Origin of the sequence: Burkholderia sp. DN3021 (assembly GCF_049805555.1) — a bacterium.
In the GTDB taxonomy this organism is placed as follows: domain Bacteria; phylum Pseudomonadota; class Gammaproteobacteria; order Burkholderiales; family Burkholderiaceae; genus Burkholderia; species Burkholderia pyrrocinia_C.
In genome coordinates this window covers 1-57,446 of record NZ_JBNCAB010000031.1, presented here as the reverse complement: position 1 = coordinate 57,446, position 57,446 = coordinate 1, and the positions used below count along the sequence as shown (strand labels likewise).

51 protein-coding genes (1 of these 51 running past the window's edge) are annotated in these 57,446 nt (G+C 66.9%); 36 read left to right on the top strand and 15 right to left on the bottom strand.

Features of this window, described 5'->3' with window-relative positions; translation table 11 throughout:
* On the bottom strand, positions 1-598 hold the 5' portion of the coding sequence (locus tag ACPUER_RS17300) for an aspartate/glutamate racemase family protein (protein WP_425131663.1). It extends 95 nt beyond the left edge of the window; the window shows 598 of its 693 coding nt (coding positions 1-598); it begins with the start codon at positions 596-598; its stop codon lies beyond the left edge, outside the window.
* A gap of 137 nt (positions 599-735) precedes the next feature.
* On the opposite strand from ACPUER_RS17300, the gene dinB reads away from it, so the two are divergent.
* Positions 736-1,899 carry a DNA polymerase IV gene (gene dinB / locus ACPUER_RS17295; RefSeq protein ID WP_034183544.1) on the top strand — a complete coding sequence of 388 codons (1,164 nt, stop codon included), beginning with the start codon at positions 736-738 and terminating at the stop codon, positions 1,897-1,899.
* Positions 1,900-1,962: 63 nt separating this feature from the next.
* On the opposite strand, the gene ACPUER_RS17290 is transcribed toward dinB, so the two are convergent.
* The 4 genes from ACPUER_RS17290 to fixL form a co-directional block, all read right to left on the bottom strand.
* Complete coding sequence (locus ACPUER_RS17290; protein ID WP_425131662.1) at positions 1,963-4,050, bottom strand: M3 family metallopeptidase; 2,088 nt, start codon at positions 4,048-4,050, stop codon at positions 1,963-1,965.
* Positions 4,051-4,299: 249 nt separating this feature from the next.
* The gene (folD, locus tag ACPUER_RS17285; protein WP_425131661.1) at positions 4,300-5,160 is read right to left on the bottom strand and encodes a bifunctional methylenetetrahydrofolate dehydrogenase/methenyltetrahydrofolate cyclohydrolase FolD; all 861 of its coding nucleotides are present in this window, start codon (positions 5,158-5,160) and stop codon (positions 4,300-4,302) included.
* Between the two features lie 229 nt (positions 5,161-5,389).
* Positions 5,390-6,028 (bottom strand): oxygen response regulator transcription factor FixJ, encoded by a 639-nt coding sequence (gene fixJ / locus ACPUER_RS17280; RefSeq protein ID WP_006493245.1) that lies wholly within the window; start codon positions 6,026-6,028, stop codon positions 5,390-5,392.
* Positions 6,025-8,541: an oxygen sensor histidine kinase FixL gene (gene fixL / locus ACPUER_RS17275; RefSeq protein WP_310141613.1), complete on the bottom strand. Its 2,517-nt coding sequence runs from the start codon at positions 8,539-8,541 to the stop codon at positions 6,025-6,027. Before fixL ends, fixJ begins: the two co-directional genes overlap by 4 nt.
* Positions 8,542-8,814: 273 nt before the next feature.
* Between fixL and aceE the strand changes: the two genes are divergently transcribed.
* The 3 genes from aceE (at position 8,815) to lpdA (ending at position 15,258) form a co-directional block, all read left to right on the top strand.
* Complete coding sequence (gene aceE / locus ACPUER_RS17270; RefSeq protein WP_175961257.1) at positions 8,815-11,511, top strand: pyruvate dehydrogenase (acetyl-transferring), homodimeric type; 2,697 nt, start codon at positions 8,815-8,817, stop codon at positions 11,509-11,511.
* A gap of 68 nt (positions 11,512-11,579) precedes the next feature.
* On the top strand, positions 11,580-13,223 hold the full coding sequence (gene aceF, locus ACPUER_RS17265) for a dihydrolipoyllysine-residue acetyltransferase (protein WP_425131660.1): 1,644 nt from the start codon (positions 11,580-11,582) through the stop codon (positions 13,221-13,223).
* Positions 13,224-13,497: 274 nt separating this feature from the next.
* Positions 13,498-15,258, top strand: coding sequence for a dihydrolipoyl dehydrogenase (gene lpdA / locus ACPUER_RS17260; RefSeq protein ID WP_425131659.1), 1,761 nt, complete (start codon positions 13,498-13,500; stop codon positions 15,256-15,258).
* 206 nt (positions 15,259-15,464) lie between these two features.
* Here lpdA and ACPUER_RS17255 read toward each other — a convergent pair whose 3' ends face one another.
* Positions 15,465-16,031, bottom strand: a complete 567-nt coding sequence (locus ACPUER_RS17255) for a phasin family protein (protein WP_034183551.1) — start codon at positions 16,029-16,031, stop codon at positions 15,465-15,467.
* Positions 16,032-16,682: 651 nt separating this feature from the next.
* Here ACPUER_RS17255 and pbpG point away from each other — a divergent pair.
* On the top strand, positions 16,683-17,846 hold the full coding sequence (gene pbpG / locus ACPUER_RS17250) for a D-alanyl-D-alanine endopeptidase (protein ID WP_175961254.1): 1,164 nt from the start codon (positions 16,683-16,685) through the stop codon (positions 17,844-17,846).
* 100 nt (positions 17,847-17,946) lie between these two features.
* Here the strand turns inward: pbpG and ACPUER_RS17245 are convergent, their stop codons facing one another.
* A complete protein-coding gene (locus tag ACPUER_RS17245) occupies positions 17,947-18,756 on the bottom strand; it encodes an IclR family transcriptional regulator (RefSeq protein ID WP_034183553.1) in 810 nt (269 codons plus the stop codon).
* A gap of 182 nt (positions 18,757-18,938) precedes the next feature.
* Between ACPUER_RS17245 and ACPUER_RS17240 the strand changes: the two genes are divergently transcribed.
* From ACPUER_RS17240 to iscX, 12 genes are all read left to right on the top strand, one after another.
* Positions 18,939-19,661 carry a (Fe-S)-binding protein gene (locus tag ACPUER_RS17240; protein ID WP_034183554.1) on the top strand — a complete coding sequence of 241 codons (723 nt, stop codon included), beginning with the start codon at positions 18,939-18,941 and terminating at the stop codon, positions 19,659-19,661.
* Positions 19,662-19,696: 35 nt separating this feature from the next.
* Positions 19,697-21,109, top strand: a complete 1,413-nt coding sequence (locus tag ACPUER_RS17235) for a lactate utilization protein B (RefSeq protein WP_425131658.1) — start codon at positions 19,697-19,699, stop codon at positions 21,107-21,109.
* Between the two features lie 129 nt (positions 21,110-21,238).
* A complete protein-coding gene (locus tag ACPUER_RS17230) occupies positions 21,239-21,466 on the top strand; it encodes a hypothetical protein (protein WP_175961252.1) in 228 nt (75 codons plus the stop codon).
* 101 nt (positions 21,467-21,567) lie between these two features.
* Positions 21,568-22,050, top strand: coding sequence for a low molecular weight protein-tyrosine-phosphatase (locus ACPUER_RS17225; protein ID WP_425131657.1), 483 nt, complete (start codon positions 21,568-21,570; stop codon positions 22,048-22,050).
* Positions 22,051-22,164: 114 nt separating this feature from the next.
* Positions 22,165-22,704, top strand: a complete 540-nt coding sequence (iscR, locus tag ACPUER_RS17220) for a Fe-S cluster assembly transcriptional regulator IscR (protein WP_009691731.1) — start codon at positions 22,165-22,167, stop codon at positions 22,702-22,704.
* A 65-nt stretch (positions 22,705-22,769) separates the two neighbouring features.
* A complete protein-coding gene (locus tag ACPUER_RS17215) occupies positions 22,770-23,993 on the top strand; it encodes an IscS subfamily cysteine desulfurase (RefSeq protein WP_175961250.1) in 1,224 nt (407 codons plus the stop codon).
* Positions 23,994-24,060: 67 nt separating this feature from the next.
* The gene (gene iscU / locus ACPUER_RS17210; RefSeq protein ID WP_006481982.1) at positions 24,061-24,468 is read left to right on the top strand and encodes a Fe-S cluster assembly scaffold IscU; all 408 of its coding nucleotides are present in this window, start codon (positions 24,061-24,063) and stop codon (positions 24,466-24,468) included.
* Between the two features lie 65 nt (positions 24,469-24,533).
* Positions 24,534-24,857: an iron-sulfur cluster assembly protein IscA gene (iscA, locus tag ACPUER_RS17205; RefSeq protein ID WP_175961249.1), complete on the top strand. Its 324-nt coding sequence runs from the start codon at positions 24,534-24,536 to the stop codon at positions 24,855-24,857.
* Between the two features lie 94 nt (positions 24,858-24,951).
* The gene (gene hscB, locus ACPUER_RS17200; protein ID WP_175961300.1) at positions 24,952-25,479 is read left to right on the top strand and encodes a Fe-S protein assembly co-chaperone HscB; all 528 of its coding nucleotides are present in this window, start codon (positions 24,952-24,954) and stop codon (positions 25,477-25,479) included.
* Positions 25,480-25,533: 54 nt separating this feature from the next.
* The gene (gene hscA, locus ACPUER_RS17195; protein WP_425131656.1) at positions 25,534-27,402 is read left to right on the top strand and encodes a Fe-S protein assembly chaperone HscA; all 1,869 of its coding nucleotides are present in this window, start codon (positions 25,534-25,536) and stop codon (positions 27,400-27,402) included.
* 88 nt (positions 27,403-27,490) lie between these two features.
* On the top strand, positions 27,491-27,832 hold the full coding sequence (fdx, locus tag ACPUER_RS17190; RefSeq protein WP_034183560.1) for an ISC system 2Fe-2S type ferredoxin: 342 nt from the start codon (positions 27,491-27,493) through the stop codon (positions 27,830-27,832).
* Between the two features lie 17 nt (positions 27,833-27,849).
* On the top strand, positions 27,850-28,059 hold the full coding sequence (iscX, locus tag ACPUER_RS17185) for a Fe-S cluster assembly protein IscX (RefSeq protein ID WP_021157676.1): 210 nt from the start codon (positions 27,850-27,852) through the stop codon (positions 28,057-28,059).
* 123 nt (positions 28,060-28,182) lie between these two features.
* On the opposite strand, the gene ACPUER_RS17180 is transcribed toward iscX, so the two are convergent.
* The 5 genes from ACPUER_RS17180 to ACPUER_RS17160 all read right to left on the bottom strand — a co-directional run bounded on the left by ACPUER_RS17180 (position 28,183) and on the right by ACPUER_RS17160 (position 34,906).
* The gene (locus tag ACPUER_RS17180; RefSeq protein WP_425131655.1) at positions 28,183-28,911 is read right to left on the bottom strand and encodes a glycine zipper 2TM domain-containing protein; all 729 of its coding nucleotides are present in this window, start codon (positions 28,909-28,911) and stop codon (positions 28,183-28,185) included.
* 346 nt (positions 28,912-29,257) lie between these two features.
* Entirely contained in the window at positions 29,258-30,784 is a 1,527-nt protein-coding gene (gene lysS / locus ACPUER_RS17175; protein ID WP_425131654.1) for a lysine--tRNA ligase, read from the bottom strand.
* An 88-nt stretch (positions 30,785-30,872) separates the two neighbouring features.
* Positions 30,873-31,977, bottom strand: a protein-coding gene (gene prfB, locus ACPUER_RS17170) for a peptide chain release factor 2 (protein WP_110281339.1) whose coding sequence is annotated in 2 segments (ribosomal slippage) — positions 30,873-31,895 and positions 31,897-31,977 — 1,104 coding nt in all. Because the reading frame shifts where the segments join, the coding sequence is not laid out codon by codon here.
* Positions 31,978-32,129: 152 nt separating this feature from the next.
* On the bottom strand, positions 32,130-33,827 hold the full coding sequence (recJ, locus tag ACPUER_RS17165; RefSeq protein WP_425131653.1) for a single-stranded-DNA-specific exonuclease RecJ: 1,698 nt from the start codon (positions 33,825-33,827) through the stop codon (positions 32,130-32,132).
* A gap of 14 nt (positions 33,828-33,841) precedes the next feature.
* The gene (locus ACPUER_RS17160; protein ID WP_310141628.1) at positions 33,842-34,906 is read right to left on the bottom strand and encodes a regulator; all 1,065 of its coding nucleotides are present in this window, start codon (positions 34,904-34,906) and stop codon (positions 33,842-33,844) included.
* Between the two features lie 162 nt (positions 34,907-35,068).
* On the opposite strand from ACPUER_RS17160, the gene ACPUER_RS17155 reads away from it, so the two are divergent.
* The 9 genes from ACPUER_RS17155 (at position 35,069) to ftsB (ending at position 46,043) form a co-directional block, all read left to right on the top strand.
* A complete protein-coding gene (locus ACPUER_RS17155; RefSeq protein ID WP_310141630.1) occupies positions 35,069-36,322 on the top strand; it encodes a lipoprotein-releasing ABC transporter permease subunit in 1,254 nt (417 codons plus the stop codon).
* The gene (gene lolD, locus ACPUER_RS17150) at positions 36,315-37,073 is read left to right on the top strand and encodes a lipoprotein-releasing ABC transporter ATP-binding protein LolD (RefSeq protein ID WP_371287048.1); all 759 of its coding nucleotides are present in this window, start codon (positions 36,315-36,317) and stop codon (positions 37,071-37,073) included. Before ACPUER_RS17155 ends, lolD begins: the two co-directional genes overlap by 8 nt.
* 69 nt (positions 37,074-37,142) lie before the next feature.
* Positions 37,143-37,931, top strand: coding sequence for a TatD family hydrolase (locus ACPUER_RS17145; protein ID WP_310141634.1), 789 nt, complete (start codon positions 37,143-37,145; stop codon positions 37,929-37,931).
* Between the two features lie 57 nt (positions 37,932-37,988).
* Positions 37,989-40,472 carry a DNA internalization-related competence protein ComEC/Rec2 gene (locus tag ACPUER_RS17140; RefSeq protein WP_425131652.1) on the top strand — a complete coding sequence of 828 codons (2,484 nt, stop codon included), beginning with the start codon at positions 37,989-37,991 and terminating at the stop codon, positions 40,470-40,472.
* Positions 40,473-40,609: 137 nt separating this feature from the next.
* A complete protein-coding gene (locus ACPUER_RS17135) occupies positions 40,610-41,455 on the top strand; it encodes an alpha/beta fold hydrolase (protein ID WP_425131651.1) in 846 nt (281 codons plus the stop codon).
* Between the two features lie 181 nt (positions 41,456-41,636).
* Entirely contained in the window at positions 41,637-43,295 is a 1,659-nt protein-coding gene (locus tag ACPUER_RS17130) for a CTP synthase (protein ID WP_425131650.1), read from the top strand.
* Positions 43,292-44,146 carry a 3-deoxy-8-phosphooctulonate synthase gene (kdsA, locus tag ACPUER_RS17125; RefSeq protein WP_175961238.1) on the top strand — a complete coding sequence of 285 codons (855 nt, stop codon included), beginning with the start codon at positions 43,292-43,294 and terminating at the stop codon, positions 44,144-44,146. Before ACPUER_RS17130 ends, kdsA begins: the two co-directional genes overlap by 4 nt.
* 106 nt (positions 44,147-44,252) lie before the next feature.
* Complete coding sequence (gene eno, locus ACPUER_RS17120; protein WP_011352544.1) at positions 44,253-45,536, top strand: phosphopyruvate hydratase; 1,284 nt, start codon at positions 44,253-44,255, stop codon at positions 45,534-45,536.
* 81 nt (positions 45,537-45,617) lie between these two features.
* Positions 45,618-46,043, top strand: a complete 426-nt coding sequence (gene ftsB, locus ACPUER_RS17115; RefSeq protein ID WP_152857022.1) for a cell division protein FtsB — start codon at positions 45,618-45,620, stop codon at positions 46,041-46,043.
* A gap of 85 nt (positions 46,044-46,128) precedes the next feature.
* Here the strand turns inward: ftsB and ACPUER_RS17110 are convergent, their stop codons facing one another.
* The 3 genes from ACPUER_RS17110 to ACPUER_RS17100 form a co-directional block, all read right to left on the bottom strand.
* Positions 46,129-46,479: a hypothetical protein gene (locus ACPUER_RS17110; protein WP_175961237.1), complete on the bottom strand. Its 351-nt coding sequence runs from the start codon at positions 46,477-46,479 to the stop codon at positions 46,129-46,131.
* A gap of 129 nt (positions 46,480-46,608) precedes the next feature.
* The gene (gene hslO, locus ACPUER_RS17105) at positions 46,609-47,559 is read right to left on the bottom strand and encodes an Hsp33 family molecular chaperone HslO (RefSeq protein ID WP_034183574.1); all 951 of its coding nucleotides are present in this window, start codon (positions 47,557-47,559) and stop codon (positions 46,609-46,611) included.
* A gap of 25 nt (positions 47,560-47,584) precedes the next feature.
* Positions 47,585-48,109, bottom strand: coding sequence for a gamma carbonic anhydrase family protein (locus ACPUER_RS17100; RefSeq protein ID WP_034183575.1), 525 nt, complete (start codon positions 48,107-48,109; stop codon positions 47,585-47,587).
* 143 nt (positions 48,110-48,252) lie between these two features.
* On the opposite strand from ACPUER_RS17100, the gene ACPUER_RS17095 reads away from it, so the two are divergent.
* From ACPUER_RS17095 to ACPUER_RS17050, 10 genes are all read left to right on the top strand, one after another.
* Positions 48,253-49,107 carry a ferritin-like domain-containing protein gene (locus ACPUER_RS17095; protein WP_425131649.1) on the top strand — a complete coding sequence of 285 codons (855 nt, stop codon included), beginning with the start codon at positions 48,253-48,255 and terminating at the stop codon, positions 49,105-49,107.
* 186 nt (positions 49,108-49,293) lie between these two features.
* Positions 49,294-50,184, top strand: a complete 891-nt coding sequence (locus ACPUER_RS17090; protein ID WP_072437009.1) for an alpha/beta fold hydrolase — start codon at positions 49,294-49,296, stop codon at positions 50,182-50,184.
* Positions 50,185-50,272: 88 nt separating this feature from the next.
* Positions 50,273-51,103 carry a 3',5'-nucleoside bisphosphate phosphatase gene (locus ACPUER_RS17085; RefSeq protein WP_425131648.1) on the top strand — a complete coding sequence of 277 codons (831 nt, stop codon included), beginning with the start codon at positions 50,273-50,275 and terminating at the stop codon, positions 51,101-51,103.
* Positions 51,104-51,175: 72 nt separating this feature from the next.
* Positions 51,176-51,808, top strand: coding sequence for an L-threonylcarbamoyladenylate synthase (locus ACPUER_RS17080; RefSeq protein ID WP_175961233.1), 633 nt, complete (start codon positions 51,176-51,178; stop codon positions 51,806-51,808).
* A 51-nt stretch (positions 51,809-51,859) separates the two neighbouring features.
* Positions 51,860-52,522: a site-2 protease family protein gene (locus tag ACPUER_RS17075; RefSeq protein WP_175961232.1), complete on the top strand. Its 663-nt coding sequence runs from the start codon at positions 51,860-51,862 to the stop codon at positions 52,520-52,522.
* Positions 52,523-52,530: 8 nt separating this feature from the next.
* Entirely contained in the window at positions 52,531-53,733 is a 1,203-nt protein-coding gene (locus ACPUER_RS17070) for a tryptophan--tRNA ligase (protein WP_006487046.1), read from the top strand.
* A gap of 14 nt (positions 53,734-53,747) precedes the next feature.
* Positions 53,748-54,350 (top strand): class I SAM-dependent methyltransferase, encoded by a 603-nt coding sequence (locus tag ACPUER_RS17065; protein ID WP_425131647.1) that lies wholly within the window; start codon positions 53,748-53,750, stop codon positions 54,348-54,350.
* A gap of 46 nt (positions 54,351-54,396) precedes the next feature.
* Positions 54,397-55,302 carry a 4-hydroxy-tetrahydrodipicolinate synthase gene (gene dapA / locus ACPUER_RS17060; RefSeq protein ID WP_175961230.1) on the top strand — a complete coding sequence of 302 codons (906 nt, stop codon included), beginning with the start codon at positions 54,397-54,399 and terminating at the stop codon, positions 55,300-55,302.
* Between the two features lie 111 nt (positions 55,303-55,413).
* On the top strand, positions 55,414-56,556 hold the full coding sequence (gene bamC / locus ACPUER_RS17055; protein ID WP_175961229.1) for an outer membrane protein assembly factor BamC: 1,143 nt from the start codon (positions 55,414-55,416) through the stop codon (positions 56,554-56,556).
* A gap of 4 nt (positions 56,557-56,560) precedes the next feature.
* Positions 56,561-57,337: an MBL fold metallo-hydrolase gene (locus ACPUER_RS17050; protein WP_034183583.1), complete on the top strand. Its 777-nt coding sequence runs from the start codon at positions 56,561-56,563 to the stop codon at positions 57,335-57,337.
* Positions 57,338-57,446 lie beyond the last annotated feature (109 nt).

Sequence of the window (57,446 nt, the reverse complement as noted above, 5' to 3'; positions counted from 1 at the left end):
TTTCCGTACAGCCGAGGATCACGGCCTGCGCGCCGCGCTTCGCCAGTCCTTCGATGATCGTCACGTACGTCGCATGCGATTCGGGCGAGATGACGCCGTGACACAGCTCGTCGTAGATGATCCGGTGCACGTCGTCGCGCCCGCGTTCGTCGGGCACGAGCACGTCCATCCCGAACTTCCCGCGCAGCCGTTCCGCATAGAACGGCAACTCCATCGTGTAGCGCGTGCCGAGCAGCGCGACGCGCTCGACGCCCGCGTCGCGCAGCGCGGTGCCTGTCGGATCGGCGATGTGCAGGAACGGCAGCGTCACCGCGGCTTCGATCGCGTCGTGCACGCGGTGCATCGTATTGGTCGTCAGCACGACGAGATCGGCGCCGGCCGCTTCGAGCTGCCGCGCGGCGTCGGCCATCCGTTCGCCGAGCGCGGCCCAGTCGTGCGTGCGCTGCAGCGCTTCGATCTCCGCGAAATCGACCGTCACCAGCACGCTCTTCGCGTTGTGGTGTCCGCCATGCAGCGCCTTCGAGTGCCGATTGATCATCCGGTAGTACTCGGCCGACGATTCCCAGCTCATTCCGCCGATCAGTCCGATCGTCTTCATCCGTCACCTTTGCGTTTCGTGTGTCGCGGCAGACGAGTATAGGCGCCGCTCCCCGCGCACGGCCGGTACGATCCGCGCAAAGCGGGCCGGTACGGCGCAGCCGGGCGCGGCTGCACGCGACAGTTGAAACCGGCACTGTGTTTTTGTACAGTATCGGCACCGTGAACCCGACCACCATTCCGCCTGCCGATCCGCACGCACCGCCGCCGGGCGACGCGCTGCCGCGCATGCGCAAGATCATTCATTGCGATTGCGACTGCTTCTACGCGTCGGTCGAGATGCGCGACGACCCGTCGCTGCGCAACCGGCCGCTCGCGGTCGGCGGCCGGCCGGACCAGCGCGGCGTGATCGCGACCTGCAACTACGAGGCGCGGCGCTACGGCGTGCATTCGGCGATGTCGTCGGCGCTGGCGATGCGCAAGTGCCCGGACCTGCTGATCCTGCCGTCCGCGATGGACAAGTACCGCGCGGCGTCGCGGCAGATCATGGCGATCTATCGCGACTACACGCCGGATGTCGAGCCGCTGTCGCTCGACGAGGCGTACCTCGACGTCAGCGGGTCCGAGCGGTGCCAGGGCAGCGCGACGCTGATCGCGCGGGAGATCCGCCAGCGCGTGCACGACACGGTCGGCGTGACCGTGTCGGCCGGCGTCGCGCCGAACAAGTTCATCGCGAAGATCGCGTCCGACTGGAACAAGCCCGACGGCCTGTTCGTCGTGCGGCCGCACGAGATCGACGCGTTCGTCGCGGCGCTGCCGGTGCGCAAGCTGCACGGCGTCGGCAAGGTGACGGCCACGCGGCTCGACCGGCTCGGCATCCAGACCTGCGCGCAATTGCGCGACTGGCCGCTGATCGACCTGCACCGCGAATTCGGCGCGTTCGGGCGGCGGCTGTACGAACTGTCGCGCGGGATCGACGAGCGGCCCGTGCAGGCCGACCAGGAGCGCAAATCGGTCAGCGTCGAGACGACTTACGTGACCGACCTGACGACGCTCGAGCAATGCGCGGAGGAAATCCGCCGCCTGGTCGTGCAGCTCGACGCGCGAATCGCGCGCGCGGGCGCCGCGAGGTCGATCCGCAAGCTGTACGTGAAGATCCGCTTCGCCGATTTCCAGCGCACGACGGTCGAGTGCGTGGCCGACGCGACGAATGCGGATACGGCCGTCACGCTGCTCGCGAAGGGGCTGCAGCGGCGCGCGCAGGCCGTGCGGCTGCTCGGCGTCGGCGTACGCATCGACGAGGACACGGCCGAGCGTCACGGGCAGTTCTCGCTGTTCGACGACGAATCGCCCGCACCATGAAAAAAGGCACCGCCGAAGCGGTGCCTTTCGATGCAGCCCGAAGGGCCGGGCGGCGCGGCGCGCTCAGTGCGCGGGCGCGGTCATCCCGTTGTGGCGCAGCAGCGCATCGATTTCCGGCTCGCGGCCGCGGAACGCCTTGAACGAATCCATTGCCGGACGGCTGCCGCCGACCTCGAGGATTTCGCGGCGATAGCGCGTGCCGGTCGCCGCGTCGAGCACGCTGCCGCTCGCGGCGGCCGCTTCCTCGAACGCCGCGTACGCGTCGGCCGACAGCACCTCGGCCCACTTGTAGCTGTAGTAGCCGGCTGCATAACCGCCCGCGAAGATATGGCTGAACGTGTTCGGCCAGCGCGAGAACGCCGCCTGCGGGATCACGTGATAGCGCTCGTTGATCTCGCGCGCGAACGCGGTTACGCCGGTCGAGCCAGCCGGGTCGAAGTCGACGTGCAGCAGCATGTCGAACATCGAGAACACAATCTGGCGCAGCGTGCCGAGCCCGCTCTGGAAATTCTTCGCGGCGATCATCTTGTCGAACAGTTCGCGCGGCAGCGTGGCGCCCGTGTCGACGTGCGACGACATCGACGACAGCACGTCCCATTCCCAGCAGAAGTTCTCCATGAACTGCGACGGCAGCTCGACCGCATCCCATTCGACGCCGTTGATGCCCGACACGCCGAGCTCGTCGACGCGCGTGAGCATGTGATGCAGCCCGTGGCCGAACTCATGGAACAGCGTGATGACTTCGTCGTGCGTGAAGCACGCGGGCTTGCCGCCGACCGGCGCCGAGAAGTTGCAGGTCAGGTACGCGACCGGCGTCTGCACGGTGCTGCCGCGCTTCGCACGCGAACGCGCGTCGTCCATCCAGGCGCCGCCGCGCTTGCCTTCGCGTGCGTACAGGTCGAGATAGAACTGCGCGACGAGCGAGCCGTCGCGGTTCTCGACGCGGAAAAAGCGCACGTCCTTGTGCCATACCGGCGCGTCGTCCGGCTCGATCCGCACGCCGAACAGCGTCTCGGTGACGGTGAACAGGCCCTTCAGCACGGCCGGCTCGGGGAAGTACTGCTTGACCTCGTTTTCCGAGAACGCATAGCGCTGCTCGCGCAGCTTTTCGGCCGCGTACGCGACGTCCCACGGCGCGAGTTCGGCGAGGCCGAGTTCCTTCGCGGCGAACGCGCGCAGTTCGTCCCAGTCCTTGTCCGCGTGCGGGCGCGCGCGCGTCGCGAGATCCTCGAGGAATGCGATCACCTGCTGCGGCGATTCGGCCATCTTCGGTGCGAGCGACACTTCGGCGAAGTTGCGGTAGCCGAGCATCTGCGCCTCTTCGCGGCGCAGCTTCAGCTCGTCGGCGACGATTGCCGTGTTGTCCCATTCGGCGTTGCCGCCGCCGTACTGCGGCCCGAGTTCCGACGCGCGCGTCGCATAGGCGCGGTAGAGCGTCTCGCGCAGCGCGCGGTTGTCCGCGTACTGCAGCACCGGGAAGTACGACGGGAAGTGCAGCGTGAATTTCCAGCCGTCCTTGCCGTCCTTCTGCGCGGCTTCGCGGGCGGCCTCGATCGCGTCGCCGGGCAGGCCGGCCAGTTCGGCGTCGTCCTGCGCGAAGTACGCGTACGCGTTGGTCGCGTCGAGCACGTGGTCGGAGAACGCCTTCGACAGCGCGGCCTGCTGTTCCTGCAGTTCCGCGAAGCGCGGCTTCTGGTCTTCGGGCAGTTCGGCGCCCGACAGGCGGAAATCGCGCAGTGCATTGTCGAGGATCTTCTTGCGCTCGGCGGACAGCGTCGCGTATTCGGCACTCGCGGCGATCGCCTTGTATTTCTCGTACAGCGCGAGATTCTGGCCGACGCTCGACCAGAACTCGGTCACGCGCGGCAGGTTCTCGCCGTACGCGGCCCGCAGCTCGGGCGTGTCGGCGACCGCGTTCAGGTGACCGACGATGCCCCATGCGCGGCCGAGCGGCTCCGTCGCCTGCTCGACCGTCTCGACGACGGCGGCCCAGGTCGACGGCGTCGCGGGCGCGCTCGCGGCGTCGACTGCGCGGTTGGCTGCGTCGAGCAGCGTATCGAGCGCGGGCGTCACGTGTTCCGGACGGATTTCGCCGAAGCGGGGCAGGTCGGAGAAGTCGAGGAGCGGATTGGTGTTGGCGCTGGCGGACATAAGACTCCCTGTCTGTTGCCGGATGAACCGGGATGAAAAGGGTAACGGCGCGATGGCGCCCGATACCGACATTATTGGGGCGCATCGTGCGCTTTCCAATCGTTAGTTTCTAACGGCGCGATTGACGCAGGGTCGGATGCGGGGCGGAAAGCCGTCGGGCAACGTGCGGCTGGCGTGGTGCAGCCGGCGCGGTGCGGCTGGCGAGACGCCGGCGCACGAAAACCGCGCGCCGGCTGAACGGGCGGGGGGTCAGGCGGCCGCGGCGGCAGCGCGCTCGGCAGCTTCGATCGTGTTGATCAGCAGCATCGTGATGGTCATCGGGCCGACGCCGCCCGGCACCGGCGTGATGTGGCCGGCGACTTCCTTCACGCCCGCGAAGTCGACGTCGCCGCACAGCTTGCCTGCGTCGTCGCGGTTCATGCCGACGTCGATCACCGTCGCGCCGGGCTTCACCATGTCGGCCGTCAGGATGTTGCGCTTGCCGACCGCGGCGACCACGATATCGGCCTGCCGCGTGTGCGCGGCGAGGTCGCGCGTCTTGCTGTGGCAGATCGTCACGGTCGCGCCGGCTTCGAGCAGCAGCATCGCCATCGGCTTGCCGACGATGTTCGAGCGGCCGATCACGACCGCGTTCGCGCCCTGCAGCGCGATGTCGTGCGCAGCGAACATCTTCATCACACCGTACGGCGTGCACGGGCGGAACAGCGGCTTGCCGGTCATCAGCGCGCCGGCGTTCGCGACGTGAAAGCCGTCGACGTCCTTCTCCGGCGCGATCGCCTCGATCACCTTGTGGCTGTCGATGTGCGCGGGCAGCGGCAACTGCACGAGGATGCCGTGGATCTTCGGGTCACGGTTCAGTTCGTCGATACGCGCGAGCAGGTCGGCTTCCGACAGCGTGGCCGGGTACGCGTCCTTCAGCGAGAAGAAACCGTTGTCCTCGCACGCCTTGATCTTGTTGCGCACGTAGACTTCGCTCGCCGGGTTCTCGCCGACGAGGATCACCGCGAGGCCGGGCTGGTGGCCGCGTGCGGTCAGGGCGGCGGCGCGTTCGGCGGCCTGCGCGCGCAAGGTCTTCGAAAGGGCGTTGCCGTCGATGAGGAGGGCTGTCATGGTGGTGGGTCCTGCCGGGAAGTTGGAATGCGTGCGTACGGCACCGAAGCGCCGCAGCAAAACACGCAATTATACCGTTCGCCTGCTGCCGTCCGACAGCGAATCAGCAGGAAGCGTCATGACCGCGGCGCTCGCGCGCCGGGAGGAAAGGCCGCCGCCGCGCGAGTGGGCCGCATCGCGCGGGGCGGCTACGGGCCGGGCGGGCAGTGCCGCCGCGGCCGGCGAACGCTCAGGCCTGTTTCTTCGACAGCGCGAGGCGCAGCAGGTCGGCCACCGTGTTGACGTTGAGCTTTTCCATGATGTTCGCGCGGTGCGCTTCGACCGTCTTGATGCTGATGCCGAGGTCGTCGGCGATCTGCTTGTTCAGGCGGCCCGCGATGATCCGTTCGAGCACCTGCTGCTCGCGCGCGGTCAGCTTCGACAGGCGTTCGCTCGCGGCACGCTGTTCCTGGACGCTCTTGCTTTCGCTTCGGGCCTTGTCGAGCATCCGCTCGACGAGCTTGCGCAGCTCGGCTTCGTCGAACGGTTTCTCGATAAAGTCCATCGCACCCTTTTTCATCGTCGATACGGCCATCGGCACGTCGCCGTGACCGGTGACGAAGATGATCGGCAGCGCGGCGTTGTCGGCGATCAGGCGCTCCTGCAGTTCGAGGCCGCTCATGCCCGACATCCGCACGTCGAGGATCAGGCATGCGATCTGGCCGGCCTGCTGCGCAGGCTGGTATGCATCGAGGAATTGTTCGGCGCTCGAGAAGCATTGCACGCGATAGCCGTTCGCCTCCAGCAGCCAGCGCAGCGAGTCCCGTACGGCCTCGTCGTCGTCGACGACAAAGACGGTTTCCTGAGTGGTGGTGACTGGGCTATTCATAGTTCTCCCGTAACGGTATGTGATGCCGATGCCTCGCGCCCCCCTCGGCCGAGATCAGCGGGTTCCCCAATGGGCAGGCTGCAGTGGAACGTCGCGCCGGAAATGCGGCCATCCGGCTCGACGTTGTTGACCACCCACAGACGCCCCCGATGCGATTCGATGATCGAACGGCAGATGTTCAGCCCCATGCCCATGCCATCGGACTTGGTGCTGTAAAACGGTTCGAACAGGCGTTCGGCGGTCGCTTCGTCGACGCCCGGACCCTGGTCGATCACGCGGATGTCGACGAAGCCCGCATCGATGTCGGCGACGACGCGGATCACGCCGTCCGCCGACGCCGGCTTCACGTCGGCCATCGCCTCGGCCGCGTTCTTCATCAGGTTCATCAGCACCTGCTCGATCAGCACGGGGTCGACATAAATAATAGGCATTCTTGCGAGGATTTCCGTGACGATCCGGATCCTGCGCTTCCTGGCCTCGATTTCGGCGAGCCCGACCGCGTCGGCGACGATGTCCGCGACGCGCGCCGGCTGGCGCTTCGGCTCGCTGCGCTTCACGAATTCGCGGATCCGCTTGACGATCATCCCCGCCCGCAGCGCCTGCTGCGCGGTCTTTTCCAGCGCGGGCTGCAGCGTCTCGGGCGTGCCGCGGCCGCTCTTGACCAGCGCGAGCGTGCCCGAACAGTAGTTGTTGATCGCGGCGAGCGGCTGGTTCAATTCGTGAGCAATCGACGACGCCATTTCACCCATCGTCATCAATCGGCTGGTGAACTGCAGCTTCTCCTCCTGCTGGTGCGCGAGTTCCTGAGCCTTCTTGCGGGTCGTGATGTCGGTCGCGATCTGCATCTGCGCGAGGTGGCCGTCCACCCACTGGATGTACTGGCGGCGCACCTCGAACCATTTCTGGATGCTCTCGACGTACACCTCCTGCGCATCGGCGGTGCTGCTCGTCAGCGCGGCGGCCGGCAGGCCCGCGAACGCATCGACCATGTCGATCGAGTCGGACGATGCCTGCGCGCGGTCGAAGCCGCCGCCCGACAGCTCGAGATGGCCGTCCGGGCGGATGCCGAACAGGTGGCGGTAGTAGCGGTTCGCGAACAGCAGCTCGGCCTCGTCGGCGGCCAGCACCGACACCGCGGCGTCGAGGCTTTCGAGCACCGTCGTGAAGCGCTCGTGCGCGGCCGCGAGTTCCTCGCGCGCGCGCTTCGGTTCGGTGATGTCGGTCATCGACGACATCCAGCCCGTCTGGCGGCCGGAACTGTCGATCAGCGGCGATACGTACAGGCGCGCATGGAACAGCGTGCCGTTCTTGCGCCGCACGCGCAGCTCGAACCCCGAGCTCGGCGCCTTGCCGCGCAGCGTCATGTCGAGCTGGCGCTGCATTTCCGGGTAAGCGTCGCGCGGCCAGTACGGGAACGGCGCGACCTTGCCGACGAGGTCGGTTTCGTCCCAGCCCGTCATCCGGCAGAACGCGGGGTTCACGTGCGTGATGCGGCCGTGCATGTCGAGCACGCGCATGCCGATCAGCACCGAGTTCTCCATTGCGCGGCGGAAGAACGCCTCCGCGTACAGCGCCTGCTGCGCCTCGAAGCGCTGGCGCGTGTGCTTCCACAGGCTCCAGAGGCTCCACAGCACGAAGCACGACAGCCCCGCGACGAGCCACACGAGCGTGTTGTTGGTCAGGTTCGTGAGTTGCGGGAACGCGTACACGCGCACGGTCAGCCCCTGGCCGGGCGGATCGAGCGGCAGGTCGTAGTGCGAGTCGCGCGGCAGGCGCGGGCGCGTCGACGTGGACGACAGCTCGCGGTTGTTCGAGTCGGTGATCGAGATCTTGTACTTCGACGACAGCTCCTGCGGGATGTCGTGCTTCAGGATGCCTTCGACCGAGAACACCGCGGCGATCGAGCCGAGATATTCGCGGTCGCCGCGCATCACCGGCGTCTGCAGCGTGATGAAGCCGTTGCCGAAGTCGTCGTAGATCAGCGGCGAATAGGCCTGGCGGCGCGTGCTGCGCGCTTCGTCGTAGGCGCCGCGCACGGCGTCCTGCATCTGCGCGTCGCCGGGCTTCGCGAGCCGCTGGCCGAGCAGCGGCGGATGCACGGCCGGCCAGCGCTGCACGCCGGGGGAGGTGTACCAGTTCAGGTAGAGGATTTCCGGATGCGTCTGCATCACGTCCGCGACGGCCATCTGGAACGCGTTCTGGTCGAGGCGGCCCGACGCGAGATCGCGCGACAGCGCCTGGAGCTGTTCCTGCGCGCCCGTCATCGACAGGCGGATCTGCTGCTGCGCCCACGCGACGTTACGGAAGAGGGTGTCTTCCTGCTGCTGCTGTTCGCGGCGATTGAGGCTCCACAGGATGAGGCTCATCACCACGAGGAACACGAGGATCGACAGCAGCGGCGTCAGCAAATAGGAATTGGACCACCACGGTCCGTGGTGCCAACGGGACGGCTGCGACTCCGCCGGCGGGCCCGACGGTCGCGCCGAGCGTGCGAAAAGCCGATCGGTCAACATGGCAGGATTGTAGCGCAGCGCAATACATGGAAAACCCATACCGGATATGTTGAACGGAAACGGATTTATGCCGCCGGGACGTGCCGCAGAGCCCCGAAGCATGGGTGCGGCGCAGCAATATTCCGTATTGTGAGAAAAGATCTCACGATTCGAAAATTTTGTTGCGCAGGCCCGCGCACGCTCATTACAATCCGCTGGAGCTTGCCCGCAGCCGGTCGCGTCGCGTCGTCTGCACGAGAGCGATCCTCACATTCCAGGACCCAGGAGACGAGAATGTCCGCTGTACCGAACGAAGTGATGAAATATGTCGCCGCCGAACATGACGACGACCCGCAAGAAACCGTCGAGTGGCTGGAGTCGCTCGATGGCGTGATCTCCTCCGTGGGCACCGGCCGCGCGCACTACCTGATCGAAAAGCAGATCGAGTTCGCCCGCATGCACGGCGAGCACCTGCCGTTCTCCGCGAATACCCCGTACATCAACACGATTCCGGTCGAAGCCCAGGCGAAGATTCCGGGCGACCAGGATATCGAGCACCGCATCCGTTCGTACACGCGCTGGAACGCGCTGGCGATGGTGCTGCGCGCTGGCAAGGACACGAACGTCGGCGGCCACATCGCATCGTTCGCGTCGGCCGCGACGCTCTATGACGTCGGCTACAACCACTTCTGGCACGCAGCGTCCGACCAGCACGGCGGCGATCTCGTGTTCGTGCAGGGCCACTCGTCGCCGGGCGTGTATTCGCGCGCGTTCCTGCTCGGCCGCCTGAAGGAAGAGCAGCTCGACAACTTCCGCCAGGAAGTCGACGGCAACGGCATTTCGTCGTACCCGCACCCGTGGCTGATGCCGGACTTCTGGCAGTTCCCGACCGTGTCGATGGGTCTCGGCCCGATCATGGCGATCTACCAGGCGCGCTTCATGAAGTACCTGCAGGCGCGCGGCATCGCGACGACGGAAGGCCGCAAGGTGTGGGCGTTCCTCGGCGACGGCGAGACGGACGAACCGGAATCGCTCGGTGCGATCGGGATGGCAAGCCGCGAGAAGCTCGACAACCTCGTGTTCGTGATCAACTGCAACCTGCAGCGTCTCGACGGCCCGGTGCGCGGCAACGGCAAGATCATCCAGGAACTCGAATCGGAATTCCGCGGCGCCGGCTGGAACGTGATCAAGGTCATCTGGGGCAGCCGCTGGGATGCGCTGTTCGCGCGCGACAAGACGGGCGCGCTGATGCGCCGCATGATGGAAGTCGTCGACGGCGAATACCAGACGTACAAGTCGGAATCGGGCGCGTTCGTCCGCGAGCACTTCTTCAACTCGCCTGAGCTGAAGGCGCTGGTCGCCGACTGGTCGGACGACGACATCTGGGCGCTGAACCGCGGCGGCCACGATCCGCACAAGATCTATGCGGCGTTCCACGAAGCCAGCAACACGAAGGGCGCGCCGACCGTCATCCTCGCGAAGACCATCAAGGGCTATGGGATGGGCGAGTCGGGCCAAGCGATGAACATCACGCACCAGCAGAAGAAACTGCCGGTCGAGCAACTGAAGAAGTTCCGTGACCAGTTCCGCCTGCCGATCAGCGACGAGCAGATCGCCGACGTGCCGTACCTGAAGTTCGAGGAAGGCTCGAAGGAGCTCGAATACATGCGCAAGCAGCGCATGGACCTCGGCGGCTACCTGCCGCACCGCCGCGAGAAGGCGACGTCGCTGCCGGTGCCGGCGCTCGACGCGTTCGAGCCGCTGCTGAAGGGCACGGGTGAAGGCCGCGAGATCTCGACGACGATGGCGTTCGTGCGGATCCTGAACATCCTGCTGAAGGACAAGGCGCTCGGCAAGCGCGTCGTGCCGATCGTCCCGGACGAGTCGCGCACGTTCGGCATGGAAGGCCTGTTCCGCCAGATCGGCATCTGGAACCAGGAAGGCCAGAAGTACGTGCCGGAAGATTCCGACCAGCTGATGTTCTACAAGGAATCGCAAACCGGCCAGATCCTGCAGGAAGGCATCAACGAAGCGGGCGGCATGTGCGACTGGATCGCGGCGGCGACGTCGTACTCGACGCACGGCGAGATCATGGTGCCGTTCTACATCTTCTACTCGATGTTCGGCTTCCAGCGGATCGGCGATCTCGCGTGGGCCGCGGGCGACATGCGCTCGCGCGGCTTCCTGCTCGGCGGTACCGCGGGCCGCACGACGCTGAACGGCGAAGGCCTGCAGCACGAAGACGGCCACTCGCTCCTGTGGGCGGCATCGGTGCCGAACTGCGTGAGCTACGACCCGACCTTCGGCTACGAACTGGCCGTGATCATCCAGGACGGCCTGCGCCGCATGGTGCAGGACCAGGAAGACGTGTACTACTACATCACGGTGATGAACGAGAACTACGAGCACCCGGCGATTCCGCAGGGCGAGCACGTGGCGGCCGACATCATCAAGGGCATGTACGCGTTCAGGAAGGCCGACGCCGACAAGAAGGCGCCGCGCGTCCAGCTGCTCGGCGCGGGCACGATCTTCAACGAAGTGATCGCCGCCGCCGACCTGCTGAAGAACGACTGGGGCGTCGCCGCCGACCTGTGGAGCGTGCCGAGCTTCACCGAGCTCGCGCGCGAAGGTCACCAGGTCGAGCGCTGGAACCTGCTCCATCCGACCGAGGAGCGTCGCCTGTCGCACGTGCAGAAGTGCCTGAAGGACACGCAGGGCCCGGTCATCGCATCGACCGACTACGTCCGCGCGCTGGTCGACCAGATTCGCGGCCAGATCGATCGCCGCTTCGTCGTGCTGGGCACGGACGGCTTCGGCCGCTCGGATACCCGCGAGAAGCTGCGTCACTTCTTCGAGGTCGACCGTCACTGGGTCACCGTCGCTGCGCTCAACGCGCTGGCCGACGAAGGCACGATCGAGCGCAAGGTGGTCGCGGACGCGATCGCCAAGTACAACCTCGATCCGTCCAAGCCCAACCCGATGACCGTTTAACGCACACGCCGTGTGATGTCGCGCGTCGCTTCCGCGAGGAGCGCGCGCGGCCATGGAGACAGATACAGATGAGTCAAGCGATCGAAGTGAAGGTGCCGGATATCGGCGATTACAAGGACGTGCCCGTCATCGAAGTGCTCGTGAAGGCGGGCGACACGGTCGAGCCCGAGCAGTCGCTCGTCACGCTCGAGTCCGACAAGGCGACGATGGACGTCCCGAGCCCCGCGGCGGGCACGGTCAAGGAAGTGAAGGTGAAGGTGGGTGACTCGGTGTCGGAAGGCACGCTGATCATCCTGCTCGAAGGCGGCGCGGCCGCACAGCCGAACGGCGCGGCTGCGCCGGCTGCAGCCCCGGCTCCGGCGGCAGCGCCGGCACCGGCCGCAGCAGCACCGGCTGCCGCACCGGCAGCGGCCGGCGGCACGCTCGAAGTGAAGGTGCCCGACATCGGCGACTACAAGGACGTCCCGGTGATCGAGATCGGCGTGAAGGTCGGCGACACGGTCGAGAAGGAGCAGTCGCTCGTCACGCTCGAATCGGACAAGGCGACGATGGACGTGCCGAGCCCGGCTGCGGGCGTCGTGAAGGACATCAAGGTGAAGGTCGGCGATTCGGTGTCGGAAGGCACGCTGATCGTGCTGCTCGAAGCCGCAGGCGCACCGGCTGCCGCTCCGCAGGCGAGCGCACCGGCTCCGGCCGCTGCTGCATCGGCTCCGGCGCCCGCCGCCGCACCCGCGAAGGCTGCGCCGGCACCGGCACCGGCTGCGGCCGCAGCGCCGTCGGGCGAATACCGCGCCAGCCATGCTTCGCCGTCGGTGCGCAAGTTCGCGCGCGAACTCGGCGTCGAAGTCGCACGCGTGCAAGGTTCGGGGCCGAAGGGCCGCATCACGAAGGACGACGTCACGGGCTTCGTGAAGGGCGTGATGACGGGCCAGCGCGCAGCGCCGGGCGCGGCAGCGGCCGCACCGGCAGGCGGCGGCGAGCTGAACCTGCTGCCCTGGCCGAAGGTCGACTTCTCGAAGTTCGGCCCGTTCGAGGCGAAGCCGCTGTCGCGCATCAAGAAGATCTCGGGCGCGAACCTGCATCGCAACTGGGTGATGATCCCGCACGTCACGAACAACGACGAAGCGGACATCACCGATCTCGAGGCGCTGCGCGTCCAGTTGAACAAGGAGCACGAGAAGGCGGGCGTGAAGTTCACGATGCTCGCGTTCGTGATCAAGGCGGTCGTTGCCGCGCTGAAGAAATTCCCGACCTTCAACGCGAGCCTCGACGGCGACAACCTCGTGTTCAAGCAGTACTTCCACGTCGGTTTCGCCGCCGATACGCCGAACGGCCTCGTCGTGCCGGTGATCCGCGATGCGGACAAGAAGGGTCTCGTCGATATCGCGAAGGAAATGAGCGACCTGTCGAAGGCCGCGCGCGACGGCAAGCTGAAGCCGGACCAGATGCAGGGCGGCTGCTTCTCGATCTCGTCGCTCGGCGGGATCGGCGGGACGAACTTCACGCCGATCATCAACGCGCCGGAAGTGGCGATCCTCGGGTTGTCGCGCGGGCAGATGAAGCCGGTGTGGGACGGCAAGCAGTTCGTGCCGCGTCTCATGCTGCCGCTGTCGCTGTCGTATGACCATCGCGTGATCGATGGCGCGGAAGCCGCGCGGTTCAATGCGTATCTCGGCGCGTTGCTCGGCGATTTCCGGCGCATCGTTCTTTGATGAGCGGGGAGGGGCTCGCGGGGGCGTGGGGTTTATGTTGGTTATCCACGCTTCGTCGTTGAACTGGTTTTCCTGACGGTCTGCTAGCGTCGCCCCTGCGCGGGGCGGCGGTCACTTTTCTTTGTCTTCCAAAGAAAAGTAACCAAAAGAAAGGCGCGTCCTTGGGCGGACGGCAAAGGTGGTTCTGCCCCAAGTCGCCGTTCTTTTGTCAGGCCGTAGTTCGCTCGCGAGTTTCTCCCCCCTCTGTCTGCAGCTAATCAAGAAGGGGACAGTAATGAGTCTCATCGAAGTCAAGGTTCCGGATATCGGCGATTTCAGCGGCGTCGATGTCATCGAAGTCAACGTGCAGCCGGGCGACGTGATCGAAAAAGAGCAGACGCTCATCACGCTCGAATCGGACAAAGCCTCCATGGAAGTGCCCAGCGACGTCGCCGGCACCGTCAAGGAAGTCAAGGTCAAGGCCGGCGAGAAAGTCTCGCAAGGCACCGTCATCGCCATCGTCGAAGCAACGGCCGCCGCCGCCGTACCCGCGAAAGCACCCGAACCGGCCAAGCCCGCAGCGGCTGCTCCGGCACCGGCCGCAGCCGCGCCCGCGCCGCAAGCCGGCAGCTACGCCGGCGCAGTCGACATCGAATGCGACATGCTCGTGCTCGGCGCCGGCCCCGGCGGCTACTCGGCCGCGTTCCGCGCAGCCGATCTCGGCATGAAGACGGTGCTCGTCGAACGCTACCCGACGCTCGGCGGCGTGTGCCTGAACGTGGGCTGCATCCCGTCGAAGGCGCTGCTGCACACGGCGCTCGTCATCGACGAAGCCGAGGCGCTCGCGTCGCACGGCATCACGTTCGGCAAGCCGCAGGTCGATCTCGACAAGCTGCGCGACTTCAAGGGCGGCGTCGTCAAGAAGCTGACGACGGGCCTCTCAGGCATGGCGAAGGCGCGCAAGGTCGAAGTCGTCACGGGCGTCGGCGCGTTCGTTGATCCGTATCACATGGAAGTGCAGGGCGAAAACGGCAAGAAGGTCGTCAAGTTCAAGCAGGCGATCATCGCCGCGGGCTCTCAGGCCGTGAAGCTGCCGTTCATGCCGGAAGACCCGCGGGTCGTCGATTCGACGGGCGCGCTCGAACTGCGCCAGCTGCCGAAGCGCATGCTCGTGATCGGCGGCGGCATCATCGGCCTCGAAATGGCGACGGTGTACGCAACGCTCGGTGCCGAGATCGACGTCGTCGAAATGATGGACGGCCTGATGATGGGCGCGGACCGCGATCTCGTGAAGGTCTGGGAAAAGTACAACGCGAAGCGCTTCGGCAACGTGATGCTGAAGACCAAGACAGTCGGCGCGGAAGCGAAGGAAGACGGCATCTACGTGAAGTTCGAGGGCGAGAAGGCGCCGGCGGAAGCGCAGCGCTACGACCTCGTGCTCGTCGCGGTGGGCCGCAGCCCGAACGGCAAGAAGATCGGCGCCGACAAGGCCGGCGTCGCCGTCACGGATCGCGGCTTCATCGACGTCGACAAGCAGATGCGCACGAACGTCCCGCACATCTTCGCGATCGGCGATGTCGTCGGCCAGCCGATGCTCGCGCACAAGGCCGTGCATGAAGGCCACGTCGCAGCGGAAGCCGCGCACGGCGAGAAGGCGTACTTCGACGCACTGCAGATCCCGTCGGTGGCGTACACCGATCCGGAAGTGGCGTGGGCCGGCAAGACGGAAGACCAGTGCAAGGCCGAAGGCATCAAGTACGGCAAGGCGGTGTTCCCGTGGGCCGCTTCGGGCCGTGCGATCGCGAACGGCCGCGACGAAGGTTTCACGAAACTGATCTTCGACGAGGAAACCCATCGCGTGATCGGCGGCGGCATCGTCGGGCTGAACGCGGGCGACCTGATCAGCGAAGTGTGCCTCGCCGTCGAGATGGGCGCGGACGCGGAAGACATCGGCAAGACGATCCATCCGCACCCGACGCTCGGCGAGTCGGTCGGCATGGCCGCCGAACTGTACGAAGGTGTCTGTACGGACCTGCCGCCGCAACGCAAGAAGTAACGCGACCGGCACGGCCGGTCCTGTACCGGCCATGAAAAAACGCCGCCGCCCGGGCAATCCAGGCGGCGGCGTTTTCTTTTGCTCGCGGCCGGCGCGGCGCTCGAACGGCCGTTCGAGCGTAGCGAACGGCTGCCGGTTCGCGCCGTTTCCGGCGCCGGAAACGAAAAAGCCGCGCTGGGCGCGGCTCTTTCAGGAGCAGGGGGCGTTTACGCGGCCGGCTTGCTCGAACGACGCGCAGCGGCGGCGGTGGCAGCCTTCGTTGCGACGGCAGCAGCAGCGTTGAAGTTCGTTTCAGCGATCTCGACGGCTTGCTTCGTTGCCTTCTGAACCGTTTCGTACGTGGTGTTCGCAGCGTTCAGTGCCGACTTCAGCGCGGCGACAGCCGTTTCCGAACCGGCCGGAGCGTTCTTCGCGACGTTGTCGACGAGTGCCTGGACCTTCTTGTTCTGCTCTTCGAATTGCGCTTCGGCAACCTTCGTGAATTCGGCTTGCGTCGACGATGCGATTTCGTACAGGTGACGGCCGTACGACAGCACCTTTTCCGCGACCGGCTGCGACAGGCTCGCTTGCAGCGCGATCAGTTCCTGAGCGTCCTTCACCGACAGCAGACGCTGTGCGTTTTCCTGGCTCTCGACCAGCGTCGACTTCACGACCTGCAGGTTCAATTCGATCAGCTTTTCGACGCCTTCGAACGCCTTGGTCGTCAGACCGAACAGGCTTTCGAGGTTGGCTTTCTGTGCGGCGGCGATTTGCTCGGGGGTCAGCAAGGACATGTCAAGCTCCTGAAAAGCGATCGCGTCGATCGCAGGGTAAGGGGCACTACGATGGGGAAACTCGGATGCGCGTGCTTTGTGCAACGCAGCAATGAAACATATTTTAGGGCAGAGAAAACGGATGTCAAGTATTTTTTGTGCGTTGCACAATCGTGACAAATTATCGATAAAACAATGAGTTATCATGGCCGTTCGGAATCGGTTTCACGCTCGATCCCAAATGGTGCGCACGGGCGAGGGGCAGGCGCGGCGCACCATGAGCATGCACAGGTAAACCTGACAGGCTCGTGGAACGTTATCCTTCCGTTCCTGTCGAAAACGCGCCGTTTCGATGCGCATGCCGTGGCGACGTGCCTTCGCCATGGTCAAGAGGCGCTGCAGGCACGCCGAGCGCCGGATACGTAGTTTCCCCGCTTTAAATTGCCCCGAAAGTGACGTTATCTCAATTAACCGTGTGGTAATCGGGAGACGGGCGCTGTCGGGCAGTGCTTCCCATGATTTTTTTCGATGGGGGCGGGAGGGTCGATTGGTCTGAGGTTGGCTGACCCTTACATTCCGGTTTAACGACGATCGGTAAGTGCCTAATATTGCTCTTTTTTTAAGCTTTAACTACACTTGCGGAAACCTCCCGCCCGCTTTGTCCAGACCCCAATGAAAGCCGAATCGTTTTCACCGCGCAGATTGTTGCAGAGCATGACGCTCGGCGCGGCTGTGTCGGTCGCCGTCGCCTTGCTGGCGACCGCCGCGTCCGTCGCGCCCGCTGACGCCTTTGCCGCCACTGCGAAGACCCAACAAGCCGCCAAGAAAAAGGCCGTCGCTCCTGCTTCGTCCGCGAAGAAGTCGGTCAAGGCAGCATCCAGCCAATCCGCCAGGGTCGCCGCGGCCGATGCGCCGCGCGCGAAAGCGTCGCGCAAGCGCATGACGCTCGCGGCGGGCGTGCACGGCGGCCACCGCGGCGCAGTGCGCCAGGTCGCGTTCCAGCCGCGTCGTCCGACCGTCGGCCAGGCGTTCGGCCTGCACGACACGCCGGACGCGCTTGCGCTGCGCTCGAGCGTCGCGTACGTCGTCGACCAGAATTCCGGCGAGCCGCTGTTCGACAAGAATTCGCACGCCGTCGTGCCGATCGCGTCGATCTCGAAGCTGATGACGGCGATGGTCGTGCTCGACTCGAAGTCGCCGATGGCCGACCAGATCGAAGTCACCGACGAAGACCGCGACTACGAGAAGGGCACGGGCTCGCGCCTGTCGGTCGGTTCGGTGCTGTCGCGCGAGGACATGCTGCATATCGCGCTGATGGCGTCGGAAAACCGCGCGGCCGCCGCGCTGTCGCGTTACTACCCGGGCGGCCGTCCGGCGTTCGTCGCCGCGATGAACGCGAAGGCGAAGGCGCTCGGCATGACCGACACGCACTTCGAGAATTCGACGGGCCTGTCGAGCTCGAACGTGTCGAGCGCGCGCGACCTCGTGAAGATGGTCAATGCCGCGTACCAGTACCCGATGATTCGTCAGTTCTCGACCGATCGCACCTACGAGGTGTACACGGGCAAGCGCAATCTGGTCTACAACAGCACGAACGCGCTGATCCGCGGCAACGGCTCGTGGGACATCGGCCTGCAGAAAACGGGCTTCATCAACGAAGCGGGCGAGTGCCTCGTGATGCAGGCGACGATCCACGGCCGGCCGATGGTGATGGTGCTGCTCGATTCGTTCGGCAAGTATTCGCGCTTCGCCGACGCGGCACGCCTGCGCAACTGGCTCGATGCCGGCGGCGGCGAGCGCCTGACGGCAGCCAACACGCCGAACGGCGGCACCTGATCGTCTGTGGCGGTCCGCCGCCGCGCCGACTGGCTGCAAGAAAAAACCCCGCAATCGCGGGGTTTTTTCGTTCGGGAGAACCGAGGCCGGTGAAGGCGGCTTATGCCTGCCGCTGCAGCCCGTCCGCATCCTTCGCGGGCGCCGGCCGGTAGCCGAGCGATTCCGAGATGGTGAGCGCCGTGCGGCTCAACTGGCCGAGCCACGCGTCCTGCAGGCGATCGGCCGGCGCCGACAGCGACAGGCCCGCGACGAGCTTGCCCGAATCGTCGTAGATGCCGGCCGCGATACAGCGCACGCCGAGCTCCAGCTCCTCGTTGTCGCGTGCGCACGATTGCTGGCGGACAATCGTCAGCTCGCGCTCGAGCTTCGCGATGTCGGTGATGCTGTTCTGCGTATGGCCGGACAGCCCCGTGCGCGTCGCATAGGCGCGCACGCGCGACGTTTCGTCGGCCGCGAGGAATAGCTTGCCGACCGACGTGAGGTGCAGCGGCGCGCGGCCGCCGATGGCGCGGACGACCTGCATCCCCGAACGCTCCGAATATGCGCGCTCGATATAGACGATCTCGTCGCCCTGGCGCACCGACAGGTTCACGGTCTGCCCGGTGAGACGGTGCAGCTCGCGCATCGGCATCAGCGCCGCGTCGCGCACCGACAGGCGCGCCTTCACGAGGTTGCCGAGCTCGAGCAGCCGCATGCCGAGGCGGTACGTGCCGGGGTCGGAGCGGTCGACGAGACGGCAGGTCACCATGTCGTTGAGGATGCGGTGTGCGGTCGACGGATGCAGCTCCGTCCGCTGCGCAAGCTCCTTCAGGCTGACGGGGTCGCTGTGCGCGGCGAGCGCGTCCAGCAGCCGCATCATGCGTTCGATCACCTGGATCGACGTTTTTGAATCCGGGGTGGGTTGGCTCATGTCGGGGAGGAATCGGTTGACGCGTCAGGCGGGGTTGGGCCGATTGTATCTCGTATTGTGAAAAAAGCGAACGCCGTTCGAGGAAGTCCTCGCTTCGCGCCGCGCGGGCTTGCGCGCAAGCCCGCGTTGGTCTTGCCGGCCAAACGGCGGATAATGAGAGCCGTTTTCTCGAAGGAGCACGTATGCGAGTCGGTTTGTTCGTGACCTGCCTGGTCGATCTGATGCGCCCCGAAATCGGTTTCTCGGCGCTCAAGCTGATTCGCGACGCCGGCTACGAGGTGATCGTGCCGCCCGCGCAAACTTGCTGCGGCCAGCCGGCCTACAACTCCGGCGAGCGCGCGCTGGCGCGCGATCTCGCGGAAAAGACGCTGCGCGAGTTCGAGCAGTTCGATTACGTGGTCGCGCCGTCGGGTTCGTGCGGCGGGATGATCCGCACCCACTACGGCGACCTGTTCCGCGACGACCCCGAACTGATGGGGCGCTACGCGCGGTTTCAGCAGAAAGTCTACGAACTGACCGATTTCCTTGCGAACGTCGCCAAGGTCTCGCTCGAGCCCGGTGAATTCACCGGGCCCGTTACCTATCACGACTCGTGCTCGGGCCTGCGCGAACTCGGCGTGAAGGCGCAGCCGCGCGCGCTGCTCGCGCAGCGCGGCATCGCGGTCACCGAGATGAAGGACTGCGAGCACTGCTGCGGCTTCGGCGGCACGTTCGCGGTCAAGTACGGCGATATTTCGGCGGCCATCGCGGACGAGAAATGCGCGAACGTGCGCGCATCGGGCGCGGGCGCAGTCGTGCTCGGCGATCTCGGCTGCATGCTGAACATCGAAGGGCGGTTGCGCCGCACCGGCGACCGCGACACGCGCGTGCTGCACGTCGCGCAAGTGCTGGCGGGCGACGTCTGACGCCCGGTTCCGCTCATTTTTCCCCCGATACCGCGATGCAAGTCCAATCGATGCATTTCAAGGCGCGCGCCGGCCAGAAGCTGGCCGACCAGCGCCTGCAGCAGAACCTGAAGAAGCTGTCGACGAAGTTCGTGTCCGCGCGCGCCGACGCGATGACCGCGATCGACTTCCCGGCCACGCGCGCCGCGCTCAAGGCGCGCCGCAACCGCGCGCTGGAGAACCTCGACGTGTGGCTCGACGCATTCGAGCGCGAGGCGACGCGGCGCGGCACGACGGTACTGTTTGCCGAAACGACCGCGGATGCCGCGCGGCTCGTGGCCGACATCGCGCGCCGGCACGACGTGAAGAAGGTCATCAAGACCAAGTCGATGGTGTCCGAGGAGATGCGTCTGAACGCGGTGCTCGCGGAGATGGGCGTGCAGTCGGTCGAGACGGATCTCGGCGAATACATCCTGCAGATCAACGACAACGAGCCGCCGAGCCACATCATTGCGCCCGTCGTGCACAAAGACAAGGACGAGATCGCCGACCTGTTCGCGCGCACGCACCATCGCGCGCGGCTCACCGAGATTCCGGACATGACGCGCGAGGCGCGCGAGGTGCTGCGCCCGCATTTCATGTCGGCCGACATGGGCGTGACGGGCGGCAACTTCGTGATTGCCGAGACGGGTTCGGTCGCGATCGTGACGAACGAAGGGAACGAGGGGATGTGCACGGTGATGCCGCGCGTGCATGTCGCGGTGACGGGCATCGAGAAGGTGCTGCCGACGCTCGAGGATCTGGCGACCGCGATGCGCCTGTTGCCGCGCTCGGCAACGGGGCAGAAGACGTCGAACTATTTCTCGCTGCTGACCGGGCCGCGCGGGCCGGGCGACGAGGACGGCCCCGAGCACAACTACGTGGTGCTCGTCGATGGCGGCCGCACGGGCCTGATCGGCGGCGAGTTCCAGGAGATGCTGCGCTGCATCCGCTGCGGCGCGTGCATGAACCACTGCCCGGTTTACCAGAAGGTCGGCGGCCATGCGTACGGCTGGGTCTACCCGGGGCCGATGGGGGCGGTGCTGACGCCGAGCTACGTCGGGCTCGAGCGCACGCTCGACCTGCCGCAGGCCGCGACGCTGTGCGGCGAATGCGACAGCGTGTGCCCCGTCGGGATTCCGTTGTCGCACCTGTTGCGCACGCTGCGCGAGAAGCAGGTCGAGCGGCACCTGCGGCCGTGGCGCGAGCGGGCTGCGCTCGCCGCGTGGGGCTTCGTCGCGCGGCGGCCGACGCTGTACGCGCTGACGACCAAGCTCGCGGTGCGCGTCCTCGAGCGGCTGGGCGGCAACGGCGGCACGCTGCGGCGCCTGCCGATGATGGGCGGCTGGATGGACACGCGCGACATGCCGACGCCGACCGGGCGCACGTTCCGCGAACTGTACGCGGCATCGCAGAGCCATCTCGGCTGAGCACTGTTCATCCGGCGACAACAGTGCGTTCGCTATTTGCATATTTATCTCGATAGATGCGGTCTATAGAATCCTGTCTGTAGTCCCCGGAATCGGGTTTCGGGGAACGAGGTCAAGGAGGTCCGCATCATGAAAAAGACAATATCGATGTACTGGCCGCTGGCAATCGTCGTCCCGCTGGCCGCGGCTGCCTATCTGCATGCGATGGCCGATGCGCCGGCGCGCGGCCCGCTCGCGGTTCACCAGGCGTCTGCCGAACTGGCGCGCGCGGTGTCGTTCGGGCTGGTCGACGACGCGGCGAAGCCGCTGCCGGCGGCATCCGGCGACGTCGTGCTCGCCGTGCCGAAGGCGCTGTAATGCACGGCGCCGTCGCTTTGCGCGGCGGCGCGATTTCGGGCGCCTTTGTATAATGGCGCGTTCTTCTCCCACGCGGTCCGCCGCGGTTTTCCGATAGTGCGATGACTCGCGTTGCGATCTGTTTCGTCTGTCTCGGCAACATCTGCCGTTCGCCCACCGCGGAAGGCGTGATGCGCCATCAGGTCGACGCTGCCGCGCTGGCGGACCGGATCGCGATCGATTCGGCCGGCACCGGCGACTGGCATGTGGGCGAGCCGCCCGATACGCGTGCGCAGGCTGCCGCGCGCAGCCGCGGCTACGACCTGTCGGCGCTGCGCGCGCGGCAGGTGAGTGCGGCGGATTTCGAGCGTTTCGACCTGCTGCTCGCGATGGACGAAGCGAATCTCGCGGAACTGCACCGCCGCTGCCCGGCGCAGCATCGCGACAAGGTGCGCCTGCTGATGGAATTCGCGCCGGGCGCGACCGAAACCGAAGTGTCCGATCCCTATTTCGGCGGCGCACAGGGCTTCGAGCAGGTGCTCGATCAGGTCGAACGCGCGTGCGCGGGCCTGCTGGAGACGCTTCGGGTCCGCACGGAGCGCTGATCGCACGGGATTCAGCGATTTGCGAATACCCTTTCGAAGGCATGGATACTTGACTAAATTCGTCAAATATTTATACTTGACCAAAATCGTCAAGATTGCAGTCCCCTAGACACCATGAGACTCACCACCAAAGGCCGTTTCGCCGTCACGGCGATGATTGACTTGGCACTGCGCCAGGAGCAGGGCCCGGTGACGCTTGCAGGCATCAGCCAGCGCCAGCGGATTTCGCTCTCGTATCTCGAACAGCTGTTCGGCAAGCTGCGCAGGCATGAAATCGTCGAATCCGTGCGCGGCCCGGGCGGCGGCTACAACCTCGCGCGTCGCGCGCAGGACGTCACCGTTGCCGACATCATCATCGCGGTCGATGAGCCGCTCGACGCCACGCAGTGCGGCGGCAAGGGCACGTGCGACGGCTCGAAGCAGCCCGACGGCCATTGCATGACGCACGAGCTGTGGTCGACCCTGAACCAGAAGATGGTCGAATACCTCGATTCCGTGTCGCTGCAGGATCTCGTCGATCAGCAGCGCGCACGCGAGGGCGCGCCCGCGGTGCTGCGCGACCGGCGCACGCCGGAGCCCGTCGCCGCGCCGGCCGAGCCCGTGCGTACGATGCCGCTCGGCCCCAATTCGGTGTTCAACATCGCGAGTTCGTGAGCGCGAAGGCGCCCGCCATACCCCATAACGCACATAGTCCCTGCACAGAATATCCGGAGCGACAGATGACCCAAGAGACTCTCCACCTGCCCATCTATATGGATTACAGCGCGACGACGCCCGTCGATCCGCGCGTGGTCGACAAGATGGTGCCGTACCTGCGCGAGCAGTTCGGCAACCCGGCGTCGCGCAGCCACGCTTATGGCTGGGACGCGGAGCGTGCGGTCGAGGAAGCGCGCGAGCAGGTGGCCGCACTTGTGAACGCGGATCCGCGCGAGATCATCTGGACGTCCGGCGCAACGGAATCGGACAACCTCGCGATCAAGGGTGCCGCGAACTTCTACAAGGGCAAGGGCAAGCACATCATCACGGTGAAGACCGAGCACAAGGCCGTGCTCGATACGTGCCGCGAGCTTGAGCGCGACGGTTTCGAAGTCACCTACCTCGACGTGAGGGATGACGGTCTGATCGACCTCGACGTGTTCAAGGCCGCGCTGCGCCCCGACACGATCCTCGTGTCGGTGATGCACGTGAACAACGAGATCGGCGTGATCCAGGACATCGAGACGATCGGTGAAATCTGCCGCGAGAAGGGCATCATCTTCCACGTCGACGCCGCGCAGTCGACCGGCAAGGTCGTGATCGACCTCGCGAAGCTGAAGGTCGACCTGATGTCGTTCTCGGCGCACAAGACCTACGGCCCGAAGGGCATCGGCGCGCTGTATGTGCGCCGCAAGCCGCGCGTGCGCATCGAGGCGCAGATGCACGGCGGCGGCCATGAGCGCGGGATGCGTTCGGGCACGCTGGCGACGCACCAGATCGTCGGCATGGGCGAAGCGTTCCGCATCGCGCGCGAAGAAATGGCGACCGAGAACGAGCGCGTCCGCATGCTGCGCGACAAGCTGCTGCGCGGCCTGTCGCAAATCGAGGAAACGTACGTGAACGGCGACATGGAGCACCGTGTCCCGCACAACCTCAACATCAGTTTCAACTTCGTCGAAGGCGAGTCGCTGATCATGGCGATCAAGGACGTCGCGGTGTCGTCGGGCTCCGCATGTACGTCGGCGTCGCTGGAGCCGTCGTACGTGCTGCGTGCGCTCGGCCGCAACGACGAGCTCGCACACAGCTCGATCCGCTTCACGGTCGGCCGCTTCACGACGGAGCAGGAAGTCGACTTCGTGGTCAACCTGCTGAACAGCAAGATCGCGAAGCTGCGCGAACTGTCGCCGCTCTGGGAAATGCACCAGGAAGGCATCGATCTGTCGACGATCGAATGGGCCGCACACTGAACACCGCATTGAATGCACCCGCGGGCGGATTGGCGCACGCAGCGTAACGAGTCAAGGAGTCTGAGTCATGTCTTACAGCAACAAGGTTCTGGATCACTACGAAAACCCGCGCAACGTCGGTTCGTTCGCGAAGGACGACGACACGGTCGGCACGGGCATGGTCGGCGCGCCGGCCTGCGGCGACGTGATGAAGCTGCAGATCCGCGTCGGCGCGGACGGCGTGATCGAAGACGCGAAGTTCAAGACCTACGGTTGCGGCTCGGCGATCGCGTCGAGCTCGCTCGTGACCGAATGGGTGAAGGGCAAGACGCTCGACGAGGCGCTGTCGATCAAGAATACGCAGATCGCCGAAGAGCTCGCGCTGCCGCCGGTGAAGATTCACTGCTCGATCCTCGCGGAAGACGCGATCAAGGCAGCCGTGGCCGACTACAAGAAGCGCCACGACACGAAGGAAGGCGATCAGGCAGCGGCCTGAGCGGCATCGAGCGGGCTTCAGACGGAACGCGGCGGGCCCCGGTGGCGTGCCGCGGCAAGGACATCATGGCAATTACACTGACCGAAAAAGCAGCACAGCACGTGCAGAAATACCTCGTCCGTCGCGGCAAGGGTGTTGGCCTGCGGCTTGGCGTTCGCACGACCGGGTGCTCGGGGCTCGCGTACAAGCTCGAGTATGTCGACGAGCTGGCTCCCGAGGATCAGGTGTTCGAGAGCCATGGCGTGAAGGTCGTCGTCGATCCGAAGAGCCTCGCGTATATCGACGGCACCGAGCTCGACTTCGCCCGCGAAGGCCTGAACGAAGGGTTCAAGTTCAACAACCCGAACATGAAGGACGAGTGCGGCTGCGGCGAATCGTTCCGCGTGTGACGCGGATCTCCGCGCGATGCGGGCAAGAGGCGGCACGGGCCGCCTTTTTAATGTGCGGCGTTTGCCGCGCGACGAACCGGAATTGAACGCGACGATGGTCTCGCTGAAAGACAGCCACTTCGACCTGTTTCACCTGCCGGCGCAATTCGCGCTCGACGAGACGGCGCTCGACGCCGCCTATCGGACGGTGCAGACGCAGGTGCATCCGGACCGCTTCGCGGCGGCCGGCGACGCGCAGAAGCGCATCGCGATGCAATGGGCAACCCGCGCGAACGAGGCGTACCGCACGCTGCGCGATCCGCTGAAACGCGCGTCCTATCTGCTGTTGCTGCGCGGCGTCGACATCGGCGCAGAAAACAACACCGCGATGGAACCGGCGTTCCTGATGCAGCAGATGGAGTGGCGCGAGGGCATCGAGGATGCCGCGGCCGCCCGCAACGTCGCCGCACTCGACACGCTGCTCGCCGAGTTGCGCGACGAGAAGCGCGTACGCGTCGAGCGCCTCGGCACGCTGCTCGACAGCGGCGCCGATCAGGCGGCCGCCGAGGCCGTGCGCCAGCTGATGTTCATCGAACGCGTCGCGTCGGAAGTGGGCGCACAGATCGAGCGCCTCGAAACTTAACCGCGTGCCTTGCGGCACGCGCAGCAAACGGGCCGAGCGCCCGAACGAACCAAGATGGCTTTACTGCAAATTTCCGAACCGGGCATGGCGCCGGCGCCGCACCAGCGGCGACTCGCCGTCGGGATCGATCTCGGCACGACGAACTCGCTCGTCGCGGCCGTGCGCAACAGCGTGGCCGAAGTGCTGCCGGACGAAGCGGGCCGCGTGCTGCTGCCGTCGGTGGTCCGTTACCTCGAGAAGGGCGGCCGCCGCATCGGCCACGAAGCGAAAGAGCAGGCCGCGACCGATCCGCGCAACACGATCGTGTCGGTCAAGCGCTTCATGGGCCGCGGCAAGGCCGAGGTCGAAGGCGCGGCGAACGCGCCGTACGAATTCGTCGATGCGCCGGGCATGGTGCAGATCCGTACCGTCGACGGCGTGAAGAGCCCGGTCGAAGTGTCGGCCGAGATTCTCGCGACGCTGCGCTATCGCGCCGAGGATTCGCTCGGCGACGATCTGGTCGGCGCGGTGATCACGGTGCCCGCGTATTTCGACGAAGCGCAGCGCCAGGCGACCAAGGATGCCGCGCGTCTCGCGGGCCTCAACGTGCTGCGCCTGCTGAACGAACCGACTGCCGCGGCGATTGCCTACGGCCTCGACAACGCAGCCGAAGGTCTCTACGCGGTGTATGACCTCGGCGGCGGCACGTTCGACCTGTCGATCCTGAAGCTGACGAAGGGCGTGTTCGAAGTGCTGGCCGCGGGCGGCGATTCCGCACTCGGCGGCGACGACTTCGATCACGCGCTGTTCGGTCAGGTGCTCGCGCAGGCCGGCATCGACGCAAAGACGCTCGCGCCCGAGGACGTGCGCCTGCTGCTCGACCGCGTGCGTGTGCTGAAGGAAACGCTGTCGTCCGCGCCGCACGCGTCGCTCGACGTGACGCTGTCGGGCGGCGCGCACGTCGTGCAGACGATCTCGCACGACACGTTCGCATCGCTCGTCGAGCCGCTCGTGCAGCGCACGCTCACACCGACCCGCAAGGCGCTGCGCGACGCGCAGGTGACGCCGGCCGACATCAAGGGCGTCGTGCTCGTCGGCGGCGCGACGCGCATGCCGGTAATCCGTGACGCGGTCGCGACGTATTTCGGCCAGCCGCCGCTCGTGAACCTCGATCCGGACCAGGTCGTCGCGCTCGGTGCTGCGATCCAGGCCGACTTGCTCGCGGGCAATCGCGGTACCGGCGACGACTGGCTGCTGCTCGACGTGATTCCGCTGTCGCTCGGCGTCGAGACGATGGGCGGCCTCGTCGAAAAGATCATTCCGCGCAACTCGACGATTCCGATCGCTCGTGCACAGGAATTCACGACTTTCAAGGACGGCCAGACCGCGATGGCGATCCACGTCGTGCAGGGCGAGCGCGAGCTCGTCGCCGACTGCCGGTCGCTCGCGCGCTTCGAGCTGCGCGGCATTCCGCCGATGACGGCCGGTGCCGCGCGGATTCGCGTGACCTATCAGGTCGATGCGGACGGCCTGCTGTCGGTGTTCGCACGCGAACAACTGTCGGGCGTCGAGGCGTCGGTGGTCGTGAAGCCGTCGTACGGCCTCGCCGACGACGACATCGCGAAGATGCTCGAGGACAGCTTCAAGACCGCCGAAATCGACATGCGCGCACGCGCGCTGCGCGAAGCGCAGGTCGAGGCCGAGCGGATGCTCGAGGCGACGCAGGCCGCGCTGGCGACCGACGGCGAACTGCTCGATGCGGACGAGCGCACGCAGATCGACGCGCTCGCCGCGGCGCTGCGCGCGGTTGCGCAAGGCGACGATACGAATGCGATCGAAGCGGCGACCAAGGCGCTGGCCGACGGCACCGACGAATTCGCGGCGCGCCGGATGGACAAGAGCATCAAGCGCGCACTGTCGGGCCGCCGGCTCGACGAGATCTGAATTCACGAACTGCGCATCGGCCGGCGACGGCCCGCGCGATAATGAACCGTGCGGCGCCTGTCGCCGCACCCTGACTGACGGAACGGACATGCCTCAACTGGTGGTGCTGCCTCACGTCGAACTGTGCCCGGACGGCGCAGTGATCGACGCGACGCCCGGCAAGAGTATCTGCGACAACCTGCTCGACCACGGAATCGAGATCGAGCATGCATGCGAGAAGTCGTGCGCGTGCACGACGTGCCACGTGGTGATCCGCGAGGGCTTCAACGATCTGGCGCCGTCCGAGGAGGACGAGGACGACCTGCTGGACAAGGCGTGGGGCCTCGAGCCGACGTCGCGCCTGTCGTGCCAGGCGATCGTGAACGAAGATTCGGACCTGGTGGTCGAGATTCCGAAGTACTCGATCAACCATGCGAAGGAAAATCACTGACAAACCGGAGGCAGGCGATGAAATGGACCGATTCGCGCGAAATAGCCATTGCGCTGGCGGACAAGCACCCGGACATCGACCCGCAGCGGATCAACTTCGTCGACCTGCGCCAGTGGGTGCTCGAGCTCGACGGCTTCGACGACGATCCGAAGCATTCCGGCGAGAAGATCCTCGAAGCGATCCAGGCGCACTGGATCGACGAATCGGATTTCGACGACGAAGACTGAGCACGGCGTGCGCCGCAATGGCGCATACGGCCCGAATGAGAAAACGGCTCGTGAGCATATCGCTCACGAGCCGTTTTTGTTGTCAGGTCGCTTGTCCGCGCACGACACGCGGGCAGGGGACGCTTACGCGCCGACCAGCGTGCCGTTCTCGACCCGCACGCGCTGGCCCTGGCCGAACGGCGGCGGGTTGTGGTACGTGAACGTGCGCGTCGCGCCGCTTTCCATCTGCACTTGCACCTGATAGTCGGTTTCCGCGCGTACCTGCTTCTCGACCTGGTTGCCGGCGAGACCGCCGCCGAGCGCGCCGATGATCGTCATCGCGGTGCGGCCGTTACCGTTGCCGAACTGGTTGCCGAGCAGGCCGCCGGCCGCTGCACCGCCAACGGCGCCGATCCCCGAGCTCTGGCCCGGCGTGCGCGTCTGCGTGATTGCGACGACCGTACCGCAGCTCTGGCAGTAGGCCGCCTGTGCGGGCGCCGACGGCTGTTGCGCGTATTGCGGCGGCTGCGGTGCCGGCGTGTGACGGCGGTGCGTGGTCACCGGGCGCGGCGCGGGCTTCGGTTCGGCCTGTGCGATCGCCTTCTGCTGCGCGGCGGCCTGTTCGGCTGCCTGCTGCCGGGCTTGCGCGGCCAGCGCGGCGCTGGCGGCCGCGGCCGTATCGACGGCCGGCTGCGACGCGATCAGCGCGGCCTGGGTCTGGCCGTTCTGTTCGTTGCTGCTGCTGGCCTTCGGGAATACGCCCGTGATCGCCGCCGTCGCTGCAAGGCTGGCGACGATGACGGCGCCGGCTGCAGTGGCGATCAGCGGGTGGAGGCGTTGCTTTTGCGGCGTGGTCTGATTCTGGTTGTCCATTTTTTTCTCCGATGTCGATCCGGATCGGCACGTGGCGCCGGGCCGGATCCCACGCTTCGGGGTCAAGCAGACTTGGCGTTCCGGCGCCTTGTTCTGGTCCCGTGGTCATGCGTGGTGACGCAAAAAGAGTGTCGTCGACCGGCGCGGCGCGCGCCGTATCAAGGTGTAACGAATTGCAGCGGGGCGTGGGCGATCGTTACCGGGAAAACCCGGGGCAGGCCGTCGCGACGAGGGAATAAAACGGGGGAGGATCGCAAGCCGGCGGACGCCGGCTGGCGGGATTTACGCGTCGTTACAAAGCCGATGCGTGCGCGCCACAGGGCGCGGCGCACACGCGGGCAGGCCGTCAGTCTTCGCGGCGCAGATGGGGGAACAGCAGCACGTCGCGGATCGTCGGGCTGTCGGTCAGCAGCATCACGAGACGGTCGATGCCGATCCCGCAGCCGCCGGTCGGGGGCATCCCGTATTCGAGCGCGCGGATGTAGTCGGCGTCGAAGAACATCGCTTCCTCGTCGCCCGCATCCTTCTGCTCGACCTGCTTCTTGAAGCGCGCGGCCTGGTCTTCCGGATCGTTCAGCTCCGAGAAGCCGTTCGCGATCTCGCGACCGGTCATGAACAGCTCGAAACGCTCGGTGATGCCCGGCACCGTATCCGATGCGCGTGCAAGCGGCGACACCTCGACCGGGTAGTCGATGATGAACGTCGGTTCCCAGAGCTGCGCTTCGGCCGTTTCCTCGAACAGCGCGAGCTGCAGTGCGCCGATGCCCGCGTTCAGGAACGCCGGCTGCTTGACGTCGACGCCGAAGCGCTTCAGTTCGGTGCGCAGGTACGCGTCGTCCGACAGCTGGCCGTCGGTGTACTGCGGCGCGTACTTCTGGATCGCCTGCGTGATCGTCAGGCGATGGAACGGCTTCGCGAGGTCGAGCTCGCGGCCCTGATACTGGATCGTCGCGGTGCCGAGCGCGTCGATCGCCGCCTGGCGGATCAGCTGCTCGGTGAAGTCCATCAGCCAGCGGTAGTCGGTGTACGCGGCGTAGAACTCCATCATCGTGAATTCCGGGTTGTGACGCGGCGACACGCCTTCATTCCGGAAATTGCGGTTGATCTCGAACACGCGCTCGAAGCCGCCGACGATCAGGCGCTTCAGGTACAGCTCCGGCGCGATGCGCAGGAACATCTGCATGTCGAGCGCATTGTGATGCGTGACGAACGGCTTCGCGGCCGCGCCGCCCGGGATCGGGTGCAGCATCGGTGTCTCGACTTCCATGAAGTCGGCCGAATCCATGAACTTGCGGATCGACGCGATCGTCTTGGTACGCGCGCGGAACGTGTCGCGCGTTTCCGGCGTGACGATCAGGTCGACGTAGCGCTGGCGGTAGCGCATTTCCTGGTCGGAGAGGCCGTGGAACTTGTCCGGCAGCGGACGCAGCGCCTTCGACAGCAGGCGCAGTTCCTTGCACTGAACCGACAGCTCGCCCTTGTTGGTGCGGAACAGCACGCCGCGCGCGGCGACGATGTCGCCGAGGTCCCACTTCTTGAACGCGTCGTAGGTTTCCGTGCCGACGTCGTTCGGCGTCACGAAGAACTGGATCTGGCCCGACCCGTCCTGCACCGTCGCGAAGCTCGCCTTGCCCATCACGCGCTTGAGCATCATGCGGCCGGCAACCGACACCTCGACCGGGTTCGCTTCGAGCGCGGCCTTGTCCGAGTCGGCGAATTTCACCTGCAGATCGGCAGCGTGGTGCGTCGGCCGGAAGTCGTTCGGGTAGGCGACGCCTTGTTCGCGCAAGGCGCGCAGCTTCTCGCGGCGCTCGGAGATGATCTGGTTTTCGTCCGCTGCGACGGCGGGCTGCGTTTGGGTCGGTTCGGTCATGATGGTCGGAATTCGGAGTGGGTGCGGCAACGCAAACGGGAAGGGCAAGGGCGGCGCGACCTGGCCAGGCCGCGCCGCGCCGCGGCGCTTACACGCCCTGTTTGAGGCTCGCGCTGATGAAGTCGTCGAGATCGCCGTCGAGCACCGCGCGGGTGTTGCTCATTTCGACGTTCGTGCGCAAATCCTTCACGCGGCTCTGGTCGAGCACGTACGAGCGGATCTGGTGGCCCCAGCCCACGTCGGTCTTGCTCGATTCGAGCTTGTCCTGTTCGGCCTGGCGCTTGCGCATCTCGACTTCGTACAGGCGCGACTTCAGCATCGCCATCGCTTCCGCGCGGTTGCGGTGCTGCGAGCGGTCGTTCTGGCACTGCACGACGATGCCGGTCGGCATGTGCGTGATCCGCACGGCCGAGTCGGTCTTGTTGATGTGCTGGCCGCCGGCGCCCGAGGCGCGGTACGTGTCGATGCGCAGGTCGGCCGGGTTGATCTCGACTTCGATCGAGTCGTCGATTTCCGGATACACGAACACCGACGAGAACGACGTGTGGCGGCCGCCCGACGAATCGAACGGCGACTTGCGCACGAGACGGTGGATGCCCGTTTCGGTGCGCAGGAAGCCGTATGCGTATTCGCCCGAGACCTTGACCGTCGCGTTCTTGATGCCGGCGACGTCGCCGTCGGACTCTTCGAGCACCTCGGCCTTGAAGCCCTTGCGTTCGCAGTAGCGCAGGTACTGGCGCAGCAGCATCGACGCCCAGTCGCACGCCTCGGTGCCGCCGGCGCCGGCCTGGATGTCGATGAAGCAGTTGTTCGGGTCGGCCGGGTTCGAGAACATCCGGCGGAACTCGATGTCGCCGACGCGTGCTTCGAGCTTCGCGGCGTCGTCTTCCGATGCGACGAGGGTATCTTCGTCGCCTTCCTCGCGGGCCAGTTCGAACAGGTCGAGCGCGTCGCGCAGGTCGCTATCGAGCGCCGTCAGCGTCGTGACGACGCCTTCGAGCAGCTTCTTCTCGCGGCCGAGTGCCTGGGCGTTCTTCGAATCGTTCCAGACGTTCGGGTCTTCGAGTTCCTTGTTGACTTCGATCAGACGCGCAGCTTTGGCGTCGTAGTCAAAGATACCCCCGGAGCTCGCCCGCGCGGTTGCGCAGGTCGAGCAGGGAGCTTTCGATCGCGTTGAGACGTTCCGCTTCCATGATCGTTCGCTTTTCTTGCTTCGTAAAAAAGCGGAATTATAGCCGATCGGCAGGGTTGCCCGGTGACGCGAACGGTGCTCGCACGCGTGCCGCGGCCCCGTCCGGTGCGGCGTGCACGCATCGGCGGGCACCGCGGGCCGGGCGGCCCGCGCTCAGCCGGCCGCGTGTTCGACGATCAACTGGACGCGCGTGACGCCGTTCCACGTGTCGGCGACGAGGCGATACGCGATCAGCGCGCTCGCCGGCAGCGGCTCGGTGTGGTTGAACCAGATCGCGTTGAAGCGCTGGCGGCCGCGTGCAAGCTGCAGCTTCAGGTGTTTTTCCTTCACGAGCGATTGCGACACGACGTCGAATTCGCCCGAGAAAAGCGGGGCCGGAAAACCTTGCCCCCAGACGGCTTCGTCGAGCAGCCCGACGAACTGCGGCGTGAAGTATGCGTCCTCGAGTTCGCCGTCGGTCTCGATCACGCGGGCGAGCGCGTCGTCGGACAGCCATTCGCGCGCGACGGCCTCGAACGCGGCCGCGAAGCGCGGCACGTTCTCGGTATCGAGCGTGAGGCCGGCCGCCATCGCATGGCCGCCGAACGCGACGATCAGGTCCGGTTCGCGTTTCGACACGAGGTCGAGCGCGTCGCGCAGGTGGAAGCCGGCGATCGACCGGCCCGATCCCTTGACCCGCTTGCCTTCGTCGTCCGCGTGCGCGAACGTGAACGACGGGCGGTGGAATTTTTCCTTGAGCCGCCCGGCGACGATGCCGATCACGCCCTGGTGCCATTCGGGGTTGAACAGCGTGATCGTGCACGCGTCGGCCGGGTCGACGTCGGCGAGATCGGCGAGCGCCTGCTGCTGCATGCCGGCCTCGATCTCGCGGCGCTCGCGGTTCATCACGTCGAGCTGCTGCGCGAGATCCCACGCGCGGCCGATGTCGTCGGTGATCAGGCATTCGATGCCGAGCGACATGTCGGACAGCCGCCCCGCGGCGTTGAGCCGCGGACCGAGGCCGAAGCCGAGGTCGAAGCCCGACGCGGTGCGCGCTTCGCGCGCGGCGGCGCGGAACAGCGCGGCGATGCCCGGCTGCATGCGGCCGTTGCGGATGCGCTGCAGCCCCTGCGCGACGAGCACGCGGTTGTTGCCGTCGAGCCGCACGACGTCGGCGACGGTGCCGAGCGCGACGAGGTCGAGCAGGCCGTCGAGGCGCGGCTCGGCTTCCTTGCTCGCGAATGCGCCGCGGCGGCGCAATTCGGCGCGCAGCGCCAGCAGCACGTAGAACATCACGCCGACGCCGGCGATGTGCTTGCTCGGGAACGCGCAGCCGGGCTGGTTCGGGTTGACGATCGCACGGGCGGCGGGCAGCGCGTCGCCGGGCAGGTGGTGGTCGGTGACGAGCACGTCGATGCCGCGCGCGTTCGCGGCTTCGACGCCCGCGACGCTCGCGATCCCGTTGTCGACTGTGATCAGCAGGTCGGGCTTGCGCACGGCCGCGAGCTCGACGATCTCGGGCGTGAGGCCGTAGCCGTATTCGAAGCGGTTCGGCACCAGGTAGTCGATCTGCGCGCCGAACATCCGCAGGCCGCGTACCGCCACCGCGCACGCGGTCGCGCCGTCGCAGTCGTAGTCGGCGACGACGAGCAGGCGTCGTTGGTCGGCGATCGCGTCGGCGAGCAGCGACGCCGCGTCGGCGCAGCCCTTCAGCTCGGTAGGCGGGACGAGGCGCGCAAGCGCGGTCTCGATGTCGGTCGGGGACTGCACGCCGCGCGACGCATACAGGCGCGCGAGGACGGGATGCAGGCCGTGGCGCGCGAGCACTTCGGCGTCGGCGGGCGCGACGGGGCGGGTAACGATCCGGGTCATTCGGGGTCTGCTTGTTATTCGAACAGGGAGGCGAGCGCACGGCGCCGCCAGAACTTGCGCAGGTCGCCGCGCGTCGCGTGCAGCGTCACGGAGCTCGTATCGCCGCACAGCGTGAATTCGACGCTGGCGAGCGCGCCGTTTTGCAGCGCGGCGAGCACCGGCGCGAACCAGTCGCGCTCGAGCGCGGCGAGCCCGTCGTGCCAGCGCGCCCAGTCCTGTTCGATGAATGGGGTGGTCAACGCCGGGAGTTCGACGAGCGTCGCGCCGTCGCCGGCGGGCAGCGCGCCGAACGCGGCGGGTGGGGCGCCGGCTTCGGCCTGTGCGGCGCGCGCGAGGCCGAGCGCGGCGGGCGACGCGGACAGCACGCGCGCGAACGGCTTGCCGACCGGCTTCAGCGTGCCCTGCGCATGGAACCAGATCGAATTGACGGCCGGCAGGCCACGCGCCTCGCGGGCTTCGTTGACCGGGTGCTGGAACCACGCCATCTGCACTTCGTTCTGCAGTTTCATCCACATCCGCGAGCGTTCGCCCGTGTGCGCCTCGTGCGGCAGCCAGATCTCGATGTTGCGGCCGCTTGCGCGCAGCGGCGCGGCGCCGGCGAGCCGTGCGAGCTGTTCGCTCGACAGGTACCAGCGCGCGGGGTTCGGCGCTTCGAGCCGCACGCCGAGCTCCTCGATCAGCGGCCGCGCGACCGCGAGTAGCGCGGCCGCGTCGCCGTCGTCGAGCGCGAGGGCCGCCGGATCGACGAGCACCAGGTGATCGTGCGCGATTTCGACGTGCACGGGCTCGACGCATGCCCATGCCTGTGCGCCGGGGTCGCCGCCGTCCGCCAGCAACATGTAGGGCGCGAGCGGCGCCTCGTCCGCGGCGTTGCCCTGGGTCGCGCCGAACTGGCGGGCCAGCCAGCGCTCGTGCGGCAGCGTGCGCTGGAAGTCCTCGCCGGCCACGCGCTCGACGAGGCGCGCGCGGGCGAGCAACTTTTCGAGCGCGGGGCTGTCCAGCGTGTGCAGGGACGAGGCCGCATCGGCCGCCGACGGCAGCGCGAACGGAACGAGAAAATGGAGGCGTCGGTCGTGCATGATGGTGCGCATTGTATGGCAAACTGCGCGCGTGATCGGGCCGGCAGACGGCCCGTTCGCGTCCGGCGGCCGTTTTTCGACCGTGCCCGGGCCGGTGGCCGCCGCCGGGCGGCGGTCCGGCCGCGGGGCGCCTTCCCGCCGTAACCAGCAGAAAGGATTCGCTTGAAACTTCCGTACGAATGGCAGATCGGCTGGCGCTATACGCGCGCCGGCAAACGCACGACCGGCAACGGCTTCATTTCCTTCATCGCCCTCGTGTCGATGCTCGGGATCGCGCTTGGCGTCGCGGCGCTGATCGTCGTGCTGTCGGTGATGAACGGCTTCCAGAAGGAAGTGCGCGACCGCATGCTGTCGGTGCTCGCGCACGTCGAGGTGTTCTCGCCGACGGGCTCGATGCCCGACTGGCAACTGACCGCGCAGGAAGCGCGCCGCAATCCGTCGGTGACCGGCGCGGCGCCGTACGTCGACGCGCAGGCGCTGCTCACGCGCCAGGACGCGGTGAGCGGCGTGATGCTGCGCGGCGTCGAGCCGACGCTCGAGCCGCAGGTATCCGACATCGGCAAGGACATGAAGGCCGGGCAGCTCGGTGCGCTCGTGCCGGGCCAGTTCGGCATCGTGCTCGGCGACGCGCTCGCCGGCAACCTCGGCGTGACGGTCGGCGACAAGGTCACGCTGGTCGCGCCCGAAGGCTCGATCACGCCGGCCGGCATGATGCCGCGCCTGAAGCAGTTCACGGTCGTCGGCGTGTTCGAGTCGGGCCACTACGAATACGACAGCACGCTCGCGATGATCAACATCCGCGATGCCGAGGCATTGTTCCGGATGACTGCGCCGACCGGCGTGCGGCTGCGGCTGACGGACATGCAGAAGGCGCCGCAGGTCGCGGTCGAGCTGTCGCATACGCTGTCGGGCAGCCTGTACATCCGCGACTGGACACAGCAGAACAAGACGTGGTTCTCGGCCGTGCAGATCGAGAAGCGGATGATGTTCATCATCCTGACGCTGATCATCGCGGTGGCCGCGTTCAACCTCGTGTCGTCGCTCGTGATGACCGTGACCAACAAGCAGGCCGACATCGCGATCCTGCGCACGCTCGGCGCGCAGCCGGGGTCGATCATGAAGATCTTCGTTGTGCAGGGCGTGACGATCGGCTTCGTCGGCACGGCGTCGGGCGTCGCGCTCGGCTGCCTGATCGCGTGGAGCATCCCTTGGCTGATCCCGATGATCGAGCACCTGTTCGGCGTGCAGTTCCTGCCGCCGTCCGTGTACTTCATCAGCGAGCTGCCGTCCGAACTCGTCGCGAGCGACGTGATCCGGATCGGCCTGATCGCGTTCGCGCTGTCGGCCGTCGCGACGCTCTATCCGAGCTGGCGCGGCGCGAAGGTGAAGCCGGCGGAGGCGCTTCGCTATGAATGACCGCGCAACCGCATTCGCGGATTCAGAACAACACAACAGACAGGATTCGGCAGGTATGCAGGAATACGTGCTTCAGGCGCGCGGGATCACGAAGGCGTTCGTGCAAGGCGGCTTCAACGTGCAGGTGCTCAACAACACCGAGCTGACGGTGCGGCGCGGCGAGAAGCTCGCGGTCGTCGGCGCGTCGGGTTCCGGCAAGAGCACGCTGCTGCATGTGCTGGGCGGGCTCGACGAGCCGAGCGCGGGCGAAGTGTCGCTGCTCGGCAAGCCGTTTACGCAACTCGCCGAACGCGAACGCAACGAATTGCGCAACCGCGCGCTCGGCTTCGTCTACCAGTTCCATCACCTGCTGCCCGAGTTCACCGCGCTAGACAACGTCGCGATGCCGTTGCGCATCCGCCGGATGACGACCGAGGACGCGCGCGCGCAGGCCCAGGCGATGCTCGAACGCGTCGGTCTCGGCCCGCGTGCGAAGCACCGGCCGGGCGAACTGTCGGGCGGCGAGCGGCAGCGTGTCGCGATCGCGCGCGCGCTGGTCACGAAACCCGCGTGCGTGCTCGCCGACGAGCCGACCGGCAACCTCGACGGCACGACGGCGGACACGGTGTTCAACCTGATGCTCGAACTTTCCGAGACGCTCGAAACGAGCTTCGTGATCGTCACGCACGATCCCGATCTCGCCGCGCGCTGCGACCGCATCATGCGGCTGCGCGACGGCGTGCTGCACGAGGAGCCGGCGCTGCCGGTGTAAGCGAACGCCCCTGGCCGGGCCGCCGGGTTCGTCCCGGCGCGGCGCGAGGGGTACAGGAATGATGCCGTCATGTGGATCGATACGCACTGCCATCTCGATGCCGGCGAGTTCGACGCCGACCGTGACGCGGTCGCGCAGGCGGCACGCGCGGCCGGCGTGTCGCGCATCGTGATCCCGAGCATCGGGCGCGATAACTTCACGACGGTGCGCGAACTTGCGCAGCGCACGCCGGGTGCCGTCTATGCGCTCGGCATCCATCCGATGTATACGCCGCACGCGCGCGACGAGGATCTCGACCGGCTGCGCATGGAGATCGAAGCGAGCCTCGACGATCCGCGCTTCGTCGCGATCGGCGAGATCGGCCTCGACTATTTCGTGCCGGGACTCGACGAAGACCGGCAGCAGTTCTTCTACCAGGGGCAGCTGAAGCTGGCGCGCGAATTCGACCTGCCCGTGCTGTGCCACGTGCGCAAGTCGCAGGACCGCGTGCTCGCGGGGCTGCGCCGCTTCGGCGTGCGGCGCGGCATCGCGCATGCATTCAACGGCAGTTTCCAGCAGGCCGAAGCGTATCTCGCGCAGGGGCTGCATCTCGGCTTCGGCGGCAACGTGACATTCACGCGCGCGTTGCAGATCCGCCGGCTTGCGGCGCAATTGCCGCTCGACGCGATCGTCGTCGAGACGGACGCGCCCGACATCGCGCCCGAATGGGCGTACAAATCCCGCAACACGCCCGACCAGGTGCCGCGCATCGGCGACGTGCTCGCCGAACTGCGCGGTCTCGACGCCGGTTCACTCGGCCTATCCACTTCGGCTAACGCGCTCGCCGCGCTGCCGCGACTCGCGCTTTCGTCCGCATAATCGTTGCCGGAAGGCGCCGCATTCGCAATGGCGGCGCCAGGTCGACGAGGAGGCGGGATGCGCGTGTGGTGGATCGCATTCGCGCTCGGCGTCGTCGTGCTGCAGCGGCAGGCGGCGTTACCGGGCGCGATCGCATGGGCAGCCGGTGCGGCCGCGCTTGCCGGTTGCGCGGCGCTGGGAGTGTGGTGCATACGCCGCCGGCGCACGCGCACGGCCGTCGCGCTCGGATGGATGCCGTGCGCGCTCGCGGCCTGCGTGGCGGGGTTCGGTTATGCGGCGGCGCGGGCCGAGTGGCGGCTGCACGACAGCTTGCCCGTCGACTGGGAAGGGCGCGACATCGTCGTCACCGGCGTGATCCGGGGGCTGCCTGTCGTCGACGAGACGGGCGCGCGGCTGCTGCTCGCGGTCGAGTCGAACGATGCGGGGCTGGCCCGTTTTCCGCCATTGGTCCGGCTGTCGTGGCGCGCGTATGGCGCATCCGCGACACGCGATCCGCTCCCCGAACTGCGTGCCGCGCAGCGCTGGCGCTTCGTCGTGCGCCTGAAGCGCCCGCACGCCGAGGCCAATGCCGGCGTGCGCGACAGCGAGGCGGCGTGGCTCGCCGCCGGTATTCGCGCAATCGGTTACGTCAGTGCGCCGCGGCGATCGGTATTGCTCGATGCGCACGCATCGGGTTGGCGTGCATCGATCGACCGCCTGCGCGACGTGCTGCGGGCACGCATCGGCGCGACGCTCGGCGTCGACGCCGGTCATCGCGGCATCGTCGCCGCGCTCGCGATCGGCGACCAGTCCGGCATCGGCGACGACGACTGGCGCGTGCTGCGCAACACGGGTACGAGCCATCTGGTCGCGATCTCCGGCCTGCACGTCGGGCTCGTCGGCGCGATCGCGGGCGGGCTCGTGTCGATGGTCTGGCGTCGCCTGCGCTGGCGTGCGCGGGCCGCGACACTCGTGTTGCCGGCGCCGTATGCGGCATCGCTTGCCGCGCTGGCGGCCGCGGCCGGCTATGCGGCGCTCGCCGGTTTCAACGTGCCGGCGCAGCGTGCGTGGTGGATGATCGCGGCCGGCGGCATCGCGTATCTGGCCGGGCGCAGCGTGCCGACGTCGGCGGTGCTGTGCGCGGCGCTCGGCGGCGTGCTGCTCGCCGATCCGTGGGCCGTGCTGTCGGCCGGGTTCTGGCTGTCGTTCGGGGCGGTCGCCGTCATTCTGCTGACCGTCGCGGGTTGGCGCGCGGCGCGTGAGGTCGACGCGCAAGGCGAGGAGGGCCGCGACACGGCCGGCCTGTCGAGTCGGTTGCGCGCGTGGGGGAGGCGCGCCGCGAGCCGTATCGTGGAAGCCGCGCGCGTGCAGTACGCGGTGACGATCGGTCTCGCACCGCTGACGGCGGCGTGGTTCGCGCAGATTTCGTTGTCGGGCCCATTCGGTAATGCGTTCGCGATTCCCTGGGTGAGCACGGTCGTGACTCCGATCGTGCTGGCCGGCATCGCGTTGCCCGCGCCGCTCGATGCGTATGCATTCCGGCTTGCGCATGCGGCGCTCGAACCGATGATGACGCTGCTCGGGCACCTCGCCGACTGGCCGGCCGGCGTGTTCTGGCTGCGCATGCCCGACTGGCCGGTGCTGGCGCTTGCGTGCGTGGGTGTCGGATGGGCGCTGATGCCGCGCGGCTGGCCGTTGCGCTGGGCGGCGCCGCTCACGTGGCTGCCGCTCGTCGCGCCGGCACCCGATGCGCCGCCGCCGGGCGGCTTCCGGCTGACCGTGCTCGACGTCGGGCAGGGCGCGTCGGTGCTGGTGGAGACTGCGCGCCGAACCTTGCTGTTCGATGCGGGGCCGGGCGCGGAGTCGACGCATGCCGGGGCGCGGATCGTCGCGCCGGCGTTGCGCTCGCGCGGCATCGCGGTGATCGATTCGCTCGTGCTCAGTCACGCGGACGCCGATCACGCGGGCGGCGCGCCGGCCGTCTATGCGGCAGCCGACGTGCGCCAGCTGCTGGCCGGCATTCCATCGAAGAACCGGCTATGGCTCGACGCGACGGCCGCCGGCGTCGCCGACCGGCTGCCGTGCGCGGCCGGGCAGCGCTGGACCTGGGACGGCGTCGTCTTCACGATGCTCTGGCCGTCGGGCGGCCCGGACACGGGCTCGTCGAACGGGCAATCGTGCGTGCTGCGTATCGACGCGGGCGGCACGTCCGCGCTGCTGACGGGCGACATCGAAGCACGCGCCGAACGCCAGCTCGTGGACGCCGCGCGCGACGCGCTGGCCGCGCAGATCCTGGTCGTTCCGCACCACGGTAGCCGCACGTCGTCGGTCGAGCCTTTCCTCGATTCGGTCGGGCCGCGCGTCGCGGTATTTCCTGTAGGCTATCGCAATCGGTTCGGACATCCGCACCGGACCGTCCTCGCGCGCTACGAGGCACGCGGGATTCCGCTGCCGCGCACCGATCGCGACGGCGCCGTGCGGTTCGACGTCGCACCGGCCGACGGCGGGTTTGCATTCGAGCGCTATCGCGATGTACGGCGACGGTACTGGATGGACCGTTGAGCGGGGCGAGGGCCGGTTTATAGAGAATGCATGGGGCCCGCGCAAAGTGCCGGAGCACTGGCCCGATAGAACGCGAAGCACGGGACGGGAGTAAGTGCTGGAGCACATACTCCCGTCGACAAAGGAGACATCGGCGTTTGAAGGACATCCTCCACTTCTCGCATGCGAACGGCTTTCCGGCGTCGACGTACCGGACGATCTTCGCCGAACTGGCCGACGACTACGAACTGCGCTACATCGAGCGGATCGGCCACGACCGCCGCTACCCGGTGACGCGCGACTGGCCGCATCTCGTCGAGCAGCTGCTCGACGACATCGGCAGTCGCTACGAGCGTCCCGTCTGGCTGGTCGGCCATTCGCTCGGCGGCTACCTGTCGCTGATGGCCGCGCTGAAGAAGCCGCAATGGGTGCGCGGCGTCGTGATGATCGATTCGCCGATCATCGCGGGCTGGCGTGCCGGCGCGTTGCGCGCGAGCCAGTGGGCGGGGCTCGACGAGCGGCTGTCGCCGGCCGCCGCGACCCGCAACCGGCGCACGCACTGGGTGAGCCGCGACGAGGCCTGGCGGCATTTCCGCGAGAAGCCCGCGTTCGCGCGCTGGGACGAACGGATGCTGGCCGACTACATCGACTACGGCATTCCGCAGGCCGGTGCCGACGGCGAGCGTGCGCTCGCGTTCGACCGGCAGGTCGAATACCTGATCTACCGGACGCTGCCGCACACGCTCGGCCCGCGGCTCGCGCACGGCGCGCCGGTGCCGATCGGTTTTCTCGCCGGCACGCGTTCGCGCGAGGTGCGGCAGGTCGGGCTCGACGCGACGCGCCGTGCGGCGCGCGGCCGCGTCGAATGGCTCGAGGGCAGCCACCTGTTCCCGATGGAGCGGCCGCTCGAGACCGCCCGTGCATTGCAGCGGATGCTGAATTCGCTGAAGGCGGAAGAGGGCGGGGTGTCGCAGGGCGGCGCGCCGCTCGCGAAGCGCGCCTGACGTGCCGTCCGGCGGCCCGGCATGCGTCGCGGCGCGTGCGGTCGCGCCGACCGGCCGGCCGGTGCGCCCCCGGCGCGCACGGCTGGCGCGGGCCCGCTCGAAAGGGCGCGATCATCGCGTCAGTTGCTGAGAAAAGGGCGGGCTTTACGGTATAATCCGTTTTTCCCGCGAGCATCCAGCGATGACCAAATATGTTTTCGTCACCGGCGGCGTAGTTTCTTCCCTTGGCAAGGGTATTGCCGCCGCTTCCCTCGCCGCGATCCTCGAATCGCGCGGTCTGAAAGTCACCCTCCTCAAACTCGATCCCTACATCAACGTCGACCCCGGCACGATGAGCCCGTTCCAGCACGGCGAAGTGTTTGTGACGGAAGACGGAGCGGAGACGGACCTCGACCTCGGCCACTATGAGCGCTTCATCAGCACGAAGATGCGCAAGGCCAACAACTTCACGACCGGCCAGATCTACGAATCGGTGATCCGCAAGGAACGCCGCGGCGACTATCTCGGCAAGACCGTGCAGGTCATTCCGCACATCACGAACGAAATCCAGGCGTTCATCGAGCGCGGGGCGGCATCGGCCACCTGCGGCGAGCCGGATGTCGCGATCGTCGAGATCGGCGGCACGGTCGGCGACATCGAGTCGCTGCCGTTCCTTGAAGCCGCGCGCCAGATGAGCCTGCGCCTCGGCCGCAACAGCGCGTGCTTCGTGCACCTGACGCTGGTGCCGTACGTCGCGACGGCCGGCGAGCTGAAGACGAAGCCGACCCAGCACAGCGTGCAGAAGCTGCGCGAGATCGGCATCCTGCCGCACGTGCTGCTGTGCCGCGCGGATCGCCGCATCCCCGACGACGAATCGAAGAAGATCTCGATGTTCTCGAATGTGCCGGAAGACGCCGTGATCTCGGTGTGGGACGCCGACAGCATCTACAAGATTCCGCAGATGCTGCACGACCAGGGCCTCGACAAGATCATCTGCGACGAGCTGAAGCTGACGCCGCACGATGCCGACCTGAGCATGTGGTCGGAGCTCGTCGAGAAGCTGGAGAACCCGAAGCACGAAGTGACGATCGGCATGGTCGGCAAGTACGTCGACCTGACCGAATCGTACAAGTCGCTGATCGAGGCGCTGCGTCACGCGTCGCTGCACACGTCGACCAAGGTCAACATCGAGTACATCGACTCGGAAGAGATCGAGACGAACGGCGTCGACAGCCTGAAGCACCTCGACGCGGTGCTGGTCCCGGGCGGTTTCGGCCGTCGCGGCACCGAAGGCAAGATCGCGGCGATCCGCTATGCGCGCGAGGCGAAGGTGCCTTATCTCGGCATCTGCCTCGGCATGCAGCTCGCGGTGATCGAGTTCGCGCGCGACGTCGTCGGCCTGAAGCAGGCGAACAGCACGGAATTCGATCCGGACACGCCGGAACGCGTGGTCGCGCTGATCACCGAGTGGTACGACCGCGACGGCAAGGTCGAGACGCGTACCGAGGAATCCGATCTCGGCGGCACGATGCGCCTCGGCTCGCAGCGCTGCCCGATCAAGCCCGGCACGATGGCGGAAGAAATCTACGGCAAGGACGTGAACGAGCGTCATCGCCACCGTTATGAAGTCAATAACCGCTTCGTGCCCCAGCTCGAAAGCGGCGGCCTTATCATCTGCGCGCGTACCCCGAGCGAGGATCTGCCGGAAATGATGGAGCTGCCGCGCTCGATGCACCCGTGGTTCGTCGGCGTCCAGTTCCACCCGGAATTCACGTCAACGCCGCGTGACGGTCATCCTCTCTTCAAGTCGTTCGTCGAAGCCGCGCTCGCCAACAAGCAAGCGCGCGGAGTGAAAGCATGAAGCTGTGCGATTTCGAGGTCGGTCTCGACAAGCCTTTCTTCCTGATCGCGGGTACCTGCGTCGTCGAATCGGAGCAAATGACGATCGACACGGCGGGCCGCCTGAAGGAGATCTGCGCGAAGCTGAACGTTCCGTTCATCTACAAGTCGTCGTACGACAAGGCGAACCGCAGCTCGGGCAAGTCGTTTCGCGGCCTCGGAATGGACGAGGGCCTGCGGATCCTGTCCGAGGTGAAGCGCCAGCTCGGCCTGCCGGTGCTGACCGACGTGCATTCGATCGACGAGATCGAGCAGGTCGCGTCGGTCGTCGACGTGCTGCAGACGCCCGCGTTCCTGTGCCGCCAGACCGATTTCATCCATGCGTGCGCGCGCTCGGGCAAGCCCGTCAACATCAAGAAGGGCCAGTTCCTCGCGCCGCACGACATGAAGAACGTGATCGACAAGGCGCGCGACGCGGCACGTGAAGCGGGGCTGTCGGAAGACCGCTTCATGGCGTGCGAGCGCGGCGTCTCGTTCGGCTACAACAACCTCGTGTCGGACATGCGTTCGCTCGCGATCATGCGCGAAACGAACGCGCCCGTCGTATTCGACGCGACCCACTCGGTGCAATTGCCGGGCGGGCAGGGCACGAGCTCGGGCGGCCAGCGCGAATTCGTGCCGGTGCTCGCGCGTGCGGCGGTCGCGACGGGCGTCGCCGGCCTCTTCATGGAAACGCACCCGAATCCGGCCGAGGCGAAGTCGGACGGCCCGAACGCGGTGCCGCTGAACCGGATGGGCGCGCTGCTGGAGACGCTCGTCACGCTCGACCAGGCGGTGAAGCGCAATCCGTTCCTGGAAAACGATTTCAATTAAAGATCGAATGAACCTTGCGACGGCTTCGCGCGTCAGTAGCGAAAGCGGTTCCGGCACGCACGCCGTCGCAGTTTGAAGAATCCATCGTCATTCTCAGAGGAAACCCATGAGTGCAATCGTAGATATCATCGGCCGCGAGATTCTGGATTCGCGCGGCAACCCCACCGTCGAATGCGACGTGCTGCTCGAATCGGGCACGATGGGCCGCGCGGCGGTGCCGTCGGGCGCGTCCACGGGCTCGCGTGAAGCGATCGAACTGCGCGACGGCGAAGCCGGCCGCTACAACGGCAAGGGCGTGCTGAAGGCAGTCGAGCACATCAACACCGAAATCTCCGAAGCCATCATGGGCCTCGACGCGTCGGAACAGGCGTTCCTCGACAAGACGCTGCTCGAGCTGGACGGCACCGACAACAAGTCGCGCCTCGGCGCGAACGCGATGCTGGCCGTGTCGATGGCCGTCGCGAAGGCTGCCGCCGAAGAGGCAGGCCTGCCGCTGTACCGCTATTTCGGCGGTTCGGGCGCGATGCAGCTGCCGGTGCCGATGATGAACATCGTCAACGGCGGCGCGCACGCGAACAACAGCCTCGACATCCAGGAATTCATGATCGTCCCGGTCAGCCAGCCGACGTTCCGTGAAGCCCTGCGTTGCGGCGCGGAAGTGTTCCACGCGCTGAAGAAGATCCTGAGCGACCGCGGCATGAGCACGGCAGTCGGCGACGAAGGCGGCTTCGCGCCGAACTTCGGCAGCAACGACGAATGCCTGTCGACGATCCTGCAGGCGATCGAGAAGGCCGGCTACCGCGCGGGCGAGGACGTGCTGCTCGCGCTCGACTGCGCGGCATCCGAGTTCTACCACGACGGCAAGTACCAGCTCGCGGGCGAAGGCCTGCAACTGTCGTCGGCCGAATTCACCGACTACCTCGCGACGCTCGCCGACAAGTTCCCGATCGTGTCGATCGAGGACGGCATGCACGAAAGCGACTGGGAAGGCTGGAAGCTGCTGACCGACCGCCTCGGCAAGAAGGTGCAGCTCGTCGGCGACGACCTGTTCGTCACGAACACGCGCATCCTGAAGGAAGGCATCGAGAAGGGCATCGCGAACTCGATCCTCATCAAGATCAACCAGATTGGTACGCTGACCGAAACGTTCGCGGCGATCGAAATGGCGAAGCGCGCGGGCTACACGGCCGTGATCTCGCACCGCTCGGGCGAAACGGAAGATTCGACGATCGCGGACATCGCGGTCGGTCTGAACGCCGGTCAGATCAAGACGGGTTCGCTGTCGCGCAGCGACCGCATCTCGAAGTACAACCAGCTGCTGCGCATCGAGGAAGATCTCGGCGACATCGCGAGCTACCCGGGTAAATCGGCTTTCTATAACCTGCGCTAACGCGCTAATATCGGGTTCGTCATATCGACGCCGCTCTGTGCCTGTGCGCGGAGCGGCGCTTCTTATATCTGCGTCTCTTACATGCGGCTTGTCACTGTCGTCCTGATTGCCTTGCTGGCGCTCATTCAGTACCCCCTATGGTGGGGACACGGCGGCTGGCTGCGGGTGCATGAATTGCGTCAGCAGCTCGGCGACCAGCTCCAGAAGAATGCAGACGAGAAGCTGCGCAACGAGCGGACCGCAGGCGAAGTGCAGGATCTGCAGAGTGGCACCGCGGCCATCGAGGAGCGCGCGCGCTACGAGATGGGCATGGTGAAGGACGGCGAAGTATTCGTACAGTTCGTGTCGCCGAATGCACCGGCGGTGCCGCTGAACAACACGCCTTCGAACACGTCGACGCGCGGTGCCGTGTCGGCGGCGCCGGTGCGTGTCGTGCCGAATCCGCAGTCGATCGCGAAGCCGTCGCGGCATCATGGCGGCGACAAGGGCAAGGCCGCGCATCACTGAGCGCGGTAGCTCGAATCATTGAAAAAGCGCGGGAAATGCCGCGCTTTTTTATTTCCTGCCAGTGTTCAATCGGCCGGGCGATCGCTTACCACCACCAGCCCGGGTAGCCGTAGCTGATGCCCGTTCCCCAGCGATTTCCCCATCCGCCGTAATACCCGCCATAGAAGGTCACGGGCGGCGGCGAGTAATAGGCCCACGCGCGCGCGGCTGCCTCGGCCGCCATCGCGCTGTTCTGTTCGCGCAGCACCTGCTGGTCGATCTCGTCGTAGCGCTTGCGTTCGGCGCTCGACAGCACGGGCGGCCGGCCGCCCGACGCGCCCGGTTCGGGCAGGCGGCTCAGGATCGTGGAGGACGGCGGTGGCATCGCGCAGCCGGCAAGGGCGAGCGCACCGGCGGCAACGCTCGTCAGGACGATGGTGCGAATCGGACGATTCATGTGTTTCTCCTGCAGCGCGCCGACCGCGGGAAGCGGCTTGCGCCGAAGGCCGAGCCTTCGGCGTCGTGCGTGCGGCGCTCGTGCGTCATTATGCGCCCGCGCCCGGACGGCGGGCATCGGGCGCGCCGCTCAGTGACGCTGGCCGGTTGCCGGCGCGATGCCGGTCTCGACGCCGGGCGCCGCGAACAACTGCGCGACGTCGACAGGATCGAATTCGTAGCGCTGGTTGCAGAACTCGCAGTGGATCTCGACGTGGCCGCGCTCGACGATCACGCTGTCGACTTCGTCGCGGCCGAGCATGCGCAGCATCGCACCGACCTTCTCGCGCGAGCATGAGCACTGGAAGCGCGTGCCGGCCGGCTCGAAGTGCTGAACGTTCTCCTGCCAGAATAGTCGGCGGAACACGACTTCCGGTTCGACCTCGAGCAGCTCCTTCGCGGACAGCGTGCCGCCGAGCGTGCAGACGCGCTCCCACGTGTCGATATCGGTTTCGGCGTTGCGCGGCACGATGCCGCCGTCGCCCGGCAGTTTCTGCAGCAGCATGCCGACCGCGCGGTCGCGATCGGCCGCGAGCCACAGCCGCGTGTCGAGCTGCTCCGAGTGATGCATGTAATGCTCGAGCACCTGCGACACCGACTCGAGCGGGCCGTCGACGCCGTTCAGCGGCACGATGCCCTGGTACGGCTGCTGGCCCGGCAGCTTGTCGGCCGGGTCGAGCGTGATCACGCAGCGGCCGTGGCCGCTCGCGTTGACGAGCGACGCGAAACTCGTGTCGTCGCCGATCGTTTGCGCCGCGTCGCCGGAGAATTTCGCGGTGGCCCGCATCGACAGATCCGAACCGCACTGGACGACCAGCATCTGAACCGGCCCGTCGCCGAAGATCTGCATGATCAGGGTGCCGTGAAATTTCAGGTTCGCGGACAGCAGCGCGCACGCGGCCATCATCTCGCCGAGCACCGTGCGCACGGGGGCAGGGTAGTCGCGGCGGGCGAGCACTTCCTGCCACGTATTGCGCAGCGAAACGATCTCGCCGCGCACCGGCGCCGCATTGAACATGAATTTCTGTAACTGGTCGCTCACTCTTCTTCCTTGAAATCCGCGCGAATCACCCGATCCGCACGAGTTGCTCCTTGAAATGCGCACGCCGCTCGACATACGTCTTCGCGTTCGCGCGCAGCCGCGCGATGTCTTCTGCCGACAGCTCGCGCACGACTTTCGCCGGTGCGCCGAGAATCAGCGAATTGTCCGGGAACGTCTTGCCTTCCGTCACGACCGCGCCGGCACCAACCAGACAGTTGCGGCCGATGACCGCTCCATTCAAGACCACCGCCTGAATACCGATCAGCGAACCTTCGCCGATCGTGCAGCCGTGCAGCATCGCCTGGTGCCCGATCGTCACGTTTTCGGCAATCGTCAGCGGAAAACCGGGGTCCGTGTGCAGTACCGCGCCTTCCTGGACGTTGCTGCCGGCGCCGACGGCAATCGTCTCGTTGTCGCCGCGTATCGTCGCGCCGAACCAGACGCTCGCGTTTTCCTCGAGCACGACCTTGCCGATGATGGCCGCCGTATCGGCGACGAATACGCTTTCGTGGATCGTCGGGGCCGTATCGCCCAGCTTGTAGATCGTCACGGAGTCTCCTTGTCTCTTCGGTAATGGGCGCCGGTAGAATGACGCGTCTGGTTTGCCCGGCGCATGGCGCCGCGGAACGATCGCATATTGTAAACCGTCGCGTGCGTGCGCTCCCGCGATGCGCATGCAGGGTGTCCCCGTTTATGAGCATGGAGTCTTCTTCTTTCGGTCATCCGGCCTGCGTGCGCCACGCCGCGCTCGACGCGCTGCGCGCATCCGAACCGGCGGCCAAGGCCGCGCAGGTGCGTTCGCTGTACGACGCGCTGCTGGCCGGGCGGGCCGCGATCGCGCCGTCGCTCGAACTGCGCGAACCAGCCGGCCTGCCCGGGCGCCCGGCGCGTCCGGCGCTGGTCGAGCCGCGCCAGCTCGGGCGGCGCAGCATGCGTTCGCCCGAAGGGCGCGCGGTGCTGCTGCACGCGCTCGCCCATATCGAATTCAATGCGATCAATCTGGCGCTCGACGCGGTCTGGCGCTTTGCGGGCCTGCCGGACGCGTTTTATGCGGACTGGCTGAAGGTCGCGGCCGAGGAGGCCTATCACTTCACGCTGCTGTCCGACCGGCTGGCAGCATTCGGGCATGCGTACGGCGATTTTCCCGCGCACAACGGGCTGTGGGAGATGTGCGAGCGGACCAAGGGCGATGTGCTGGCGCGCATGGCGCTCGTGCCGCGCACGCTCGAGGCCCGCGGGCTCGATGCTTCGCCGCCGATCCGTGCGCGGCTCGTACAGGCGGGCGACCATGCGTCGGCCGCGATCCTCGATGTGATCCTGCGCGACGAGGTCGGTCATGTCGCGATCGGCAACCGCTGGTTCCGGTATCTGTGCGACGAAACCGGCCGCGATCCGGTGCCGGCCTACCGCCAGCTCGCCGAGCAATACCACGCGCCACGGCTGCGCGGCCCGTTCAACTTCGATGCGCGTCGCGATGCCGGATTCGAGCAGGCCGAACTCGACGAACTGGCCGCGCAGGACGCAGCGGCCGGAAACGCCGCGCGTTAGCAGGATCGCGTCCGGCTGCGTGCTGTTTGCCGCCAGGCCGGCCCGCGCCCGGCTGGTGGCGGTCCCCGGCAGACCCTTGACGACCCTTGACGACCCGGCCGCTAGAGCTTGACCTCGAATGCCGACCGCCGGAACGGAGGCGTCGCCGCTATAATCGAACGATCATTCTTTTTTCTGGCGGCTGCAATGAGTGCGTCGAGTTCTGTTTCCGATTTCGTCACGGTGCGCGGCGTGAAGCTGCATGTGCGGCGCTGGGGCCGGCCCGATGCGCCGACGCTGTTCATGCTGCACGGCTGGATGGACGTTGCGGCGTCGTTCCAGTTCGTCGTCGATGCGCTCGCGGGCGACTGGCAGGTGATCGCGCCCGATGCGCGCGGCTTCGGGCTGTCCGACTGGCCGGTCGCGCGGCAGGGCGGCGGCCACTACTGGTTCCACGAATACCTGGGCGACCTCGATGCGCTCGTCGATCACTATGCGCCGACCGGCGAAGTCAACCTGGTCGGGCACAGCATGGGCGCGAACGTCGTGTGCCTGTACGCGGGCGCGCGGCCGGAACGCGTGCGGCGCGTGGTCGACCTCGAGGGTTTCGGGCTCGCGCCCGCGCGGGCCGAGCAGGCGCCGCGCCGGCTGCGCGGCTGGCTGGACGAACTGCGTGAACCGCCCGCGCTGCGCCCTTACGCGTCCCTCGACGACGTGGCGGCGCGCCTGACCAGGACCAATCCGCGGCTCGACCCGCGCCGCGCCGCGTTCCTCGCCGCGCACTGGTCGAAGCGCGGCGACGACGGCCTCTATCACCTGCTGGCCGACCCCGCGCACAAGATGCCGGGGCCGCTGCTGTACCGGCTCGACGAGGTGATGGCCACCTGGGCGCAGGTGCGCGCGAAGGTGCTGCACGTCGAGGCCGTCAATTCGCCGACGCTCGCGCACCTCGCCGGCGACATCCCGCTGCCGGAATTCAAGGCGCGTTTCAACGCGTTCCCCGACTGGCGCGAGAAGCTCGTCGAGGATGCCGGCCACATGGTGCATCACGACCAGCCCGAGCAGATTGCGGCGCTGATCGAGGCGTTCTGCGCGTAGGTCTGCGACGGCGACGGCGGCGGCGGGGCAGGCTGGCGGTGCAATTGCCGCATTGCAGTAGAATGAAGCCTTACCTGCCATGCCGACAATGAACGCTGATCTCCACTGCCATTCGAATGTTTCCGACGGGTTGCTGTCGCCTGCCGACGTCGCGCGCCGCGCCCATGCCGGCGGCGTGACCCTGTGGGCGCTGACCGACCACGACGAGATCGGCGGCCAGGCTGAGGCGCGCAGCGAGGCGGAAGCGCTCGGCATGCGTTACCTGAGCGGCGTCGAGATTTCGGTCACGTGGGCATCGCGCACCGTGCACATCGTCGGCCTGGACATCGATCCCGCGAACCCGACGCTCGTCGACGGCCTGTACCGCACGCGTCACGGCCGTGCCGCGCGCGCGCTGGCGATCGGCGCGCAGCTCGCGACACTCGGCATCCCCGGCGCGTATGAAGGCGCGCTGAAGTACGTATCGAATCCCGACCTGATCTCGCGCACGCACTTCGCGCGGTTTCTCGTCGAGCACGGCCACGCCGAATCGACGTCCGACGTGTTCGACCGCCTGCTCGGCGACGGCAAGCCCGGGTTCGTCCCGCATCGCTGGGCCGCGCTGTCCGATGCGGTCGGGTGGATCCGCGCGGCGGGCGGCGAAGCCGTGGTCGCGCATCCGGGCCGTTACCGCTATACGCCCGTCGAATTCGACGCGTTCTTCGGCGAGTTCATCGAGCTGGGCGGCCGCGCGATCGAGGTCATCACGGGCAGCCACACGCCCGATCAGTACCGCGAATATGCGGACGTTGCCCGCCGCTTCGGCTTCGAAGCGTCGCGCGGCTCGGATTTCCATGCGCCGGGCGAGGGCCGCGTCGAGCTCGGCAGCCTGCCGCCGCTGCCGTCCGACCTGACGCCGGTCTGGGAGCGCTGGCTCTGACGCCGGGCGGCTGCCCGTCGCCCGCGTCGTGGCCGACGCGCGCATCCGACTTCTCCCTCTTTACCTGCTTCCATGTCCCAGTTCTTCAGGATTCATCCGGATAATCCGCAGCCGCGCCTGATCAAGCAGGCCGTCGAGATCGTCAGCAAGGGCGGCGTGATCGCGATGCCGACCGATTCGAGCTATGCGCTCGCGTGCCATCTCGACGACAAGGATGCGATCGAGCGGGTGCGCCGGATTCGCGGCCTCGACGAGAAACGGCACCTGTCGCTGCTCGTGCGCGACCTGTCGGAGCTCGCCAACTTCGCGATGGTCGACAACCGCCAGTACCGGCAGATCAAGTCGGTGACGCCGGGCCCGTATGTATTCATCCTGCAGGCGACGAAGGAAGTGCCGCGCCGGCTGTCGCATCCGTCGCGCAAGACGATCGGGCTGCGTGTGCCCGATCACGCGATCACGCTCGCGCTGCTGGAATCGCTCGGCCAGCCGCTGCTCGGCACGACGCTGATCCTGCCGCCGGACGACGAGCCGCTCAACGATCCCGACGACATCCGTGCACGGCTCGAGAAACAGGTCGATCTCGTGATCGACGGCGGCGCGTGCCCGCGCGAGCCGTCGACGGTGATCGACCTGACCGGCGACGCGCCGGAACTCGTGCGCGCGGGGCGCGGCGCGCTCGAACCGTTCGGACTCTCGGCCGCGTAAGCACGCGCCGTTCCAATTTTTGCGCGAGTGCGCTTGTTACAATAACGCGATATGGATGCTTCCCTGATACAGACCATCGCCGTCTACGCGCTGCCCGTGATCTTCGCGATCACGTTGCACGAGGCCGCGCACGGCTACGCCGCCCGCCTGCTCGGCGACAACACCGCCTACGTGATGGGGCGCGTGTCGTTCAATCCGATGCGCCATATCGACCCGATCGGCACGATCGCGATCCCGCTCGCGATGTATTTCCTGACGGGCGGCGCGTTCCTGTTCGGCTATGCGAAGCCGGTGCCGGTTTCGTTCGGCAACCTTCGCGATCCGCGCTGGGGCAGCCTGTGGGTAGCGCTCGCGGGCCCGGCCTGCAACTTCGTGCAGGCGCTGATCTGGGGCCTGCTGACTCTCGTGCTGCCGGCGGTCGGCATCGACGAGCCGTTCTTCACGCGGATGGCGTTTGCCGGCGTCAGCGCGAACCTCGTGCTCGGCGTGCTGAACCTGTTTCCGCTGCCGCCGCTCGACGGCGGCCGCATCCTGGCGGCGCTGCTGCCGCCGAAACAATCGATCGCGCTGTCGCGCATCGAGCCGTACGGTTTCATCATCGTCCTCGTGCTGGTCGCGACGGGCGTGCTGACGAACTTCTGGCTGCGCCCGCTCGTCAACGTCGGCTATGCCGTGCTGAGCGCCATCCTGTCTCCATTCGCCTCGCTTTTCTAACGACAATCATGTTCCCAGAACGTATTTTCTCCGGCATGCGACCCACCGGGTCGCTGCACCTCGGTCATTACCACGGCGTGCTGAAAAACTGGGTGAAACTGCAGTCCGAGTACCCGTGCTTCTTCTGCGTCGTCGACTGGCATGCGCTGACGACGCACTACGAGACTCCCGAGGTCATCGAGAAGAACGTCTGGGACGTGCTGATCGACTGGCTCGCGTCCGGCATCGATCCGGCGCAGGCGACGCTGTTCATCCAGAGCAAGGTGCCCGAGCATGCGGAGCTCGCGCTGCTGCTCGGCATGAGCACGCCGCTCGGCTGGCTCGAACGCGTGCCGACCTACAAGGAGCAGATGGAGAAGCTGAAGGACAAGGACCTGTCGACCTACGGCTTCCTCGGCTACCCGGTGCTGATGGCGGCCGACATCCTGCTGTATCGCGGCTCGCTCGTGCCGGTCGGCGAGGATCAGGTGCCGCACGTCGAGATGACGCGCGAGATCGCGCGCCGCTTCAACTACCTGTACGGTCGTGAGCCCGGTTTCGAGGAGAAGGCGCTCGAGGCCGCGAAGAAGCTCGGCGGCAAGCGCGCGAAGCTCTATCACGAGCTGCGCAACGCGTATCAGCAGGAAGGCGACGACGAGGCGCTCGAACAGGCGCGTGCGATGCTGCAGGAATCGCAGAGCCTGTCGATGAGCGACCGCGAGCGCCTGTTCGGCTATCTCGAAGGCGCGCGCAAGATCATCCTCGTCGAGCCGCAGGCGCTCCTGACCGAAGCGTCCCGGATGCCGGGCCTCGACGGGCAGAAGATGTCCAAGTCGTACGGCAACACGATCGGCCTGCGTGAAGACGCAGAGACGATCACGAAGAAGGTCCGCACGATGCCGACCGATCCGGCGCGCGTGCGCCGCACCGATCCGGGCGATCCCGACAAGTGCCCGGTGTGGCAGCTGCACCAGGTCTACACGGACGAAGCGACGCACGAGTGGGTGCAGAAGGGCTGCCGCTCGGCGGGCATCGGCTGCCTCGACTGCAAGCAGCCGGTCGTCGAAGGCATCCTGCGCGAGCAGCAGCCGATGCTCGAGCGCGCGCAGAAGTACATGGACGATCCGTCGCTGCTGCGCGCGATCGTCGCGGACGGTTGCGACAAGGCGCGCAAGTACGCGACGGAAACGATGCGCGACGTGCGCGACGCGATGGGCCTGTCGTACAACTGATCCGGTCCGCGCACATGAACGAATCCGTCATCGTCGCCGCGGGCGGCCACGTCGCACAGGCCGAGCCGTCGCGCTGGGTCGCCCGGTGGTCGCCGCTCGTTCCGGCGGGCGGCGCGGTGCTCGACGTTGCCGCGGGCGGCGGCCGCCATGCGCGCTGGTTCGCGTCGCACGGGCATCCGGTCGTCGCGCTCGACCGCGACCCGGCCGCGCTGGCCGCGTTGCGCACGATCGCGGGCGTCGATGCGCGCGACGCCGACCTCGAAGGCGCGCCGTGGCCGTTGCCGGCCGGTGAGCGGTTTTCCGCCGTGATCGTTACCCATTATCTGCACCGTCCGCTCTGGCCCCATCTGCTCGATGCAGTTGCGCCGGGCGGCGTGCTCATCTACGAAACTTTCGCGCAAGGAAACGAAACGGTCGGCAAACCGTCCAACCCCGCGTTCCTGCTCGCCCCGGGCGAGCTGCTGGACGCCGTGCACGGCCGCCTGCGGGTGGTCGCGTACGAGGACGGTTTCGTCGCCGCGCCGCGCGAGGCGTTCGTCCAGCGTCTCTGCGCAGTGCGCGAGGGCGCGACCCCGAAGGCGGGGGCGGGAATTCCACGTTACGAACTGCCCGGCTAATCCGCTACAATCTCAACGTTTACCGGTACACAATCAATCGCGTTTCATGGCTAACGGCACCCAAGACGGCATTCAAATCCGCGGCAGCATCCCCGCGATCGTCACCCCGATGCTCGAAGACGGCAGTCTCGACCTGCCGGCGTTTCGCAAACTGATCGACTGGCACATCGCGGAAGGCACCGATGCGCTCGTCGTGGTCGGTACGAGCGGCGAGTCGGCAACGCTCAACGTCGAAGAGCACATCCTGATGATCCGCACGGCGGTCGAGCATGCGGCGAAACGCATCCCGATCATCGCGGGCGCGGGCGGCAACTCGACCGCCGAGGCGATCGAGCTGACGAAGCACGCGAAATCGGTCGGCGCGGACGCGACGCTGCAGGTCGTGCCGTACTACAACAAGCCGACGCAGGAAGGCATGTACCGTCACTTCAGGACGATCGCCGAAGCGGTCGACCTGCCGGTGATCCTGTACAACGTGCCGGGCCGCACGGTCGCCGATATGGCGAACGAGACGATGCTGCGTCTCGCGCAGGTGCCGGGCATCATCGGCGTGAAGGAAGCGACCGGCAACATCGATCGCGCCGCGCACCTGATCAAGGCCGCGCCGAAGCATTTCGCGATCTACAGCGGCGACGATCCGACCGCGATCGCGCTGATGCTGCTCGGCGGCCACGGCAACATCTCGGTGACGGCGAACGTCGCGCCGCGCGCGATGAGCGAGCTGTGCCGCGCGGCGCTGGCCGGCGACGTGCAGACGGCCCGCGAACTGCACATGAAGCTGCTGTCGCTGCACAAGAACCTGTTCATCGAGGCGAACCCGATTCCGGTGAAGTGGGCGCTGCAGGCGATGGGCAAGATGCAGGGCGGCATCCGGCTGCCGCTCACGGCGCTCGACGAGCGCTGCCACGATGCCGTGCGTTCGGCCCTCGTCGAGGCCGGCGTCCTCGCCTGATGCCGAGGCGGCCGCGTCCTGCGGCCGCCGGCTCGACCCCTGATCAACCCGCACCGGCCGGCTCCGTCCGGCGCCGCTCCTGACGAGCGTTCAAGCAAGACGAAGGATTTCATGAAACGTTTCGCCTTTTCCTCTCGCGCCATCCAGATGTCGATGGTGGCGCTGGCGCTGGGCGCGCTCGCTGGCTGCGATACGCTGAACGACTACCTGGCTCCCGACCGGGTCAACTACAAGAACACCGGTTCGGCGCCGCCGCTCGCGGTGCCGAGCGACCTGAAGCCGGTGCCGACGACCCAGCAGTTCGTCGCGCCGCCGACCAACGCGGGGCTCGGCACGCTGCCGCCGCGGGCCACGACGCAGGCCGGCAACGCGACCGACGGCATCCCGAGCGCGCAGGATCCGCTCGGCATGCACATCGAGCGCGATGGCGATCGCCGCTGGCTCGTCGTCGATGGCCGGACGCCCGAGCAGCTGTGGCCGATCCTGAAGGAGTTCTGGCAGGAGAACGGCTTCTCGCTGAAGACCGACGCGCCGTCGACGGGCATCATGGCCACCGACTGGGCCGAGAACCGCGCGAACATTCCCGACGACTGGTTCCGCCGCACGATCGGCAAGGTCATCGATTTCGCGTACTCGTCCGGCACGCGCGACCGTTTCCGTACGCTCGTGAACCGCACGTCGGACGGCAATACCGACATCTCGATCACGCACAGCGCGATGGAAGAAATGATGGTCGGCCCGCAGGGCGGCACGTCGTCGCGCTGGGAAGAGCGTCCGCGCAACCCGGTGCTCGAAGCCGTGTTCCTGTCGAAGCTGATGCAGAAGTTCGGCCTGACCGACGCGCAGGCGAAGCAACTGCTGACCGATGCGCGTCCCGCGACGGCGCCGGCGCAGGTCAGCGACACGAGTAGCGGCGCGGCGACGCTGCAACTGGCCGAGTCGTTCGACCGGGCGTGGCTGCGCGTGGGCCTCGCGCTCGACCGTACCAACTTCACGGTCGACAATCGCGACCGCGAGAAGGGCGTGTACACCGTGCGCTATGCGAATTCGATGGAAGAGCTCAAGCGCGACGGCCTGTTCGGCAAGCTGTTCTACGGCGGTCCGGCGGCGGCGAAGCCGGGCAGGGAATTCCTGGTCAACGTGCGTGCGCAAGGCAATGGCGCGCAGGTCGCTGTGGTTGGCGCAAACGGCCAGATCGACAACTCGTCGGACGCGCAGCGGATCATTTCGCTGCTGCACGCGCAGCTGAACTGAGCGCGTGCGATTCGCCAGCCTCGGAAGCGGCAGCGAAGGCAACGCGCTGGTCGTCGAGGCCTCGAGCGGCACGACGACCACCCGCGTGCTGCTAGACTGCGGTTTTTCCGCCAAGGAGGTCGAGCGCCGGCTCGGCCGACTGAATCTCGGCATCGATGATCTCGATGCGATCCTCATCACCCATGAACACAGCGACCACGTCGGCAGCGCGCTGACGCTCGCCCGGCGCGCGTCGCTACCGCTCTATATGAGCTGGGGCACCGCGCGCGCGGTAGGCGCGGACGAAGCCGATGTCGATCTCCACGTGCTGTGGGGCGACGAGACGGCCGCGATACGCGATCTGGCCGTCATGCCCTATACGGTTCCTCACGATGCGCGCGAACCGCTCCAGTTCGTCTTTATGGACGGCTGCAGCCGGCTCGGCGTGCTGACGGACGTCGGGATGGCCACGCCGCACATCACGGCCGTCCTGAGCGGCTGTGACGCGCTGGTGCTCGAATCCAACCATGACCCCGCGATGCTGGCCGCGAGCCGCTATCCGCAGTCGCTGAAGGCGCGGATCGGCGGCAACCACGGCCACCTGAGCAACGACGCGGCGGCGGACATCCTCGCGTCGCTCGAACGCAGCCGCCTCAAGCACCTGGTCGCTGCGCACCTGAGCCAGCAGAACAACCTGCCGGAACTGGCGCGCCAGGCGTTTGCCGGCGTGCTGGGGACGAGCGGGGAGGAGGTGGTCGTGGCCACGCAGGACGCGGGATTCGATTGGCTGATGCTCGGATGAGCGGGGCAGTGCCGCTGCGTAAGCGCTCGACACGTACCGTCTGTTCATGAGGGCGCGGCACCGGCAATCTGATTCCCATCAGATGTAATGGGAATCAGATTGATGAAGC

Bases quoted from the DNA above. Each gene is read 5' to 3' on its own strand.
- ACPUER_RS17290 (WP_425131662.1), bottom strand. From the start codon at position 4,050: ATGTCCGCCAGCGCCAACACCAATCCGCTCCTCGACTTCTCCGACCTG.
- folD (WP_425131661.1), bottom strand. From the start codon at position 5,160: ATGACAGCCCTCCTCATCGACGGCAACGCCCTTTCGAAGACCTTGCGC.
- fixJ (WP_006493245.1), bottom strand. From the start codon at position 6,028: ATGAATAGCCCAGTCACCACCACTCAGGAAACCGTCTTTGTCGTCGAC.
- fixL (WP_310141613.1), bottom strand. From the start codon at position 8,541: ATGTTGACCGATCGGCTTTTCGCACGCTCGGCGCGACCGTCGGGCCCG.
- aceE (WP_175961257.1), top strand. From the start codon at position 8,815: ATGTCCGCTGTACCGAACGAAGTGATGAAATATGTCGCCGCCGAACAT.
- aceF (WP_425131660.1), top strand. From the start codon at position 11,580: ATGAGTCAAGCGATCGAAGTGAAGGTGCCGGATATCGGCGATTACAAG.
- lpdA (WP_425131659.1), top strand. From the start codon at position 13,498: ATGAGTCTCATCGAAGTCAAGGTTCCGGATATCGGCGATTTCAGCGGC.
- ACPUER_RS17255 (WP_034183551.1), bottom strand. From the start codon at position 16,031: ATGTCCTTGCTGACCCCCGAGCAAATCGCCGCCGCACAGAAAGCCAAC.
- pbpG (WP_175961254.1), top strand. From the start codon at position 16,683: ATGAAAGCCGAATCGTTTTCACCGCGCAGATTGTTGCAGAGCATGACG.
- ACPUER_RS17245 (WP_034183553.1), bottom strand. From the start codon at position 18,756: ATGAGCCAACCCACCCCGGATTCAAAAACGTCGATCCAGGTGATCGAA.
- ACPUER_RS17240 (WP_034183554.1), top strand. From the start codon at position 18,939: ATGCGAGTCGGTTTGTTCGTGACCTGCCTGGTCGATCTGATGCGCCCC.
- ACPUER_RS17235 (WP_425131658.1), top strand. From the start codon at position 19,697: ATGCAAGTCCAATCGATGCATTTCAAGGCGCGCGCCGGCCAGAAGCTG.
- ACPUER_RS17230 (WP_175961252.1), top strand. From the start codon at position 21,239: ATGAAAAAGACAATATCGATGTACTGGCCGCTGGCAATCGTCGTCCCG.
- ACPUER_RS17225 (WP_425131657.1), top strand. From the start codon at position 21,568: ATGACTCGCGTTGCGATCTGTTTCGTCTGTCTCGGCAACATCTGCCGT.
- iscR (WP_009691731.1), top strand. From the start codon at position 22,165: ATGAGACTCACCACCAAAGGCCGTTTCGCCGTCACGGCGATGATTGAC.
- ACPUER_RS17215 (WP_175961250.1), top strand. From the start codon at position 22,770: ATGACCCAAGAGACTCTCCACCTGCCCATCTATATGGATTACAGCGCG.
- iscU (WP_006481982.1), top strand. From the start codon at position 24,061: ATGTCTTACAGCAACAAGGTTCTGGATCACTACGAAAACCCGCGCAAC.
- iscA (WP_175961249.1), top strand. From the start codon at position 24,534: ATGGCAATTACACTGACCGAAAAAGCAGCACAGCACGTGCAGAAATAC.
- hscB (WP_175961300.1), top strand. From the start codon at position 24,952: ATGGTCTCGCTGAAAGACAGCCACTTCGACCTGTTTCACCTGCCGGCG.
- hscA (WP_425131656.1), top strand. From the start codon at position 25,534: ATGGCTTTACTGCAAATTTCCGAACCGGGCATGGCGCCGGCGCCGCAC.
- fdx (WP_034183560.1), top strand. From the start codon at position 27,491: ATGCCTCAACTGGTGGTGCTGCCTCACGTCGAACTGTGCCCGGACGGC.
- iscX (WP_021157676.1), top strand. From the start codon at position 27,850: ATGAAATGGACCGATTCGCGCGAAATAGCCATTGCGCTGGCGGACAAG.
- ACPUER_RS17180 (WP_425131655.1), bottom strand. From the start codon at position 28,911: ATGGACAACCAGAATCAGACCACGCCGCAAAAGCAACGCCTCCACCCG.
- lysS (WP_425131654.1), bottom strand. From the start codon at position 30,784: ATGACCGAACCGACCCAAACGCAGCCCGCCGTCGCAGCGGACGAAAAC.
- recJ (WP_425131653.1), bottom strand. From the start codon at position 33,827: ATGACCCGGATCGTTACCCGCCCCGTCGCGCCCGCCGACGCCGAAGTG.
- ACPUER_RS17160 (WP_310141628.1), bottom strand. From the start codon at position 34,906: ATGCACGACCGACGCCTCCATTTTCTCGTTCCGTTCGCGCTGCCGTCG.
- lolD (WP_371287048.1), top strand. From the start codon at position 36,315: ATGAATGACCGCGCAACCGCATTCGCGGATTCAGAACAACACAACAGA.
- ACPUER_RS17145 (WP_310141634.1), top strand. From the start codon at position 37,143: ATGTGGATCGATACGCACTGCCATCTCGATGCCGGCGAGTTCGACGCC.
- ACPUER_RS17140 (WP_425131652.1), top strand. From the start codon at position 37,989: ATGCGCGTGTGGTGGATCGCATTCGCGCTCGGCGTCGTCGTGCTGCAG.
- ACPUER_RS17130 (WP_425131650.1), top strand. From the start codon at position 41,637: ATGACCAAATATGTTTTCGTCACCGGCGGCGTAGTTTCTTCCCTTGGC.
- kdsA (WP_175961238.1), top strand. From the start codon at position 43,292: ATGAAGCTGTGCGATTTCGAGGTCGGTCTCGACAAGCCTTTCTTCCTG.
- eno (WP_011352544.1), top strand. From the start codon at position 44,253: ATGAGTGCAATCGTAGATATCATCGGCCGCGAGATTCTGGATTCGCGC.
- ftsB (WP_152857022.1), top strand. From the start codon at position 45,618: ATGCGGCTTGTCACTGTCGTCCTGATTGCCTTGCTGGCGCTCATTCAG.
- ACPUER_RS17110 (WP_175961237.1), bottom strand. From the start codon at position 46,479: ATGAATCGTCCGATTCGCACCATCGTCCTGACGAGCGTTGCCGCCGGT.
- ACPUER_RS17095 (WP_425131649.1), top strand. From the start codon at position 48,253: ATGAGCATGGAGTCTTCTTCTTTCGGTCATCCGGCCTGCGTGCGCCAC.
- ACPUER_RS17090 (WP_072437009.1), top strand. From the start codon at position 49,294: ATGAGTGCGTCGAGTTCTGTTTCCGATTTCGTCACGGTGCGCGGCGTG.
- ACPUER_RS17085 (WP_425131648.1), top strand. From the start codon at position 50,273: ATGAACGCTGATCTCCACTGCCATTCGAATGTTTCCGACGGGTTGCTG.
- ACPUER_RS17080 (WP_175961233.1), top strand. From the start codon at position 51,176: ATGTCCCAGTTCTTCAGGATTCATCCGGATAATCCGCAGCCGCGCCTG.
- ACPUER_RS17075 (WP_175961232.1), top strand. From the start codon at position 51,860: ATGGATGCTTCCCTGATACAGACCATCGCCGTCTACGCGCTGCCCGTG.
- ACPUER_RS17070 (WP_006487046.1), top strand. From the start codon at position 52,531: ATGTTCCCAGAACGTATTTTCTCCGGCATGCGACCCACCGGGTCGCTG.
- ACPUER_RS17065 (WP_425131647.1), top strand. From the start codon at position 53,748: ATGAACGAATCCGTCATCGTCGCCGCGGGCGGCCACGTCGCACAGGCC.
- dapA (WP_175961230.1), top strand. From the start codon at position 54,397: ATGGCTAACGGCACCCAAGACGGCATTCAAATCCGCGGCAGCATCCCC.
- bamC (WP_175961229.1), top strand. From the start codon at position 55,414: ATGAAACGTTTCGCCTTTTCCTCTCGCGCCATCCAGATGTCGATGGTG.